The sequence below is a fragment of the Anaerovibrio sp. RM50 genome (genome assembly GCF_000622005.1).
Lineage (GTDB): Bacteria > Bacillota > Negativicutes > Selenomonadales > Selenomonadaceae > Anaerovibrio.
Genome location: NZ_JHWV01000015.1, coordinates 1 through 56,493, shown reverse-complemented (window position 1 = coordinate 56,493; position 56,493 = coordinate 1). Strand labels below are relative to the sequence as shown.

The window sequence follows — 56,493 nt, the reverse complement described above, 5'->3', positions numbered from 1 at the left end:
CAGGTAGTGGCCTGGGCAGAAAGGAATTTGAAGTAAAATGAAAAAAATATTATCAATTTTCTTATCTGGAAAATTATAAGGAATGTACTGAGGTCGCTCAGCAGGAACTGGACAAGAATACACGTTATTATCATAGAACCGATGAACAGTTGATTCAGTTTGCTGCCTGGAAACCGGCGTATGAGCATGTTTAACAAATTTTAAATTTATGATATTCTTTTGCATAGGAAGAAGTATAGAATTCAGAGCTTAGGAGGGATAATGCTGTGTCTAATATGTCACGACGTAATTTTGTGAAGATGGCTGGTGCGGCCATTGCCGGAGTTAGTCTTACCGGGTTATCGGGATTTGTAAGCGGGTGCGGTGCAAAGGCAGCGGATAGTAAATCTTCCGCAGCTTCTGCAACAAATGCCAATAAAGCATCTGTACAGGCGTCAGATAAGGCAAAGGTATATTTTACTAAGCATATAGATGCAGAGCACCTTCAGAAGCTGTACGAGAAGGTTAATAGTGAAATAAGTGGTAAAATAGCACTCAAGCTCCATACTGGTGAGCCCCATGGACCCAATATTTTGCCACGGGATATGGTACAAGCCTTCCAGAGTCAGATACCAAACAGTACCATTATTGAAGCAAATGTGGCCTATGGGGGGCCACGTTCTACCACCCCGCAGCATCGGGAAACCTTGCAGACCAATGGCTGGACCTTCTGCCCGGTGGATATTATCGATGAAGACGGGGATGTGAATTTCCCGGTAAAGGACGGCTTGCATCTAAAAGAGGTGGCTGTGGGAGGCCATTTGGCAAATTATGATTCACTGGTGGTGCTTACACATTTCAAAGGCCATGCCATGGGCGGCTTTGGCGGATCATTGAAAAATATAGCCATTGGTTGTGCTTCAGGCAAAAAGGGCAAGCTGCAGGTTCATGGTGTGCAGGATTACGGGAAATGGGTAATGGGCGGCCTGTTTATGGAGCTTATGGCGGACAGCGGCAAGGCTATTTGTGACCATTTTGGCAAAAATATCACTTTCCTAAATGTGATGAGGCGTATGTCTGTGGATTGTGATTGCGCTGGGACCAGTGCGGCGGAGCCTGTTATCCCAGATATTGGCATATTGGCTTCAACGGATATTTTGGCCATTGATCAGGCATCCATTGACCTGGTATATAATTTTAAGGATTCCCGTAAAAATGACCTCATCGAACGCATTGAAAGCCGGGAAGGCTTACGACAGTTATCAGCTATGAAGGAGCTGGGGATGGGCAATGACCAGTATGAATTAATTGAGGTAGAGTAAGTATATGGTGAACGCGCATGAATAGACGAAACTTTATTATTGGCGGACTGGCGACGGTAGGAATGCTTTCTCTTGGGGGATTTAGCTTTGTTCATCGGCCGGAATTTGGACGACTTCCACAGGGGGAGCGATTGGCCCGCATTCAGGCTTCACCTCACTATGTCAATGGTCAGTTCCAAAATCTGGTGCCAGTACAGGTGATGAATGAGGATAGTGGGGAAAATCGGTTTGTGGCCACCGCCAAGTTTCTCTTTGGGGACAAGTCAGCTCTGTCACCTCGGGAGCCTATGGTGTCCCATAAAACAGATTTAAAAGCTCTGGACATAAATCAGGATTTGGTGGTGTGGATGGGTCATTCCACATTTTATATGCAATTAGGTGGGCGGCGAATTTTAATAGACCCGGTGTTCAGCCCCTATGCTTCACCAGTATTTTTTATAAATAAAGCCTTTACTGGCAGTAATGTCTATAATGCCGATGATATTCCGGATATTGATGTGTTGGCCATTTCCCATGACCATTGGGACCATCTGGATTATCCCACACTAATGTCTTTGAAAAGCAAGATAAAGAATATCGTTTGTCCCCTTGGTGTAGGCGAATATTTCGAACAGTGGGGCTTTGATTCGCAAATTCTCCATGAAGAAGACTGGGAGGCGGAAATTAAACTAGCAGAGGGCTTTTCTGTTCATGTGTTACCATCACAGCACTTTTCGGGGCGGTTTCTTACGCCAAATCCTACCCTGTGGTGTGGCTTTGCCTTTGTAACGTCGACTCACAAGGTTTATTACAGTGGTGATGGGGGCTATGGGGCTCATTTTAAGGCCATTGGTGACCAGTTCGGTGGATTTGATCTGATGCTTGGCGAAAATGGCCAGTATAATATGGCTTGGCACGCTATTCACATGCTGCCGGAGGAAACCGTTAAAGCGGCGGTGGATGTGGGAGCAAAAGCATTGCTGCCTGCTCATGGCGGAAAGTTTGCTTTGGCCCGCCATCCGTGGCAGGAGCCATATAGAGAATTAAGCCGCTACAGCCAAGGGCAGAACTATAAGCTGCTTACTCCTATGATTGGTGAGGTCCTCTATATAGGTGATGAACCACCACAGCAATTCGGGCAATGGTGGGAACATATGAAATAACAACTGTTCAAGGTAGATCGCATGATGTGTACCTGGAATGTGCTGAGGTGTTTGAATTATTGCTGGATGAAGGCATAATTGGGGATCTGATTTATTTTGTTTTCCGACACACCTTGCGATGTATTGAAAGGGCTGCTTCGGCAGTCCTTTTTATTGTGCCGTTGTTCGTTGCAGTATGGGGACGTCTTGTGCTACAATAACCTTCGATGGACGGTATTCCATGAGGAAACTGTACTTATCTTTTTTTGAATTGAAAAAGCGCATCCGGATAAATTCTACTGTCTGCTTTCTTCAGCAGTATTTATATCGTTCAGTAAATCAGCCAATGTAATCTTGGCAAAATCATCCAGCATGTGGTTTTTCACTACGGATAATTTATTGCCCAGCACCTGCTGTATATTTCTTCCTACAGGGCATTTGGGATTAGGATTCTCCTGAATATGAAATAAGTCTTCATCTTCTTCCACTGCATTAAATATTTCCTGTAGTGTAATTTCACGGGGTTCTTTTACAAGCTTTGCCCCGCCTACACCAGCAGCAACTTCAACTAGTCCGGCAGCCTTTAGTTGGCCAAGGGTTTTGCGGATAATAACCGGATTAATATTTACGCTGGAAGCCAGAAAGGTGGAGGTGGTTTTAAAGACACCATCAAATTTGGCGATACACAACAATATTTGTACTGCCACTGGCATGCGAAATGAAAACTGCATAATAATTCTCCTTAAAACAAAAGACTCATTGTAAATCATGTTATTACAATGAGTCTTTATTGTCAATTGAGCTTATTTTTCAATAGCAGCATCATCAGCGGTATATTCCTCCAAGGAATTCTCCCTAACCTGAATGCAAACATAGCTGATACCTTCATCAGCAGCCGCAAAAAACTGACGGCGGGCAGCAGGGGAGATACGAAGCCAGTCACCGGCTGTCAGTTCAACAGCTTCACCGTCTATTACGGCCTTACCCTTGCCGTTGGTGATAAAGTAGATTTCTTCATTCTTTTTGTGATAGTGAACAAAAGGAACGCTGGCCCCGGCTGGAAGGTTATTTACGCTGATTTCAGCACCGGTAAGCTGTAAAGTGTCGTGTAATTCAGTTCTTGCATCATTTGTTGCATTAATTTTGTTGAAATTTTTCATTTTGGTTTCCTCCTAAAATTCTTTTAATGTTGTAACTAACTTGATTACAATGACATGATAACACTGTATTGATGTAATGTCAATAGTTACAACGAAAATTAAAAAAATTTTAGGGAAGGAGAACCTTCTGACCATTGCGTATGTCACCCATTAATTCAGTATAAGGAACAACACAATGTCATTCCACTGGCGGCCCGAATGGCCACCTTTCTTGATGCAATGACACAGGAGCTGACCCAATCCAACAAGGATTTGAAGGATATGGCCGAACGAGCCAAGGCCGCCAATAGGGCAAAAAGCGATTTTCTCTCCAACATGAGCCATGAAATCCGTACACCAATAAATGCCATATTGGGTATGGATGAAATGATACTTCGGGAATGTACTGATGACACCATAAGAAATTATGCGGAAAATATCCGCACAGCTGGCAATACCCTGCTGGGGCTTATCAATGATATTCTTGATTTTTCCAAAATCGAGGCCGGCAAGCTGGAGCTTATTCCAGCCGAGTATGCCACCAGCTCCATATTAAATGATCTGGTAAATATGATTTCTAATCGGGCGAAAAACAAGGGAATACAGTTGATTGTCAAGGCAGTAAAGGATTTGCCAAGTATGCTCTATGGCGATGAACTGCGCTTGCGTCAGATAATTACCAATATTCTTACTAACGCTGTGAAATACACTGACCAGGGAAGCGTAACCCTAAGTGTAGATTGGGAGAAGCTGTCAGATGATGAAATTATTGTCAAGGTGGCAGTTACCGATACGGGAATAGGTATAAAGGATGAGGATATTCATAAGCTGTTTAGGGCCTTTGAACGCATCGAAGAAGAACGTAATCGCACAGTGGAAGGTACGGGTTTGGGCATGAACATTACCCAAAAGCTGCTTTCCATGATGGGGAGTCATCTGGAGGTAACCAGTACCTATGGTGAGGGCTCCTGCTTCTCCTTTAAGGTAAAGCAAAAGGTGCTTAATTGGTCGGCTATGGGCACTTATGAGGAAGCCTATCGGCGTCAGCGGTTCTTTGCCAACTGCGAGTGTGATAATTACACAACCAAGGTTCATGCGCTAAAAAGCACCGCCAGAGTAGCTGGATTAAATGAGCTGTCTGAACGGGCCAGAAGACTGGAGGATGCCGGTAACAACGGTTATTTGGATGAGCTTACTGCTGATACACCAGTATTATTAGCTCTTTGTCAGGACTATGCCAAGGCACTGGCTCCATTAACAGAAAAATCTGAGCCAGACGAAGAAAATAAGGCGGCAATATCTGATGCGGAGCTAAAGGAGGCTTGGGAAACCATCGGGGATATTATCCAAACCTTTGATTATGATAATTTGATGTATTTATTAGGTGAGTTGGCAGGCTATAAACTGGAGGAGAAGGACCGTCAAAAGCTTCAGTTGTTACAGGAGGCTGCTCAGGTGCCTGACTGGGAGCGGCTAAAGGAGCTCATAAAATAGAAGCTGCAAAGGTAAATAAAAAAGGATGAAAGCCTGCTAATTTACTAATTTATTAAATCAGCAGACCTTCATCCTTTATTTTTCCTTATTTTATTTTCGTTGAGTCCTTTAATTCCTGTTCACTTCGATATATATCAAGAATTATGTGCTTTACTACTACTATACATGGAACGGCTAAAAACATTCCTGCAGTACCTAGAATTTCGCCACCCAGCACAACACCCAAAATGGTGGTAATAGGGTGTATGTCCAGAGCTTTGCCAACAACATTAGGATAAATAAGATTGTGGTTAATCTGAGTCATTATAAGATAGAAGCAGGCTGTCTGAATAATCAGATATGGCGTGTCGGTGGCTGTAAGCATTACTCCAAATAGGGAGGCCACTGTAGGACCCAGAACGGGAACAAACTCACAGATTCCACTGATAACAGCGAAAACTGAAGCGTATTTGTTGTCCATAATGGAGAAGTAGGAGTATACGATAACACCGGTTATGCAGCACATGAGAAGCTGGCTTCGGATGTAAATCTGCAAGGAGTGCAGCACAGCAGTAAAGAGATGAAAAACTCTTACCTTGTCTCTTCGTGGGAAAAGGTTGGATATAAAATGAAGAATAGCCCTGCCGTCTTTAAGGAGATAGAAGGTAACAAAAATTATGATAACAAAATCGATAATCTTGTTGAAAGTGGATACTATAATTCTAAGGGATTCCCTCAAAAGATTGGAGCCCATGGAGGCTATATCCCCCCACATATTGTCCAGGCCGTTGTTAATTGATGGCATATTCTGGACTAATTGCATATTTTGAATCTTGGCGGCCAGCCTTGGCAAATCCATAATAAAGCTGGAAAAGGTTGGTACGAAGTCCACGGATACTATTGTGGCCAGCCCAAAGAGCATCAGCAAAAATAAGAATAATATAAGGCCCGCGGCTACAGACCGTGGGATTTTTTTTGATAATTTGTTTACCATTCCTACCAGCAGCAGCTGTATCAAAAGGGAAATGAAAAATATGAATGCGAAGGATGGGAAGAACCAAAAGCCTGATGCCAGAGCCACAAAGGCCACGGCCAGGACTATGGATGTCTGACGGGCAGTAATCATAAAGTGCCCTCCTTTTATAAAAAAATGTGCTCTTTTAATAATTATACCGCAAATGTTCAAATTTTTCTTTATGTTGCAAGGAATAAATTTAAGGTATAATATAGTCTATAATGTTTAAATACTAATTACAAGGAGTAGTTTTATGGATAAACTTTTAAATAAATATGCAAAATTGGTGGTTAAAACTGGTGTAAACCTGCAAAAGGGACAGCTGTTGGTAATCAATTCTCCAATTGAATGTGCTGATTTTGCCCGTCGTGTGGCTAAGGAAGGCTTTGAGGCCGGATGCTCCGATGTGAAGATTAACTGGAGCGATGAGAAATTTTCACGCATCCGTTTTGATGGTGCTGCCAATGAAATTTTTGATGAGTTCCCTCAGTATCGTTACGATATGTTCATGAGCTTCAAGGAAAAGGGAGCAGCTATTATTTCCATACATGCCTCTGATCCTTCTATTTTTAAGGGAGTGGAGCAGGATAAGCTGCGCCGTGCCCAGATGGCGGCAGGACAGGCCCTGCTGGAATATAGAGGGGCTCTTATGAATAATGAGCTTCGTTGGTGTGTGGTCTCTATTCCTACTCCTGCCTGGGCTTCCAAGGTATTTAAGGAGGCTGAAAATGAGGATGAGGCTGTGGCCAAGCTGTGGCAGGCGATTTTCTCTGCTGTTCGTATTGACGAAAAAAATGACCCTATTGAGGTCTGGAGCAAGCATACTGCTTTTATGAAGAAGGCAACGGATTTCCTTAATGGGGAAAAGCTGGTGTCTCTCCACTATACCAGCGGTTTGGGCACAGACCTTACAGTCAAGCTGCCAAAGGGCCATATTTGGGCCGGCGGTGCGGAAATAGCTGCGGACAAGGTGGAATTTGTGGCCAATATGCCTACTGAGGAGGTTTATTCCCTGCCGGACAGAAATGGTGTAGATGGTGTGGTTTACGCCTCCAAGCCACTTATTTATCAGGGAAATGTTATAGATGGCATACGCTTGGTATTCAAGGACGGAAAAGTGGTGGAATATAGTGCCACCAAGGGTCAGGAGGTTTTAAAGCAGCTTCTGGACACCGATGAGGGGGCAAAGTATCTGGGAGAGGTGGCTCTGGTGCCTTATGATTCCCCAATATCCAACAGCGGAATCCTTTTCTACAATACCCTTTTCGATGAAAATGCCGCCTGCCATCTGGCCTTCGGCAAGGCATATCCAACCTGTCTTGAGGGCGGGGAGAAGATGGATACGGTGGAGCTCCTTCAGCACGGGGTGAATGATTCTCTGGTGCACGAAGACTTTATGATTGGCACTGAGGACATGGAAATTGTGGGCACCAGGGCTGACGGTAGCACAGTGAAGATTTTCACCAAGGGCAATTTTGTCGATTTTTGATATTATGTGATACTGATGATCAGGTTTAATAGCATTAATCTAATGTTATTTAAATGTTTATATATTGATGTGGGGAGGAAAATCTATTTATGGGTGCATATTTTAATAAACAGGTTTTCAAGGCGGTATGGCCCATTTGCTTTGGCTATATACCCCTGGGAGTGGCCTGCGGTATTTTGGGGGAAAAGGTGGGAATGGATGCCTTTTTGATGGCCATGATGTCCATTTTCCTCTTTGCCGGCAGCGGTCAGTTTATTGCCCTTGCCATGATCGGTGCGGGCACGGCCATTATTCCCATTGTTATTACTGTAGGTATTGTAAATCTGCGGCACATGCTGTACGGACTTATTTTAAATCAGTATATTTCCAAGGAATCCCTGCTCTATCGTATGTTTTACGCCCAGGAAATCGTGGACGAGACCTTCGCTGTGAACAGTATCGAATTCCAGAAGCATGGCAGTGACTGGAATCCGAAAAAGGCGGCGGGCCTTAACTTTCTGGCCCACATGAGCTGGATGCTGGCCACAGTGGCGGGGGTGCTGCTGGGCAGCGCCATTTATATTGATACGGGGCTCGTAAGCTATGCCCTTATTGCTATGTTTATTGGCCTCTGGTCATTCCACTTTAAATCCGCCAAGCTGGTTGGTATCGGTGTGCTGGGCGGTGGACTGGCCCTGTTGCTTTCATTGTGGCTGGACAATATGCTCAACGTGGTGGTGGCCACCGTTGTGGCGGCCATTGTGGGGGCAGTAATAGATAATGGTGAGGGGGTAGAGAAGAAATGAGCTATACGGATATCTTGATCTGCATTTTCGGGCTGTTTTGTTCTTCTTATATTTCCCGCATATTGCCATTGGCAGTTTTGGGGAGACGCCCATTGCCAACCTTCCTGTCCCTCTGGCTGAAATACGTGCCCACGGCGGTATTTGGTGCCCTGATTTTCGTGTCGATTTTTGGTGACGCCAGCAGCGGCTTTAGATTCAGCTGGACCAATGTGGAATTTTTGGCCGCCATTCCTGTGCTAATTGTGGCCGCAAAGACAAAAAATCTTGCGTACAGTATTATCGTGGGCCTTGCAGCATATTGGCTTTTGAATCAGTATATGTTATAAAAATAATTAAATGTGATTAAAAATTTAAGCAATATATCAACCAAAATCCGGGGAAAAGGTTGTGAAGAGATAAAATGCATTTGGGACCGAAATTTAGAAGGCAGGATGCCATAAATATTCAAAACAGCTTCCGCATGAAGCCCAATCAGATAATTTGTCTGAGCTTTGTGCTGATGATAGGCCTTGGCACTTTACTTTTGACCTTGCCCATCAGTACCACCAATAATATGGGGCTTCACCCTGTGGATGCCCTTTTTGTGTCCACTTCTGCCTCCTGCGTGACGGGGCTAACGGTGACGGATCTGAAGAATGATCTGACCCTCTTCGGCAAGATAGTGATGCTTCTTCTTATACAGGTGGGGGGCCTGGGAATAATGACTCTGGGAACTTTGGTGGTTCACAGCATGGGCTACCGCTTTCGCCAGTCGGAAACCCAGGTGCTGCAGGAGTCCCTTAACCAGAGCTCCAGAGAGGGCATGTTTCCATTGATACGCCGCATGATTAAATACACCTTTATAGTGGAGGGCATCTTTGCGGTGCTGTTATCCTGGCATTTTTATCCCGAATATGGCTGGGAATGTATCGGCTATGGGATTTTCCATTCTGTTTCCGCCTTCTGTAACGCGGGCTTTGATTTATTCGGCAATTATGACAGTCTGACCAGGCGGGGGGACGATTTCTTTTTGATGGGCTGTCTGGGGTCCCTGATAGTTCTGGGGGGTATCGGCTTTACGGTGATGTATGATGTGTTGCAGAACCGTCGCTGGCGGAAATTTACCCTTCACACCCAGATGGTTCTTGCCAGTACGGCGTTTCTTATTGTGCTGGGGGGCCTTTTGATATTTTTGGTGGACAGTCAAAATCCTAAGACATTGGGGGATCTGCCTCTTTCTGTGCAGCTGGCCCAGTCCTTTTTCACCTCCATATCCTGCCGAACTGCGGGATTCAACACCTTTGATCTGGGGGCAGCAACCCAGATTACCAAGCTGGTTATGATTATTCTTATGTTTATCGGCGCTTCCCCATTGTCTACTGGCGGAGGAATTAAGAGCACAACATTTTTTATAGTTATGCTGTCCATGTGGTCCGTGGTCAGGGGAAAGCGGGAAAATGTGATTTTTGGACGTGAAATAAGCAAAAGCCTCCAGGTGCAGGCCTATGCAATTTTTACCATAGCTACTATTTGGGTGGTGTCAGCGGGAATATTGCTGTCAGTTATTGACGGTGAGGTTCATGAGCTGGGCGCGGTAATATTTGAAACCGTATCGGCCTTTGGTACTGTGGGCATGGGAATTGGTATCACCAACGACTGGGATATGTGGGGCAAGCTGCTGCTGTCCCTTACCATGCTCATGGGCAGAGTGGGCATTCTGACATTTATTATGGCTGTTATCAAGCAGGAAGAGTCCCTCATTAAATATCCAGAGGGCAATGTTATGATAGGTTGAGGTAAAGAATATGGTAAGCACAAAAAAACAATTCGCAATTTTGGGCATGGGCCGGTTTGGCATCAGTCTGGCCGAAACCCTGGAAAAAATGGGCTATGAAGTTTTGTGTGTGGACGTGGATGTAAATCTGGTGAGCAAATTGGCGGATCAGGTCTCAAGAATTGTGAGCTTTGATATACGTGATTCCAGAGCCTTTGATCAGGCGGGAATGGAGAGCTTTGATACTGTTATTATTGCCACCAAAAATCTGGAGGCCAGCCTTATGGCCACTATGCTATGCAAGGAGCGGAATATTCCGGATATAGTGGTAAAGGCCATTGATGAACGCCATGCGGAAATGGCGAAAAAAATGGGAGCCACTAAAATTGTATTTTCCGAGCGGGAAATGGCCCAGCGCCTGGCAATTCACATGGTGGCGCCTAATGTGCAGGATTACATTGAAATAGACGGGGATATTAAAATTATTAATTTCAATGTGCCGGAGGAGATGTGGGGAAAGGATTTGGTACAAGCCAATCTCCGAGCCAAGTTTGGGCTAAATATTATCGCCATTATCCATGAGGGGAAAACCCTGATTACGCCGCCACCAACCTATAAATTCTGTGAGGGAGACAAGATTTTTGCCATAGGCTCCAAAGAGGTAATGGCAAAATTCAGACAGGTGGTTTTGTCAGGGGAGTAAGGAAAACTTTTACTGAAAAATTCTTGATTTATGGTATAATGCATATAAGTAATCATATATTCATTTATTTTTATTATGTGGAGGTAATGTATGTCTAAGTTCTGTAAAAATTGTGGTCAGTCCGTTGAAGATAACACTGCTTTTTGCCCAAATTGTGGTGCCAGTGTTCAGGATGATCTGTCAACCGAAGTAAACGCTACTAATGAGTATCAGCAGAATAACCCGTTCCAGCAGGGCCAGTACGGCGATCAGTTCCAGGGTGGCGGTATGGCAGGCACTGCATGGGGCCTGGGCGATGAGAAAAAGCTGGTTAACAAGATCGCTTATGGTCTGTTGGCAATTTTCGTGGGTGGCTTCGGCATTCACAAATTCTATACTGGCAAAACCATGTGGGGCATAATTTATATTTTGCTCTGCTGGACCGGTATCCCAGCTATTTTGGCATTGGTAGAGGGCATTATTGGCTTTACCACCAAGGACGACGGCCAGGGCAATATCTACGCCTAAGAGCAAAACCTTATTTTTTAATGTAGTATACGGATAAAAAAATAAGCTAATAAAATTAGCCGGAGGCAGATTGGTATCCATTGGATATCAGCCTGTTTCCGGCTTTTGTCGTTTATTTATAGAATTATTCAGCTTCATATAGAGAATAGGGTGTGGTTTCCCCTGTTCATCAAGATCAGAGTGCTTGTAGGCAGTAAAGCCCATTTTTTCATAGAAGCCACGGGCCTTGGGATTTTCCTCGTTTACCGTCACTTCATTGACGGAGAGCTCATTTACGCAATACTGTACCAGCCTTCTTCCAAGGCCATTGTCCCATTCCTCCGGGGCCAGGAACAGCATTTCCAGCTTCCCAGTGGAGGTTCCCATGAAGCCCACGGGCATTTCCTTGTCATTTATGGCAATAACCAGAGTTGGAACAGCCTGTAATGCCTGGGGAATAAATTCCTTTATTTCGATGATTTCAGCCTCCTTCAGAAATAAATGGGAGGCCCTGACTGATTTCTCCCAGACAGTGGTGAGGTCCTCTATCAGCTCTTTTGATCTGTCTTTTACTGTAATAATTTTCATGGTTGTAATATCCCGCTGTAATATTGGGTTAATCCCTATTTGTCTTCATTAGTTTTGTTGTAATGGGTGCCGCATTTTGTGCATCTGAAGCCATGGGACCATAATTCACATTGCTGCTGGTAGGCTTTGCAGTTTTCCTCATGCAGCTTCTTGTTGTACTGGTACGCCCTGACGGAAAACCATGCGATAATGCCGCTTACCCCGATAATCACCATGTTTCCCGTAATATCGATACCCGCCACAATATCGACAACACTGCGCAGGGCCACTAAAGTGAAGATAACAGCAATAACAAAATAAAAGCCGTGAACAAAGGGGCTGGAGTCAAGCTTGGGGGGCTGGGAAATGAATTTTAATTGTATGGCAGCATTGCTGTGGCATTTTGGACAGCAATGAAGCGGTTTACGGGGATTATTATCAATGATAGGAATATAAATATTTCTCGTTCTCTGACCGGCTGCAGGGGCGATTTTTTCCACAGGGTCATCAGTATCCAGTTCATCGAAAAAATCCGGGTCGTAATTATCTTCCTCCGGTCCGTCACCGTAAATATCGTCTCCGAAAAATTCCCCCTCATCATAATAGGTATCAAAAATGTCCTGACAGTCCTTGTCAAAGGGATCCGCGTCCTGCCAGCCCTCTTCCTCGCACCCGTCATAATAGTCTTTCCATAAATGGGTATCCTCAATACTCATAATCAACCCTCCCCACCAAGGAAATATGGCACGTTGCACTTTATCTGCAAGTTTATTTTATATTATTACAAAGGGAAAAAGTTGGCAATATCTATGTGGGCAAAAAAATGGACAATAAAAAACAGCCACAAAAGTTCGGTGTAAAAAGTGTAGCAATGCCACAAAAGTTCGCTGTAAAAAGTGTAATAATACTACAAAAGATCGTTGTAATTTTTGTAATTATATTATCGGCAAAATAAAATCAATATTATACATAATAAAACGCGCTTTATTTTGCCGATATGTGGTATAATTTACATGAGATTTGTAGAAGTTTATAAGGGGAGGGGAGAGAATATGAAATACGTAAACGTCAGCGAGGCGGCTTCCAATTGGAAGGTATCGGAGAGAAGTGCCAGAAATTATTGCGCAACTGGTAAGGTGAGAGGCGCGGTATTGGATGGCAAAATCTGGCAAATTCCTGCTGATGCCCCTAAACCTCCCAGAAAACCACGGGCTGGCAAAATATCTGACGATCTGCTGACCAGACTACAACAGGAAAAAGAGGCTGGAATAAAAGGCGGTATCTATCACAAGGTCCAGATAGAATTAACCTATAATTCCAACCACATTGAGGGCAGCAGTCTCACCCATGACCAAACCAGGTATATTTTTGAAACAAATACTATCGGCGCAGGCAGTGATGCTGTTAACGTGGACGATATAGTGGAAACAGCCAATCACTTTAGTTGTATTAATATGCTGATAGATGCTGCCAGATATAAGCTAAGTGAGTCCTTTATAAAACAACTCCATTTGTGCTTAAAGTCGGGTACCTCTGACAGCCGAAAATCATGGTTTGCTGTGGGGGATTATAAGAGGCTGCCCAACGAAGTGGGCGGTCTTGCCACCACTGCCCCGGAAAAGGTGTCATTGGAAATAAAACAATTACTAAAAAAATATAATTCGGAGAAAGAGAAATCCTTTGAGGATATAGTGGCGTTTCATCATGATTTTGAAATGATTCACCCATTTCAGGATGGCAACGGGCGTATAGGCAGACTGATAATGTTCAAGGAATGTTTAAGAAATGGCATTACACCATTTATTATCAGTGATGATTTAAAGGGATATTATTATCGCGGCTTAAAAGAATGGACAAAGGAACCGGGCTATTTGTTGGACACCTGCCGCACGGCCCAGGACAGATTTAAGGTTTGGTTGGATTATTTTAAAATAAGTGAGATGAAAATATAGGGACTGTGCACTAATTTTTAGTGTGACAGTCCTTTTTTATTTTTTCCAATTACTCAATATGAGTAATTTTTACATTCAAATCGTTGATTGAACAGTCAAAGACGATTTGTTAGACTAGAAGCAAGAAAAGGAGCGTGATTGCAATGGCAAAAAAAGATGAAAGATACGAAGAAGAAATAGAAGAGATGGAAGAAATGGAAGAAAAAGATGAAATCGAAGAAAAAGAAAGTGCCATGGTAAAATTCGGTGAACATCTTCAGGAGAAACGGAAGGAAAAATTCAGGACCCAGGGAGATTTTGCCAAACTGCTTCCCATGCCTTTATCCAGCTATAGCCAGTATGAGCAGGGGAAAAGGTGGCCCCAGTCTATTGTCACTTTAAAGCGTATGGCTTCAATTTTGGATACCAGTATAGATTATTTGATAAATGGCCATGATTCGGCAGCAGATACATATTTGGGATATGTACGGGGATTTATAAAAGACAATATCCGTCCAAATGAAATATTAGAAACTAATATTGATAAGGATGTAGATTGTGTTATAAATACGCCCCGCGGCGATATAGAAATTCCATACAGCCATTATGAACACCTGATAGAGAAGGCTGATTTTAATTTTCGGAAAACTCTAAAAGAACAGATACGCGAGGAAATCGATAGTAGACGTGCCGAGCTGGCGGGGGAGAATGAAACCTCAAGCTTTGAAATTGAAATACTGTGTGAACATCTTGGCTATGATATTAATGTGATTAAAGATTTGGTGTTCTGGCAGTTCAAGGGCGAGCCCTATAGAAACCATGATCTGGCTTTTATAATATACAATTTGTATTTTTTCGGACTTCATACAGATGAATATGAGCACGACCTATATAGTAATTTACGTTGGTACATGGCACAAGCCCATGCAGAAATATATGGATATGACATGGAGGATAATTATTGGTTAAATAAAGAAAACGGCTACAGCCACCCATTTGACGAAATTGGTTTACCTCCTCGTGATTGGGAAGGGCGTTCAAAAATTTTTGGTAGAGAACCTTTGGACAAGGAAATAGATAAATACATAAAAATTGGCCTGTACAACTATTGGGAGCTTTCAGAAGATAATCAAAAATGGCTGGAGAATACTTCCCTGCCAAGGGTTAATTTCAGCACTTTATTTTTCTTAAATGGGCTGGCTAAAATACCGCCTAAGAATATGCCGTTGAAAGATAATAAAAGGGTAAAATATTTGTTACGTGATTAATATTACGGGGAGATGATACGCATGAACACAGTAATTTACAGCAGCAGCGGCTATCAGGAACTGACAATTGATGGCATGCTCCACCATAAGAGAATGATATACATAGAGGGGGAAATCAATGACGCCATGGCGGTGAAGATTTCCAAGGAAATTAGCCAGCTGGCCCAGGAGGATGCCACAGAGCCGGTGAAGCTTTTCATTAACTCCGGGGGTGGCAGCATTGATGCGGGGCTGGTGATATATGACATTATCCAGAGTGCCCCAATGCCCATTAAAACCTATTGTCTGGGCCGGGCCTACAGCATGGCGGCGGTGCTGTTCTGCTGTGGCGGACATGGTCGTTATCTTCTGCCCCACAGCAAGGTCATGATTCATGAGCCTCTGATTCCATACGGGGCGGGGGGAAAGACCTCCTCCGTTCAGACAATTGCTAATGATCTGAAGAAAACCAAGGAGGAAATGGTGGAAATACTTTCCAGGCACACGGGCCAGACCAAGCAGAAGCTGCGGAAAATCACCCTGAATAACGCATATTTCAAGGGGGAGGAAGCGGTGGATTTTGGCCTTGCGGACAAGGTGATGGGCTTTGATGAGATGATGGAGGCGTAAATTATGAACAAGAAAATTAATAAAGCTGAAATATTCCCTTTGGGAGAGGACAAGCGTTGCCATGTTTCCACAGACTGCAAGGAGACGGGACTTAACAATAATATTATGGTGGTGGGTGGCTCCGGCTCCGGCAAGACCATGAGCGTTATGCTGCCTATGATCTGCAGCCTTGAAAACGCCAATGCGGTGGTGGTTCATACTAAGCGGGGAATTTACGACAAGACCAGGAAAATGCTGGAGAAAAAGGGGTACAATGTGCTGCTGCTGGATCTTAATGACCCCACTAAAAGCCCTTATGGCTATGATCCCCTGCTTCAGTGCAATTCCCTTGCTGATGTGCGGAATCTGGCCCATACCATTGCTTATGCGGAAACTTCAAAATCTGAACCGCCAAGGGAGCCCTTTTGGCAGCAGAATGCCGAAAGTATATTGAATTTGGTTTTACGTTATGTGTATGAAGGGCATTATGAAAAGGGCAATACCATGGTTGAAGCATTGTCCTTGTTGGATTATCTTAACTTTACGGATAATGATGATGTGAAGAGTGATCCGCCTACGGAGGATGAAATCAGGAAAGCTTATAATTACAAAGCACGTGGTATTCAAAGATACTCAGTGTTAGAGAGTGAGCAGGAGAGGAGAGAGCGAATTAAGAGAAAATATCCTCTTCATGGTGAAATGCGGAACTGGTGTGACATTGACAGAGCTGCTTATATGGAGTGGAGTATGTTTGTAAATTATCCGGATTCGACAGGCGGGGGTGTTGTGGGGTCCACGAAGGCGCCTCTTTTAAACACCTTTAATAGTGATATAAGAAACATATTGGGCGACAATCTGCCTCAGCTCGATGCCAGGGAGCTTCTGAAGCCAAAGACGGTGGTATTTATTTATGTATCACCAGTGAATGTGGCCCAGCACCGTTTCTGTTCCATAATCTATCAGCAGCTTTTCAAGCGCCTCTTTGAGCTGGGAGAGGAGAGAGCAGATGGGATGCTGCCATACCCTGTCCACGTTCTCTGTGATGATTTTGCCACGGGCTGTAAGGTGCAGGATTTCCATGAGCTGATTTCCATAATCAGAGAAAAGAACATATCTGCCACCATGCTTGTGCAGTCAGAGAGCCAGCTTTCCTCCATGTACGGCAAAACTGATGCCACCACCATAATCAACAACTGTGATACATATATTTACCTTGGGGGAATGGACGTGGACACTGCCACCTATGTGAGCAAGCGCATGAACTGCCCCATGAATGACGTACTGAATATGCCTCTGGGGCAGGAATACTTCTTCCGCCGGGGCCAGAAGCCGGTGGTAACAAAGCGATACGATATTTATAGGGATTTGAAGGCTATTAAGGAGCATAGACAGCAAAGGAAGTGTTAATATGATATATTTCACCAGCGATATGCATCTGGGACACAGGGCTGTAATAACAATGCAGAACAGGCCCTTTGAAGATGTAGAGGAAATGAACCGTGCCATTATAACGAACTACAATGCAGTGGTACACAAAAATGATACAGTATATATTCTGGGAGACATTGCCCACCGCATAAGGGTGGAGGAGGCCAATGAGCTTATTTCCAGGCTCAATGGCAAGAAGTATCTTTTAATGGGAAATCATGACAAGAAATACGATCCTGCCCTCTTTGAGGAAATACGGGATTTCATGACCATTGCATATCAGGGCCAGTCCATTTCATTGATGCATTACCCAATGCTGTCCTGGCCCAAGAGCCACCATGGCAGCATAATGCTCCACGGCCACATGCACAATGATGAAGCCTACAATCTGGAGAACCGCGAAAACGGCATACTCAGATATGACGTGGGAGTGGAGGCAAACGGGTATTATCCCGTTTCCGTGGAGCAGATAATTGAGTTTTTTGGAATTAATTTATAAGCAAGAAAAAACAAGGACGTACTCGTTGATGTGAGTATGTCCTTTTAGTATGTGTGAAATCATGCCCGTTTCCGCTTCTGCTCCTTTAGCTCCTGCTGTTTCATCCGCCCCCGGACGCGTTGCCCATATCCAGAGGCGTGTCGAAAATCTTTAAATTGCGCATGGCATGGGCGTAATCTTTGGCCAGGGGGCGGTAGCGAACTATGATGAAAACTCTTTTCTGCAGGGTCGCATTTAGAATGTGTGTTTGATATAATAGTAACAGAAAATATGTTTTATTTTAAGACCGTTTTTGACGAGTGATAAGGCCTGTGTTATAGTGATTTTAAAAAGTGTCAACAGTGTTGACACAATTCAAAAAGAGAAGGAAAAAACTAATGGAGCTTGATAAATCTTTCAATGAAGTGGTGCGAATAATAGATGAAGCCCGTAATAATGCTTATCGCAAGGTGAACGAGGAACTGATTTTGATGTATAGCAAGATAGGTCAGTTTCTTTCTGAAAAATCTAAAGAAGCTGCCTATGGGGTGGGATATGTCGATTCCATGGCAGAATATATCCATACCCAATACCCTGGGATCAAGGGATTTAATCGCCGTGGCCTTTATAGAATGAAGCAGTTTTATGAGCTTTATGCCGGAAATGAAAAAGTGTCAACACTGTTGACACAATTAAGCTGGTCAAATCACTTATGTATAATGTCGGGATGTAAAAGTGATGAGGAACGGGAATTTTATATGCGCTTGGCTATAAAGGAGCGTTATAGTTTCCGCCAGCTGGAGCGTCAGATGGACAGCGGATATTATGAGCGGTATATGTTGTCCAAAAGTGCATTATTGCCAGAGCAGATACAGTCAAAGGAAAATCCGTTTCTTGATCACTATGTGGTGGAATTTCTTGATTTGCCGGATTCATTTCATGAAAATGATTTTCGCAAAGCATTAGTTAAGGGAATGAAGGATTTTATCCTGGAACTGGGCAAGGATTTTACTTTTGTAGGGGAGGAATACCCTATACAAGTAGGCGGCGAAGATTATCGCATTGATTTGCTGTTCTATCATCGCAGTCTGTGCTGTCTTGTGGCTATGGAGCTGAAGGTCGGCAAATTTAAGCCGGAATATGTGTCCAAGATGGATTTTTATCTGGAAGGTCTGGACAGACAGGTCAAAAAGCCAGAGGAAAATCCAAGTGTGGGCCTGCTCCTGTGTGCTTCAAAAAATGATGAAGTTGTTGAGTATGCCATGAGCCGTACACTTTCCCCGATGATGGTGTCACAATATCAGCTTCAGCTGCCGGATAAAGATGTTTTGTCACGAAAACTTCAGGAATTGGCCAGCCTGCCGGCAATCACAGCTCCTTTTGATGAAGAATAATATTATAATATTACAAGGCGTGCTGCGGTGCGCCTTTTATTATGCCCGTTTCCGTTTCTGCTCCTTTAGCTCCTGCTGTTTCAGCCGCCCCCGGACAAGTTGCCCATATCTAGAGGCGTGTCGAAAATCTTTAAATTGCGCATGGCATGGGCGTAATCTTGACACTATCCAAGCCTGTTAAAGTTTACCGATTAAATATTTATCAGGGCTGCATATAAGTGCTTGCTATTGACATTTACCTAAATAAATTCTAATTTTTTAGAACTTAAATACTTTTAAAAGGCTAATTGTGATATAATTATATTGTCATATTGTGTTGGGTGAAAGGGATAATATGGGAATTGATTTATTTTTAAACGATAGCTATAAAATATTGAAATTACTTTATGATAATCAGACTGTAGTACTGGATAAAAAAGTAGTTCCATTAACACAAAGCGAAATTGGGATTGCATTAGGAATGTCAAAAGCAAAAGTTAACGTTCTTATTGGACAACTCCAAGATGAGGACTATGTTTCACTTGAGTCAAGGGGAAAATATGTCCTTTCTGAAAAAGCAGTCATGTTTATTCAGACCATGCGTAGGACAGATACTAAATTAATAAAAAAGAAAGATGATAAATAATAATGTTTAAGAAAGATAATACATCATTAAATTTTATAGATTTATTTGCGGGAGCGGGGGGGTTGTCAGAAGGATTTCTTCAGGCAGGGTTTAATCCGATTGCTCATGTTGAGATGAATAAGGCTGCGTCTAGGACGTTGGAAACTAGATCTGCATATTATTATTTGAAGAAAATAAAACAGTTACATTGGTATTATCAGTATGAGCGTAATGAGATTACACGAGAGGAATTATTTACCCACATTCCAGATGCTGTAACTAAGACAGTTATTAATGCAGAAATGTCACCTAAAACATTGCCGGATATATTTAATGTAATAGATTCAGTTATCAGGGAAGATAAAATTAAAGAAGTAGACGTGATAATTGGTGGACCGCCTTGCCAAGCGTACTCTTTGGTAGGACGTGCTCAGAGCAGTCACATGAATATTCCTATGGACGAAGATCCCCGTAATGAACTATATAAGATGTATACGCGCTTCCTAAATAGATACCAGCCCAAAATGTTTGTGTTTGAAAATGTTATTGGTCTTCTAACTGCCAGAGATGGTGGTGCATTCAAAAATTTAAAAGCCCAATTAAAAAGAGTTGGATATGAGATTGATGTAAAAATGCAAAATGCTGTTGATTTTGGTGTGCTGCAAAAAAGGAAAAGAATCATTATTATTGGCTGGAGAAAAGGTACAGAGCATTTTTATCCAGACTTTATTCCAATGAGGAGCAATGCACACGTTCGCGATCTTTTGGATGATTTAGCTATTGTTGAAAGAGGACACGAGAATGATGAATATTGTCTAGATTATGATCAGTGTAGTGAATATTTACGACACAATAACATTCGTACACCAGATGATGTTGTAACGCATCATATTGCTCGTCCTAACAATGATAGAGATGTAGTAATATATGGAATGGTTATCGATGCTTATGCAAGAGGCGAAAAGATAAGCTATGAAAAACTACCAGAGGAATTGAAGACACACAAGAATCAAACCTCTTTTAGAGATAGATTCAAGGTGGTGGAAGGAAACGATATGGCGTGCCATACTGTTTTAGCGCATTTGGCAAAAGACGGGCATTATTTCATTCATCCGGATAGAAGACAATGCAGATCTATTACGGTGCGAGAGGCCGCTAGATTGCAAACATTTCCAGATAATTATTTCTTTGAAGGAACCAGGGGAGAAAAATTTAAGCAGATTGGAAATGCAGTTCCCCCGATAATGGCAAAAGTTATTGCTACGGCAATTAGGAAACAGCTCTTATAGGAGATTTCTAAGTGGGTATTGTTGAAGCAACATATGCTGGAATTAAACAGCAGGAATTAACTAAAAATCCATATAGTTGTCTTTCATCTGCAGACATTGATGTGAATCCTCATCAAGTAGAGGCATTCCTGTTTTCTCTTGCTGCGCTTAAACTTGGTGGCGCAATTCTTGCTGATGAAGTGGGCTTGGGGAAGACTATTGAAGCAGGGCTTGTATTGAAGTTTCTTCTAAATAGTGGAACAAATAAAGTACTGTTAATTACACCATCAAATCTTAGAAAACAGTGGCAAGTTGAACTAGATGAAAAATTTGGAATAGAGTCATTAATTGTTGATAGCAGTAATTGGGAAGAATATAGGAACTATATAGAGACTGAAAAAACGGTGGTAATCACATCCTACAATTTTGCCGCTAAGCGAAAAATGGAATTGTCTAAAGTGGCTTGGAACTTTTGCCTTTTTGATGAAGCACATAGACTGAGAAATATTCATAAGAATGGTTCCAAAATGGCAAATATTCTTTTTGATTTAACAAGTAATGTTCCAAAGTTGCTGCTCACAGCTACACCTATGCAAAACAGTCTTTGGGACTTATTTGGCCTAATCCAGTTTATTGATGCCAGAATCTTTTATAATAAAAGAGTTTTTTCTGAGCGTTATATAAAAAATGAGGACTATGAAGATTTAAGAAAACGGGTCATACCCGTTATTCAGCGCACACTGAGAAAGGAAGTATCGGATTACATTAAGTTCCCAGTAAGAAAGGAAATAACAGTAGATTTTAAGCTGACCCTTCCAGAGGTTCAGTTATATATGAGGATAAATAATTATCTTAAAAAGGAGATTCTTTTTGCATTACCTAATTCGCATAGAATATTAATCACATCGGTAATACGAAAATTACTTGCTTCATCAAGTATGGCTGTTGCTGAAACATTCAGGGTCTTACGTAAAAGACTGATTGTTCTCAAGGAAACGACACGTGCGGAAAATGTTGAAGAAAGTTTGAATTATTTTTTTAGTTTTTTTGATGATGATGAAGTGGAAGAGGAAGCTAATCAGAATAATCAAGAGGAGCTATACACAAGAGAAAGAGTAAATGAATTTATACAGCATGAGATTGATGAAATAGATGCGATAATAAATACTGCGGAATCAATTACAAAAAACGCAAAAATGACTGCGCTGCAGACTGCAGTAAGAGAAGCGTTTAAATTTCAGAAAAAGGAAGAAATCGCACAGAAGGTTGTTGTCTTTACTGAATCAATTAGGACGCAACAGTATATATACGAAGAGCTTGAAAAAGAGGGTTATAAAGGTGATATCCTGAAATTCAATGGTTCAACGAGTGATGAAACGGCAAAGAAACTATACCGAGCTTGGAAAGTAAAAAACTATGGAAACCATATTTTCAGTAGAAATGTTGAATTGAAGAATGCAATAGTCCAAGCATTTAAAGAAGATTATAAAATTTTGCTTGTTACTGATTCTGGGTCTGAAGGGTTAAATCTCCAGTTTTGTAATACAATTATTAATTATGATCTTCCATGGAATCCACAAAAGATTGAACAGCGAATAGGTAGATGCCATAGATATGGACAGAAGAATGATGTAATAGTATTTAATCTTCTAAATACCCAGAATATTGCTGATAGAAGGGTATATGAAATTCTCTCTCAGAAGTTCGAGTTGTTTAAAGGTGTATTCGGTGCTTCAGACAGAGCGATTAGCTTGCTTGAGAGCGGCGGTGACTTTGAAAAAAGAGTTTCACATATATATCAGCAATGTAAAACTTCTAACGATTTTTCTAGAGAATTTAATTCTTTAGAAAAGGAATTAGATAGAAAACGCAATAAAAAAATGGAGCAATTGAAGGCCCTCATTATTAAAGAAGCTCCAAAACAACATAAAGAAGATTTTGAACGAATTCTTTCAGAAATCCAAGAATACCAAGAGCAATATAAATACTGGAAATCTATTAGTATTAATCAAGAAAAGGTTACTTATCCGAAATATTATAAGATAAAGCATGAGATTTCAATACCGGGAATAGAGCATGGATATCTTATAATGGGTGGATATTATAAGAAGAGTAATTTGATACAAGCAGTTTTTTATATTGTGGATAGTGATGGAAAAATATATGCAGCAAAAGATGAACTCATAAGGATATTAATGAGAAAACTTGATGATAGTGAGCTGGATAGTGCTATCCCAGAAAAATCTAAGATAATTGCATTAATAAATCGAGTGGAAAGATATTTGGATCAAGAATATATTAATTCGAATGAACGATTGATAAAAGCCAATGATTTCCGTGTTGATAATTGGCTGAGTTTAAGAAAAGAAGAGTGTGTTTTAAGTATTAATGATGATTCCATAATTAATGAGCTTACAGAGAAATATGAAAATGAAAAAAATTTTAACACAAAAATTGAATATAAGAAACAGATTGAGCAAGCAAAACAAGAACAGGCGTTAAAAGAACAAAGCTTTCATGAGACGTTCGGAGAATTAGAAGCAGAAGCTAATCGTATTAAAGAAGAGTTTGAAAAAGAGCTTTATATTATACCTAAATTGTTTGCAAAAATAGTGATTAGATTTTAGGAGATGTATATATGGAAAAACGGGGGAAACTTGAACTTACTTGGGTAGGAAAGTATAAAGAGGAAAAACTTGAACCACGCATTCTTATTGAAAATGTTGAGAAGTCCTACGGGGAACAAAATACGGAAAATATGCTTATACACGGCGATAACCTGCTCGCATTGAAGGCATTAGAATTAGATTATACTGGAATGATAAAGTGTATATATATAGATCCACCATACAATACTAAAGCGGCAGTTGAGCTCTATGACGACAATTTAGAGCATTCTATATGGCTTAGCATCATGAAAAAACGCTTAGAATTGCTCAGAAATTTATTATCAGATGATGGATCAATATGGATACAGATTGACGATGAAGAACAGGCTTATTTAAAAGTATTGTGCGATGAAGTCTTTGGAAGAACAAATTTCGTTAATATGATTTCAGTCAATATGAAGAATGTTGCAGGCGCTTCAGGCGGAGGAGAAGATAAAAGATTAAAAAAAAATTGTGAATATATTCTTGTTTATGCTAAGAATTATGCTTTACTACCATTATTTAATGGACCGTATAAGTACACGGAGATATCAGAATTAATACAGCAATATATTGACGAAGGCAGAAGCTGGAAGTATACAAGTGTTTTGGTTAATCCAGGAGAGAAAGAATATATTGGCTCTACTGTTGATGGAGATGGAAATGAAATAAAGATATATAGAAGAGTAGGCCTAGAAACTATGTCCGTAAATCAAATTGCAAACAGGGATAATATTACATCTCAGGAAGCATACAAAAGATATGGAATAAATGTTTTTAGAACAACAAATGCACAAACTTCGATTAGGACGCGAATTATTGATTTTAGAAAAGAAAATGATATTTCTGATGAATATTTGTCAATAGAGTACATTCCAAGAACTGGGAAAAATAGAGGGACTGTATATGAGCAGTTTTATAAGGGTGATGTTTGTAATTTATTTGTTTGGTTAAAAGATACTTCTGAAATAATAGAGGGTAAACTATATAAAAAGGATTTACAGGGAACCTATTGGGATATGAATGCATGGATGAAAAATCTTACAAAAGAAGGTGATGTAACATTTCCAAAAGGAAAAAAACCAGAAAAACTATTAAAGCAAATAATTGAGATGACAACTTCCGAGGGTGAGTATGTGTTGGACAGTTTTTTGGGTTCGGGAACAACTGCTGCCACTGCTCATAAAATTGGAAGAAAGTGGATAGGAATTGAAATGGGGGAACAAGTGTATTCACATTGTAAGCAACGCTTGGACAATGTTATTGATGGTGAACAGGGAGGAATTTCAAAAGAAGTTAATTGGAATGGTGGCGGGGGCTATAAGTTTTATGAGCTGGCAGAGCCATTACTAGTAAGAAATAAAAAATTGCCAGTATATATGATAAATTCGAACTATACATGGGACATGGTATGTGAAGCAATTTGCAAGATAGAGGGCTTTAAATATTCCATATGTGGGGAAATTCAAGGCTATTCTTCTGAGAATAGATTTATTCATATCACAGAAGGATTTGTAAATACAAAGTATGTAATGTCGGTTATGAAAAACTTAGGTGAAAATCAAAGCTTATTGGTATATTGTAAAAAGCATCAAGCCAATATGATTTTGCCGGAGAACGTTGAGGTGAAAAAAATTCCTAAAGACTTGCTGGATAAGTGTAGTTTTGAATACGAAAGTGAGGTGCAGGAATAATGAGCTCCGTAGAAAAGATAAAGTGGGCTATGAGCCTGCGAGAACCTCAATATAAGGCATTAAAATGTTTTGATGATATAAGCTCAAAGCTTGAATATAAGACAACATCAAAAGTCGATGCAGAAAATATTGCCGCAGAAAATTGTCAAGAACCGCATAAGATATCAGTTGACAAAGAATTTGACTTTCCGTCATTTTGTTTTGACATGACAACCGGTATTGGAAAAACTAGATTGATGGGAGCATGTATTTATTACCTTTATAAGACAAAGGGATATAAGCATTTTTTTATTCTTGTACCTGGTAATACTATTTATGACAAAATGCGCCGTGAAACAGTACCTGGACATCCGAAGTATATGTTTAAGGGGCTGGAGGCCGAGATGGGCAGACCTAAAGTATATGATGGTGAGAACTATCTTTCCTATCCAGTTAGATACATCCAGAGTGAGTTGCAAATAGAAAAGACGTCTGAAATTCAGATTTTTATTTTTAACATTTCCAAGATTTTTACTCGTGGAGATTTAGAATTTAAATTTCACAAATTTAACGAGAATCTTGGTGGATCATTTGCTGATGTATTGCGGTCTTTTGATGATTTGGTTTTCTGTATGGATGAGGCTCATAGATATTATGCGCCTGCGTCAAAGACAGCAATTAATTATTTAAATCCAGTATTAGGCTTGGAGTTTACAGCAACTCCTAAACTGGCTAATAAAAACATTATCTTTAGATATGGTTTGGAGCAGGGAGCAGGTAAGTTCCTTAAGATTCCAGTTGTTATGGGGCGGACGAATACTGCGGGGTATTCTGAGGAGGATATTGAAGAAATGAAGCTTAAAGATGGTATTAAGCTTCATGAAAGACGTAAAACAATTGTATATAAATATTGCGTAGACAATGGGCTGGAACAAGTAAAGCCTATTGTCTTAGTTGCATGTAAAGATACTGCACATGCTAAAACGATAAAAGACAAGATTGATTCCGATGAGTTTTTTGGTGGTCGATATGTTGGAAAAGTTATAGAAATTGATTCAAGCACAAGAGGCGAGGAGACTGAAGAAAATGTACAGAAGCTTCTTACTATTGAACAAAACACCAATCCGATAGAAATAGTCCTGCATGTTTATAAGCTTAAAGAGGGATGGGATGTAAATAACTTATTTACAATTATTCCTTTGAATGCAGCGAAGAGTGATATTTTGGCATTGCAAACTATTGGGCGTGGGTTGCGTTTGCCATTTGGTGAAATAACGGGTGTAGAAGAGATAGATACTCTTGATATTGTCGCCCATGATCATTACAGAGAAATAATTGATGATATTAAGGATAATCCAATCTTTAGGCAAAGAAATCTTGATGATGATGATATTCCAGAAACAGAGGCTGTAAAAGTAGAACCTGTTGTTCAAGAGGGGCAATTATCGTTATTTGATGAGGCATTGAAAAATTCAAATGTGAAATCCTTTCAAAACATCAACACAGATGACGATGTTAATAAGCTGTATGATGAGTATCAGAAAGCATATATAAAAAAGGTTTTGCCCAAAAAGAAAGATAAAGAAGATAGCGGACAGATAACATTATTCGATGATATGTCACCTGATTCAACAGTTGATAATAATAATCAGGATGAACGTGCAAATAGTTTATCTCAGGATTCATCAGCAGAGCAAGCTGATAATCGTGTAATTATTGAGCCGCGTGAAAAGAAAAATACAAGTGCACCTGAGATGTATTTAAAGGAGTTATTTTTAAAAAAGCTGAATGAGTTGAAAAAAGTAGCTATTTCTGTACCAAAGATAAGTATAAGCTATAGCTCAATAGTCGATTTTAAACCATTCAAAGTTAAAAGAAGTATTCAGGATTTTGATGTCGCTGCTTCTAAAATTGAACGCTATGATGCGGTTAATAACAGGCTACTTCAGACAATTGATGCAGATTCTTTAATAGTTGCAGATCCAGTTAATACTTTGGCTTGTTCTATATTGGAGGAAGTACCGGAGTTGGGCTATGATGATGCGGATTTTATTCTTGATGTAGTAAAACAATATTTATCATTTATAGAGGGCGATGAAGAAGCAAAGAAAAAAATTGTTAGACGATATGCAACAGTCATTGTAGAAGATTTAAGAAAACAGATATATGCATCGAAAGAAGAACATGTTGCGTTTGTATACAATGTTCAGAAAGACTTGATTGTATTTGGCTCATTTGCAAAAACTAAGCTTAAGAATGGTGCGAGCAAGTTAGATTATAAGAAAGAAATTGCTGACAAGAAGAATATAAAAAATTATTTATTCACTGGATACAAAAAGTCATATTATGCAGAGAATGCGTTTGATAGTGATGATGAACGTAGATTATCTGTTATCTTAGAAGAGGACGATGATGTTGTTCGATTTATTAAGCCACCAATTAATCAGCTTGGATTGTTTTATAAAGCTGGTAGGCAGTATAATCCGGATTTCTTGGTTGAGACTAAAGACTGCAAATATATGATTGAAGTAAAGGCAGCGAATCAAGTTAATAACGACGAGGTTCAAGAAAAAGCTCGTGCAGGTGTTAAATGGTGTGAATGTGCTTCGGAAGTTGACGCAGATAAAAAAGAGTGGAAATATCGTCTTGTACCTGGAGATGATATAAAAGTGGGAAATACTTTAAGATATGTTGTTGGTCTAGCCGCGGAGGTAAAAAATATAGACGAATAATTATTTAGGAGGGTACAATGGCTGAGCGCAGTGATTATTTATATGCACAAGTAAGAAAGAAGATGCTTGATGCTGTACGAATGGATTTAATAGGTCCAACGTCAGAAAATGAAGCACTTACTGAGCTTCCAACTAGTAGTTACATAACAGGGATGCTTTACCCTGCTGACTCAACAATTACAGAGGATGAAAACTATAATGATATCGAGTTTACGGAAGGTAGACTAGATGCCGATGGGAATGCGACAGAGTCAGTAGTTTTGGAAGATGAAGAACCTGAGGAAACATCAAAGGGTGGTTTTAAAAAGCCATCCGCTATTGGTATATCATTTTATATTGCTGCTGAGACAAGCGATTTAGATGTTGATGTTTATTGGGGAACATATTCATCAGATAAATTTTCGGAGGTGGAAGTTATAGAGGAATCTTCAGAAGAAGCCGAGGCAAATCAGAAAAAAAAGAAGCGACAAGTATATGTTCGGGAGCAACAAGTTGAAAATTTACATCTTGACATGAATGCTATTGGACGTACAAAGAAATTATTACTAAAAACCAATACAAATGTTTCTATTTATGTTATACAGATGCCCCTGGATAATGGCTATAAAATGGTATCAGTATATCTACATAATAACGATAAGGGAAGCGGAGAAAAGGAATATGAACATGTAATGTTTCAAGTAGAGCTTCAAGTTTCATCTCCAAGTAAAAAGGGGATATTTATACCCGAGTACATTTGTAGAAAAAAAGAACTTGAAGATGAATATTACTACAAAGGTCGGCCAGTATATGGTAGGGGCCGTGGTTGTGCTGCCATTTGGGAGAAAAAGGAAGAAGAGCAATTTGCTTATTTGATAAAGTCGTCTTTTATTCCTGATCATGAGATACCTAGTGTAAGTTCTCAAGTATCGGATGTACCAGATAATGCTTTTTCTATGCTGCAACTGGGAACGCCTAAGAAAAAAGAAGTAAGCATTGCAAACTTACGACTTCTGACAGCTTTATATGGCGATTGGATTAAGAACGAACTAAAAGAAAATCCAGAAATGTTGAGTGATGCATTTGTAAACACTGGAAATAATATTATTCAAAAATGTGAAGAAGCACTTCGTAGAATGAATGATGGTATAGATTTAATCGAGCAAGATGAAAGGGCTTTTAAAGCTTTTACTTTTATGAATCAAGCTATGTACCTTCAGAGAAGTATAACAGCATATTCTAAGGATTGTGGACGTGGTATTTCTTGTAGCCTTCGTGATTATATGAAGGATATTCCTGAAAAAGGTTTAAAGCAAGATCATAGTGAGTGGAGGCCTTTCCAAATAGCATTTATATTATTAAATCTCAAGGGATTAATGGATACTGAGTGCGATGATCGTAGAATAGTAGACTTGTTATATTTCCCAACAGGTGGTGGCAAAACAGAGGCATATTTAGGCCTTATTGCGTTTACTGTAGCATATCGCAGGTTAACGGCAAGTGATGAAGTAGTATATGAGAAGGATGGTGGTGTAACCGTTTTTCTTAGATATACTCTTCGTTTACTTACAACTCAGCAAAGAGATAGACTTCTTAAGCTTATTGTAGCCATGGAAGATTTACGCGAGCGTAGTGAAAAAAAAGGAGCTACGGAATTTGGAAAAACACCTATTTCAATTGGCTTCTGGGTTGGTGGAGGTGTAACACCAAATAGGTTTGAAGAATATGAGAAAGATGAATATTCAAGAAAAGAGTTTATTCGTAAAGTCACTAAGCAGATTATTCGTTGTCCTTATTGCGGGCGTGTAATTAAACGGGATAATTATGATATAAAACCAAAATCCCATTCAGTTATGATTACTTGCGGTAATGAATATTGTAAGTATTCAAAAAAATCAATTCCAGTTTATCTTGTGGATGAAGAGATATATGCACAGTGCCCTACTGTAATTATTTCTACTGTAGATAAGTTTGCGCGACTTCCATGGTCTGAGCAGGTTGGTTTGCTATTTGGTAGAACAGATAGACGTTGCCCTAGACATGGATATCAAGCAATTGGATATGATAAAGAGTTACTGGGGAAAAGACACAATAAGGATGCTGCTAATGAATTAGAGGCATGTGTAATAGAAGGGTGCAAACCTTTTTATCCACCTGAGTTGATTATTCAAGATGAGTTACATCTTATTTCTGGACCGTTAGGAACAATCTATGGTGGTTACGAGACTGTTGTAGAAGATATGTGCTGTATAGAAAGGAATGGTGTGAAGATTCGCCCTAAATATGTGGTTTCCACAGCAACAATCAAAAATGCAGGAGAGCAAATCAAGTGCCTTTATGCCCGAGGAGATTATGCTCAATTTCCACCAAAGGGCTTTGACACTCGTGATTCATATTTTATTCGAGAGGTTCCATTGATAAGCAAAAATCTTGATGAATTAAGCGAGGCTGACATTAAAGATATGTTGAACAAGGGTGAAAAACCTTTTAGACAGTATGTCGGTGTGTGTGCTAGCGGACAATCTGTTAAGACTACATTAATTCGTCTTTATTCTGTTTTATTACAAGAAGCATTTATACTTTCCGAGGATCCTCAATACCAAGATTTTGTCGATCCATATTACACATTGGTAGGATATTTCAATTCTATTCGAGAACTTGGTGGTGCGGTTAGACTTCTTGACGACGATATTAGCAGCCGCCTGAAGGTCTTAAAAAAGAAATATAAAAATGCAAGGCAGCGATATTTAGGATTTGATGGTAAGAAAGAAATTACATCAAGAATACCATCTTATCAGATTGCAGAGATATTGGAAAAGCTTGCAGAACCGTTTATACCTGGAAAAGAGAGACAGAATTGTTATGATGTGGTTACAGCAACTAATATGATTGCTGTTGGTATGGATGTTGACCGTCTAGGATTAATGGCTGTAGTTGGACAGCCAAAACAAAACTCTGAGTATATTCAGGCAACTAGCCGTGTCGGAAGAAAATACCCAGGAATAATATTCACTGTTTATAACCCATATCGACCGCGAGATTTGTCAAATTATGAGAATTTTGTTGGTTTTCATTCCCAAATGTACCGCTATGTAGAAGGAACAACAGCGACACCATTTGCTGCTAGAGCAAGAGATAGAGTATTGCATGCATTAGTTGTAGCCTTGTTAAGGCTTCAAAATGAAGCAATGGCAGGTAACAAGGGAGCATCAAATATTCTTGTAATTTCAGATGAAGCGTTAAATGAGGTAAAGCAGAAAATACTTAATCGTGTTGCTGTTGTGGCTCCATCAGCATATGTTGCGGCTGAAGAAGATATGAATGCATTTATAAGTACTTGGAAGGAGTTTGCTAAAAAGCGTAATTTATATTATTTTGTGGCGAATACTGAAAATAATAAAAGATTACTTAGTTACTACGGACAAGTATCATCTGACAAAGAAAAGCCAACATTGAATTCAATGCGTGATGTGGAACAATCATCTGCAGTTTACCTATATGAGGAAGGAGGACAGGCATAGTGTTTGAAAAAAAGCTTGGAGAAATCCGACCTAATCAATTAATAACAACATATGGACCAGGTTCAATCATGGATGCAGTTCATGATTCTTTGACTGTTCTTGATATTGGATATTGGAATACAAATAATATTGGTCAAGAAATTAGAGATGCTAGATTAGCTTCATTTATGGGGGTAAGACATTTTTATATGCCTAGTACAAAAGGGCGAGAAAATATTCCCGTTGTTTCATTTCCTTATGTGCATGTATGTACAAATGATAAATGTAAGAGAATATTTGATATAAGAGATGAATTCAAGAAACCGTTGTATGTTGAGCAATATAAAAAACGACAAGGAACTGCATCATGTCCAAATTGTAGCTATTCAGCATATCCAGCTAGATTTATATCAATTTGCGAAGATGGACATATGGATGATTTCCCGTGGCGTTGGTGGACTCATCAGGGTTTAACAACTTGCAAAAAAAATATGTATCTAAAATCATTTGGAACAACTTCATCATTAGCGGAATTAGAGGTTCAATGCGACTGTGGTAAGAAAAGGCGTATGAGCGGAGCTATGCAAAAGGAAAACTTTAATGGATGTAATTGCTCAGGTAATCACCCTCAAAGGCCTAATTCTCCCAAGAAGGTTTGTAAAAAAGCGTTAATACCTAGTCAGCGAGGCGCATCAAATGTCTATTTTCCAGTAACAAGAACGGCCATCTCGATACCACCTTGGACCAATCCAATTAATGATTTGGTTTCAGAACATAGGAAAGAAATCGAACTTTTAATAGATGTATTAGGCAAAGATGATGGTTTGTTAAAGGGATATGAAAAATTCTTTGAGGGAAAATATACTCGTAAAGAATTTGATGAAGCATATAAGAGGTTAGAACAGAATATCAGAGATTATGTTGAACTTAAAGAGATGGAGTATAATGCTATTACACACCACCAACAAGTAGAGTTTCAGCATGATGTTAAGTACTTTAAAGCTGAAGAAGTAGAAGTAAAAGATAGTTTAAAAAAATATTTCTCCCGTGTCATCAAAATACATAGATTGCGTGAGGTTCGAGTACTATTGGGATATTCTCGATTGGAAATGCCAGAACCAGATGTAGATGATCAAAAACATGTTGTCAAGCTTAAATCAGCGGGAACTGAGAAGTGGTTGCCGGCAGTTGAGATTAATGGAGAAGGAATTTTTATTGAGTTTAATCGTGATACAGTTACTAAATGGCTTCAGAATGACAAGGTAAGTGAACGCTCAAAGAAATATAAAGCATGCTATGAAGAGTATTGTAAGGGCAAAGGATGGGAAAACTTTAAACCTAGAAATGGAAAATATGTTCTTCTACATACATTATCGCATATGCTCATCAAGGAGATGGCAATACAGTCAGGGTATTCTTCGTCCGCATTGCATGAAAGAATCTATAGCAGTGATAAGATGTGTGGCCTTTTGATCTATACTGGAGCTGCAGACAAGGAAGGCTCTCTTGGGGGGCTGGTTGAACTGGGCTCAATGGAAAAGTTAATCCCATTGTTAAAAGGGGCCCTTGAGAATGGACTCACATGTACAACGGATCCAGAGTGCTTTATGAAGCACCCAACATCTGACAGAATTAATGGAGCTGCGTGTCATTCATGTACTATGATATCAGAAACTGCTTGTGAAAACGGAAATAGGCTTTTGGATCGTGTATTAGTTATACCATTACCAGAACACGAAGAGATGGGGTACTTTAAGGAGCTTGTAGGTGTATTATGTGGAATTCATGTATAAAAGCTGAATATTTAGCATCGAAGATTGTTCAATCAATTGAGGCATATGCACTTCAGGGAACAGATTTGGTTTTGTGTGATGTAATAGACGAGATAAGGAAGCTTTTTCCAAGTTGTTCAGAAGAGGAAATTAATGACATATTGTCACTCTGCTTTGAAATGTATAACATGAAGCAGAAAGAAACAATTGATTTAGTTATTACTGCACCCAAAAAATTTAGCATAAAAATAAAGCAGACAAAAGATGTTTTCGAACAGCTGATTAAAGACGCAGGGAAAAGTATAATTATGACAGGGTACTCAGTATCCGATTACTTTACTGGAATGCTGGACAGTATTATTTCTAAGAGTCAGCAGGGAGTGTATGTAAGATTTTATGTGAATGATATTGAAAAAAATAAGGCTGCACTCGATAGAATGTTGGCATATCGGAGTAAGTATCTTCAGTTTTATGAATATGAGAAGAATAAGGATGACAAGATGGCAGCATCTCATGCAAAAATACTGATTGTTGATTCAAAAAAGGTGTTGGTATCGTCTGCCAATCTTTCTTATCACGGTTTAACGGGAAATATTGAAATGGGTTTTCTGGTTAACTCGGTGGCTAAGTCTAAGCAGATTGAGGAATTGTTTAAAGAATTGGTTCGAATGCACATATATAATAGGCTGAATCCAACAGCATAGGTTGGTTTATTTTGCCATATACCAACGAACAACATAGAGCTTTTTCTTTAAATCGTCGTGTGGGAATGACGGATATTGTAGGTCATAAAAGAAGGTTGAGTGATGGACACATTTTCCAAACAGCAGCGCAGCCATAATATGGCCAGTATAAAATCAAAAAACACCAGGGCAGAGCAGATGCTCCGCCTTGCTCTTTGGCATCGGGGCATCAGATACCGCAAGAACTGGCGGAAGCTTCCCGGCTCCCCTGATATTGCCATTACAAAATATAAAATAGCTGTCTTTGTGGATGGTGATTTTTGGCACGCCCGTGGTCATGAAAAGGACCCGGGGGAACAAGTGGCCACCAACAAGGACTTCTGGAAAAAGAAGTTGGCCCGAAACGTGGAGCGGGACAAAGAAGTAAACGACCAGCTGACTCAGAAGGGGTGGCTGGTGCTTCGGTTCTGGGAGTCGGATATAAAAAAAGATATAGACGGCGTAATTGCTGAAATAATGAAGTATCTGCCTTAAGTCTTGGCCAAATTATAGCAAATTGAACAACATAAAAAGGGACTGCCGCATTGATGAAAAGTCATCATGGGCAGCCCCTCTGTATTTACCTTGGAAAAGGAGAGAAAGTTTACGGATTAAGAGATACCGTATTTTGTAATATATTTTTTGTTAATCTCTTGTAATTCCCTGTACTCAGTTATGAGATTATAGAAAGTCGCTTTTTTTAGCCCGGATTCTTCAAGGAACTGTTTCGATGAAATTTCCTTGTTTTCCCATTTGGCATACAGCTCGTCCCAGTTATCAGGAAATGCAACCCTGTTTCTGCCAGAATTGTTCTTTTTGGGCATTACCGCAATATTATTGGAGCTTCCAAGCACAGATTGCAAAACTGTTTTTAGTACAGCCTGGTTAATAGGCTGTCCGATATTATACTCATATGTGGAAGGGATACTTTTAATAATCAATAATCTGGCATTATTTATAAACCATTCCAACTGAGTAGCTTTTTGGGCATCACTTAATCCCAGTGCGGCAAGGGAACTGATGATAACGATATCGTTACCATTAAGTTTGCGTTTTAAATTTTCTAATTCCCTGAAACTGCGCTTGTTTTCGCATATAAGCTGAAAATCGTTGCACAAAGATTTACAAACCTTTATCATATCAGAGAAATTATCAAGATTATCGGTATTTTTTGCATATATAAATGCCTGCATGACTTACTCCCACGGAAATAGGTTAAATAATTTCTTTTTGAATTTTATTCCCGTTCTTTTTTCTAATTCTTTACGATTAATAGTAAAAATAACGCCATCCTTAGTAGGAAGGTACTCAGCCTCAAATTCTGTTGGTAATGAATTTGCCCAGGAGTTGCATTTACTTTTGCTATTAGAATCGTCACCCATTTTTATTGTAACTGTTTCTTCAGTAAATGAGAACAATGACTTATGATTATTATACAATTTTTTTATTTCAGTGATAACATCATCTGAGATATATTTTGCATTAACACTATAGTCATTATCCCATGATAAATGTTGTACGTAATCCGGTATATCATATCCATATTCTTCCAAAATTCGGATTATAATGTCAGATGATATACCCATCAATTCAGGATAATAGTCGTCAGGGAAATCCCCTTTCATCAGGAAATCCAATTCATTTGTTACTGCATCTATCATGTAACTTAGATATTTTCTATAAAATGCAGTTCCCAGACGTTTTATGATGGCATTTCCTCTGCTTTTATATGCACTTTGATCTATAGAGCTAGGCAATCCGCCATCAACGCGATTAAATACCATACGTTTACGCAGTATTTCTGATGGTTCCAATACATTGTTAGAGGCAAAAATAATCATTGGTTGAGTATCACGTTGATTATTTTCGCATGAATCATCATTTTTTATGCTTTCTGCTATTGATGCTATATATCTGTTGTCTATCTCATCTATAAAGAATGGTACGCCTTTACTTCCCACCTGTATTGCGGCCATTTTTTCTTTAGCGTTTTTTGAGTAATCTTCTTTTTTGGCCACATTAACAAATTTGCCGGTCATCATTTTTAAAGCTGCTGTAATCATGAAAGTCTTACCACAGCTTGCTCCCTTAGATGCTATTAATAAAAACAATGGCAAACTTGATGTACTGATTCTCTTGGTAACAGCCGTACATCTTAATGGCGCATTAAAAGGTGATGAAAAGATGGCGTTTAACATCTTAAAGTGTATTTTTTTTAATTTATCTGTATCACCAGTAAATGAGTCATAATTTGAAAAAATACCGAGCAATTCGTTTATATCTTTCCGTATATCTTCATCTGATGGAGACAAATCTAGCGCTTCACCGTTTAGAAATGCAGATTTTTGTTCAAAATCAAAAGTCAGTTCAGGATATTTTTCAACAAATTCGTTTACAGTTACATTCGTTTCTGATTTTTTTTGAGTTAGTTTCATTTTTTCAACTAACTTTGGTTTGATTTCAATTTTACCGTTTTTTGCCTTAGGGGTATTGCCTTTCAATAAAGCCCTATATTCTTCCTTGATTTTTTCACAGTCCATTACATATTTGACGATATTAATTGAAAGAGGGCTTGGATCGTTTTGTAAAACAATAGCCTTTCCGGTCTCTTTTACACTCTTCAAAATGGCATTTCCTTCGATTGGATCATCAGCTTTTTTGGAGGCAATAACATGAAGCGGAATATCCACTGACATATCCCAGGCTGTTTCAAAATCTTTTAAATTTTCATCATAGCCCTCGGGGGTGTCGTAAAATTCGTAGTTTTCGGGTTGTGTATTGTTCCATGCCGCTGTGCTAAGATTTGCTGATGGTTTTATAACTCTTGTTCTTGTACCATCATCAGATGTTAAGAGGTACATTTTGCGGTGGTCTATGACTAAATTAGGTGTGCGAAATCGTATATTTCCGTTTATAAACATTTCTGTAAGATCAGGAATGCGTCGGATTGCACGAGCAGCTGTATAGGCAGTTGTCAGCAAATCATTCAACTTTTCATCTCTTGAAACATTAAAATTTGCGCCAAGAATAATTTCTGCGTAATCAAAATTTTTTATGATTTTATTGATAAAATCCAAATCATAAGAGAAAGTGATAATTCTTATTTGATTGAAGCCGTGGAAAAGATCCTCCAAAGTCATTTTTTCAGTTCGGATAAATTCCGTTCGATAACATTTCAATAGATCATTTTCTGAAGGATTTTCATTATCTTTGCTGCCTTCAATTACATCAAATAAATTGAGTTGTTCCATGATGAATACTACCCCCTTCGTCTGAAAAAGATTTTTAATTTATAGACAAATAATATCATTAGTCTAAAAATATTTCAACATTTTTGGACTAAACTAAAAAGAGTCAGTAAAACTGGTGATTGTTGTGGTGGAGAAGGCAAGAGTTACTAAGCAATTTAAAGAAACGAGCTCAAAATATACCTGGAAAACAGAATACCCCCTGAACATTACTGCTCAGGGAGTATTTTTGCACCTATATAATTTTAAAATATCTTACTTCTTGCCACCGTGATGTGCGGCATTGTTTGGATTGCACTGGTTCGCATGGTTGTTGGCTGCTGCTGTATGAGTAGCGTTGTTAGGATTACTTTGATTTGCATGGTGGTTCATTTGAGCCTGCGTATGAGTGTTGCCGGAAACCTTTGCCATTCTGTTCGCCTCCCTTCAAAAAACTTAGAGATGTCCTACATCATCTACAATGAAGATATAACAGGAGGCGATTATGAGCAAACAAGCTGTAATTGTATTTACTTTCTCAGAATAATATTAAAACCAATTAGAGATAAGTATTCCAGCCAATCCTTGGAGCAAAGCCAGGGGCTGTTTACATTATGTGGGAAGCCAACAGTAACGTTGAGGCCAGTTTTTTTCATCATTTTATCAGCCCAAGCCCCAGATACCCGTTTTTTGTCGCCATTATATTCCTTAAGCTTATTTAAACACCAAACGTAGTCAGAGGGGGTATCCAAGGCAGATTGTAGGCCATATTCATCAATGAAGGACCAAAATTTTACGGGATCTCTTTTCTCACCGTTTAATGCCCTGAAGCTATCCATTTCGCTGCGGGAAAGCTTTAATGTAATGGTCATTTCATTATTACATTCCTTAAGAGTCCGTCTCATAACCTCTTGGACCTCTTCGGCTTCATGGCTCATACGGTCCACATAGTATGGGGTAAAATCAAAGGATATGTGATAACTCTCCCCATCACAATATAAATCTGGCAAAGGTACATCAAGGGCATCCGAAAGAGCTTCCAATGTATCAGGCGGCGGCATAGTACTCCCTTTTTCGATTAATACCACATTTTGTTGTGTCATATTTGCCTTATCAGCAAGCATTTTTTGAGTTAACTTTCGAAGCTTACGATAAAATTTCACGTTTTCTCCGATTGCCTTTGTATCCATTGAATCCATCCCTTTCAATTAGAGAATCAGGTTACCGTTATTTGTTTATCCATAAAATAGTATACAATGATTTTTACAAAACAAACGTACTGTAGCTTGGTATTTTATTTGCCCACCATTTCCTTTACAATTGCCTAAGGCTTGATATAATAGCCACAAAAGAAATGCAGTTCTTCAAATAGCATTATTTTTGCATTCAATTCGTTGATTGCTGTATGGGCTGATTCGGTGCTATCATAGTAGTCAAAGGATAGATGGAAGCATCACAATTACAGATGTGTGAAACATGACTGACAGATTTAGACTGGAGGTAATAATATGGAAAAGATGACCTTGAAGGAAGCAAGAGTATTGAAGGCACGTCTGGGCAAGGAGCTGGACAGGCTCGTTGAGAAGCGGGATAGCGTGGCTGTTGTGACAATAATGCCGGGGGAGGATCCCATGGAATTCATCGATGTGACGGTGGATGAGGTCACCAAGAAGATTGATGACTGCATTGAGCGGCTCATTGAGGTGGGGAGAGTTATCCGTCTGGCCAATGTTGGTGCCACCGCCAACGGTGATGACAAGGATATCGCCACCATGGTCGAGACGACCATTATGCTCCGCAAGGAGGCTAAATGCTGCAATGTTTTGGGCTCCAAGAATCCGAGAATGCGTGAGCGTGGCTCCTTCAGTTCAGATTGCACTGAGCTGGTGGATGTGACCACCTATAATATTGGGAAATATGCAGAACGGGCAAGACGGCTTTCCGATGAGGCTGAAAAGCTTTCAACGGAGGTAGACCGCCTGGACCTGGAAACAACCGTGGAGGTTTAATTAATTTTGGCAAGAAGAGGGCTTCCTGAGTATTGCTCCTGTAACAATTGGCAGATCTTGGAAGCGAAGATGTTGTTGGACGCGGCAGCCAGTATTTTTCTTGTACGTGAATGGACAGAACACAGAGTATATGAAGTGTCCGCACCGGGAAAAAAGTGATCATAGGCGTGGTGTCTTGGGAACCCTCTTTTTGTATAGATTTTAGAGGTTTTAATCCAAAATTTTCGGGGCCGTGAGGCCCCTTTTTGATTGCCTGAAATATTCAAACAAGCCATTAAATATACTCATATTGAGTTAAAAATGCGCAAAATGTTTATTGATTCTTCTCGCATTGTGGATATATGATATAGACAAGATGTGGAGGTGATAAAGAATGAAACCAAACAGCAATGGCAAGAGATACAATTTGGGAGCCAACCTTCGATTGGCAAGAAGCAATAAATATAGTACTCAGGCGGCTTTCGCTAAAGCATTAAATGTCCCATATACTACATACAGTCAATATGAAAACAATAAAAGACAGCCTGATATCGAAATGCTTTTAAAGATAGCTGATTCCTTGGACATTACAGTTGACAGCCTGCTTACCAATTCAAAGAGTGATGCTTATTTGAGCCTGGTTCATGATTCAATACAAAGCTATTTATGGAACTACGATAAAATAGATTTTAATACTGATGAAGAAAATCTGTGTAAATTGGTAACTAACAATGGAATAATGAAGATATCACGCGAATGGTACAGCCAGCTAAAGCAAAATCTGGAAGCCAGGATACATGAATATATTGAAGACGAGGTGGGCAAAGAAATCGCCAAGCAACGCGAAAAAATATTTAATAAAGCCCAAAAGGCACAGTACACCATGGAAGCAAGGATTTTATGTGATAGTCTGAAATATGATTATTCAGTTATAAATAAAATAGCTGAATGCCGAAAAGTTTCAGATGTGCCCTTGGAGCAAAGAATCGTTCATATTATATTTGAACTATATTTTTCGGGAATCCCTTGCAGGGGAGAAATTAAATCCATTAACCGTAAGCTTGAGAGCATATTTCAGGCAATTTACTCCATAGCACACAGTTGGGGCGGAGAAATTGATGAATATGATTTAAGTGGAGAAGTGGCACAAGACATTCTCAATAAAGTAAGAAAGTATAAGGGGAAAAGAAATTATGTGGTGGAACAGTATTTGAAACAGCATTGGGAACTGAGTGACGAGGAAATGGGTATTATGATAGGCCCGTTTGAAACTATGCGAAGTCTGTTTTATACGTATGGCTTAAATAACCTCCGAATGGAATATAGCGCAACTGAGACTATGGAAGAGTTTCTGATCGGTATGGGAAGTAATCCGCCAATACTATAACGATGTGAAGATGGATATGAGATTTGTTGCCCTGGCAAAATGAAAAAGCTGGGGCATTTTTTTTTAGTGAGTATTATCACAAATTTTTTCTATTTTTAATACTCAATTTGACTGCATAAACACAGTCAATACGTTGATTGATGGGGCCTCAGAGGTTTGATATCATTAGATAAACAAAGGCTTTCAGCGATAGGAGGAATCATAATGGACGGATTTGTAGGCTTTACCAAGAGACACGAATATATAGCTTTTCCCGACGGCACAAAAATAACCTTCTCCAATATATATACATCAGATGATGGAGAGCAGCACGTCAGCGTTTTCGTCAGGCAGTGGAATAAGGAAATGGGCTCCTTCAATTCACTACAGATGGATATGCCAAGGGGAAGGGTTATATACAAGACCGGCTTTCCAAAGGATGTGGCATATAGCCATGTGAGCCATATCCGCCACCTTAAGGATGTCATTATGGAATGCGCCGAGGAAAAGACAGCGGAGTGCATTAAGGAAAACAAGCGATTAATGAAGGAATATCCCTTCCTAATACCAAGAAACCGTGAAACCGGGGAGATATTGGACGGGGAGGATTACAGCTATACAATGCTTGACCCTATGCCAAAGGGCTGGAAGAAGGCATTTGGTGAGGATATCTGCAGGGAAATAAAGCAGTTCCTCATTGAAGAGGAGCTGCTGGAGGGCTATTGGGCCATTCAGATCAAGGAGAAGTTCGGCTCACTTCGTTGGTATGACAATGATTGTATGCGCCATGAAAAATTGAAGCAGATTAAACGCAAATACGTTGAACGCAGTGAACATACTTGTGTCATGTGCGGGGCTGAGGGAACCATGCGGGATAATCTGCGGTGGGTATCACCATTTTGTGATGAGTGCTATGAGGAGATTATAGAATGGGACCCGTATATGATAAGGAAAAGATAAGCGGGGGTTATTATGAAGAAGCTATTTGATTGGTATATTACAAGGCATCCAACCAATGTCTATGCTATAGAGGAATTGGAGGGCGTGGAATACCTTGGGCAGGAGGACTATTTTTATATTGCCCATGGCCGTATGTTGGATAAATCTGAGCCTTCTGGCAGCGCAAAGTGGCGCACATCAGTTATCAGAAAATTGGAGTTTGTGGAAGAAAGCAATTCGCTTCATATCCATACATTAAATTCAATTTATGTCTGCAGTGTTGATGAGTGCAAAATAAAAAAACAGGCCCCATTTGATGTGCTGCCGGAGCCTGTTCGGGGCAAGGTTGAAGCAGAATGTAGGGCACATATCAATGCACCGAGGGAAGCAAATAAAAATCTGCTTCATGCCCCGGAGGAGCCAAATACAATTCTGTTGGCCTTTAACGAAAACGACAATAACCTTAATTTTGTGGATGGGGCCTATAACCGTGACGGTCATACTGCACATCTGACTCCCTTTCCTCATTTGGGAATGTTTATGGATAGTGTGTTGATTTATGACGAATCTCTAGGCAGATCGGAAATAGATATTCGCTATTTTCCAACTGCAAATCCAGGGCAGGGGGCTATAGAATTTTATTCTTTTGACACTGATGGTTTTTCCGTCTATTTATACAATGTCGGGGAAGCACCTCTTATTTTCAAAACTCCTGTGGGGACCATTGAGCTGGCCCCGGGGGAGAAAAAGCTGGTATCCGAGGAAAATGCTTCTCCTAAGGACGAGGAGAAACTATTGGCACAAAAGGACGAATTGCTGAAGGAGCTGCCAAAGCTAATGGGGGAAAGCGAAGTGAAAAAAACGTGACATTACATGATTTGATAAAGCAGGTCTCTGAAATTATAATCCCTGGGACGGATGCTTTTTATAACTACATATTATATACCTCAGATGACAACGGGGGATTTTTAAGAACCAGGTGGTGTTGGTGGGACAAGCCACTGGAAAATCATAAGCTATCTGATAATTATGAGGTTGTAATGGTTACATCACGGTCGCTTATTGATGTAAAAGACCTTGAAAAAAGAGATGATACCTATTTAAAACTTCAATTTCATTATGATTTCAAGCACGCTGTTCCCGAAGATGCAGATTGGGATTTGGGGTTATTGTACAATTATGTTTATCTCGTTAATCTTAAAGCCAAGACATATATGATTGTGTACAGATTAGCAGGATAGGGGTTGATTTTGGATGAAGAAAATCGTAATTAATGAAAGCTATGGTGCTTTTACCTTGTCTGAGGAAGGGGCAAAATACTACAACAGTCTTAGTCCCATTAAATTGTCTATTGATAATCCACGGGCATGGGGCGTTGATGGCGTTATTTATTATTTGGGAAGAGATGACACCAATCTTATAAAAACCATAACTGATTTAAAGGAAAAGGCTGCTGCCCCCCTTTGTAAATTAAATATCGTGGAGGTCCCAGATGGATACAGCTACCGTATTGAAGACTATGACGGCTGGGAGAAGGTGGTGCTGCTGCCAAGAGAGGATGAGATCAGAAAGCTGTGCGCTGACCCAGATGCCCTGATAGAGTATCTGCGCCGCAGTGATTGCTGTGATTTTGATGAAGATCCTGAATTATTGGCACCGCCAGTCAGAAAATCCATGAATTACACCATGGAGCTGACCTTCTCAACGGAGGCCAATATGGATGAAATGCTGAAACGTATAAAGGAAATATGCCGAGAAACTGGATGTGGCATTATCAAGCATGAAGGTAATACCATCATTTATGGAGCTATGGAGCATGATGAATTTGGCCCCGCTTTTGTTAGTTTAATTTTTGCCGAAGATATAAAGCCATACCTTGTTGAAGCTATTTGGTACGACAAAGTTGAAGGCTCTTATTCTGTTTTAGAACATATCATGCGGAGAATGAAGTGAAATTATAAGCATTAGAGTAAAGGGGAATAAAAGAATATGCAAGAAAAACACACAATTAGAGATACCATCAGAACTTTTCAAATGATTCTTGCTATGAGTCAGCAGGAACGTACAGAAAAAATAAAGCAGATGGATTCCTTTTTACTGGTGGATGTTTTTGAATGCCTGGCAATCGCAGATGGAAATGAATGTGTAAATATGGATGATAATTCAGTAAATATTATTGACAACAAGGAAATAATCAAAGAGCTGAAGTCTGAAATAAAGGAACGTCTGAAGCAAGTAAGCCGTTCCCAAGAGAGGTGATTCTGATGAATAAAATCGGAACCATGGAAGCAACCAGATTAAGCATAGTATTGTTCCCTTCGGATTATTTTAATCCCTCTGCTGTAGATGGGGACTTTGAAAAGGAATATGAGGCAGTGCTGGAGCAGCAAAATCTTATACCTATCATCTTTAGTTATGAAGGGTGGTTTCAGCAGGGAAGGCTGATTCTTTCCGGGGAATTGCCAAAGCTTGGCACCAAGGCTGTCTATCGTGGCTGGATGATGGGGCCGGAGACATATGCCCAGTTTTACGAAGCACTAAAGGAAAGGAATATCCTCCTTACCACTGGCCCAGAGGAATATGAGCGGCTTCACATTTTCCCAAACGCCTATCCCTACGTCAAGGAGGACAGCGCCCGTATTCTTTGCTTCAAGCTCCATGAGCCAATTCAGATATCCGCTGTTTTAAAGGAGTTTCCGCGGTTTATGGTGAAGGACTTCGTAAAATCGGTAAAGGGGACGGATTTCCCGAAATTCTTTGATAGCTCCTTTAGCCAGGAGGATTTTGAGCACTGGATGGAGGTATTTTACAAATACCGTGGTGAGCTTCTGACCGGGGGGATATGTATCAAGGAATATCTGGAGCTGAAGAAATATGATGGGAAAACCAATGAATACAGGGCATTTTATGCCAATCATGAAATGATTTCCCTTGAACCCAATTCCGGCCAGGAGACCTTCGCTCCTACACCGCCAGAACAAATGCTGAAAAAATACCAGACCTTGGAAAGTCCTTTTTATACCGCGGATTACGCGGAGCTGGCTGAGGGCTCATGGAGGGTAATTGAAACTGGGGACGGCAGTGTATCTGGCTTGTCCGACCGCCAGGATGCCAAGGCTTTCTTTAGGGCACTTTATCTGGCGTTTAGCTGATAGATGTCTGAAAGAACTGATTTCATGGAGGGGCTATGATTAATTATGAAGTTATTGAATACAAAGAAATCCTGCATGAATTATTTGCAGGAATGCTGGCGGATATTGACCGATTATTGAAAAAATATAATATACCTGAATCATCAACGGAGCCACTTGTTATTTTTCAGAAAAAAATAAACATTATATGGCTGGATATATTGTCTAGAAAATATTCCACAATGGAAGATATGATGCAGCTTAAGGGAATTTATTTATTCGCAAAAGAATATATAGAGGAATTAAACTCTTCCCCAATAGAGGTGATTTTTGATGAAGAAAATCGTAATAAATGAATACTATTGCCCCTTTGCCTTATCGGAGGAAGGGGTAAAATACTACAACAGTCTTAGCCCCATTAAATTGCCTACTGATGATATGTTGGACTGGGGTGGTGTTAAGCATATAAATTGTGATTTATGCAGAGACGATCCCTATCTTATAAAAACCATAACTGATTTAAAGGAAAAGGCTGCTCCCTCGGGTTGTAAATTAAAAATCGTGGAAATCCCTGATGAATACAGCTACCGCATTGAAGATTACGATTGCTGGGAGCATGTAGTGCTGCTGCCAAGGGAGGAGGAAGTCAGAAGGCTGTGCTCTGACCCTGATGCCCTGGTAGAGTATCTGCGCCGCAGCGGCTGCTTTGGTTTAATTGAAGAATCTGACTTATCGGCAACGTCATTCATACAAGCCAAGAACTATACCCTGGAGCTGACCTTCTCCCCTGAGGCTAACATGGATGAAATGCTAAGCATTATAAAAGATATATGCCAAAAAGCTGGCTGTGAAATTATTAAGCATGAAGGTAATATCATCATCTATGGAGCCAATGAATATGATCAGTTTGGCCCCGCATATATTCATTTATTAAATGCCCAACAAATAAAGCCATATCTGGTTAAGGCTATATGGTCCGACAAAGATGCTTGCTTTCATTCCTGTTTGGAAAATATATTACAAGGGGTCTGATGACAGTATGCTGTATCCTAATTCCAAAACGGTAAGAGCTATGAAGGATGTTAACAAGAAGCGTAATGTCGTTGGGCCCTTTTATACTATTGAGGACGTTATGGAGGAGCTATGATTAATTATGAAGTGATAGAATACAAGGAAATTTTATTGGAGTTGTATTCAGGGTTAATCGCAGATCTTAATCGAATAATAAAAAAATATAGTGAACATCAAGCACAGTCATTAATTATGTTACGAGAAAAAGTAAACACAATTAGAGATGATATATTGTCTAAAAAATATTCCACAATGGAAGATGTGATGCAGCTTAAGGGAATATATTTGTTTGTAAAAGAATATATAGAGGAATTAAACTCATAAACCCCTTCAAAATGAATGCTGCATAAAACAAAAAACCACATCATGGACAGAATCTTTAGGGCAACAATGGCCCTAAGCCTTTTCCATTAGTGGTTCTGTAAATAAAATACCAAATGAAAAGTATCTTGTCAATAAGGAGAAAGGGGGAGGCAAATATGTCATCAGAGCACATGGGCAAGCGACTGACCTGGGAGGAAATAAAAAGGTATTTCCCACATCAGGTTGTGGGGCTTGTTGACTGTAAGCCGGAAGGGAAATTCGACATAGAGTCGGCTGTAGTCAAATATACTGATAAAACAACACCTTATGACATCCTTGAAATAAAAGCTTTTGATGGAGAAATAATAATGATCAGTACAGACTATGAATATGATACTGTCTTTAGATTTCAAGAAAGTATTCCCCAATAGAGGTGATTTTTGATGTTGAATATTCCTAATGATGTAATGAATTTTATGGAAAAGCACCCTCTAAATAAAGAAGGGGCACAGCTTCAAGCAGCCTTGCTTCTCTATCCATATATACAAAATGAAGAAATATCTCACGGATATGCTGCAAAGCTTTTAGGCATAGATCGCCTTTCATTGATTTCCCTTTATGAAAGTGTAGGGATTCCTTATTTACACGTTTCTGCTGAGGAAATAAAAGAGGAAATAAATGTATATAATAATCTGCGCAATATTTCAGAAAAATTAGAGATAAATGGTAGAGATTAGAAAAGAGCTTAGGTAAAGGGGGAATTATAGCATGCTTATCCCAATCACCAAGGATATATTCAAAAAATATCTTCTCTCTCCAAAATATAAATCCCATCTGGATAAGCCCTTGCAGCATTTGATGGAGGATTATTGCTTCTATTGCCCTTATTGTAGGGGAGAAATGTGTGAAAGTGATGACATTAAGCTGGAAAATGGCGAGGAGCCTGATTTGGAAATCAGAAACTGTGATATATCCAATAAAACATTGAGAGCACTTTTAGCAGGTGATAAACTATGATCTACATAACCGGGGATACCCATATTCCCCTTGATATATCCAAACTGAATACTACTCTGTTTCCCCAGCAGGCGGAAATGACCAAGGAGGATTTCGTCATTATTCTGGGGGATTTTGGCCTTTACTGGCATGAGGACAAGACCTTTAGACATTGGCACAAGTGGCTTCAGGAAAAGCCATGGACAACCCTGTGGCTGGACGGGAATCACGAAAACCATGACTGGATAAACAGCATGGAGGTCAGCCAGTGGCATGGGGGCAAGGTGCACAAGGATGGAAGCATTATCCACCTTATGCGGGGGCAGGTCTACGAAATAGAGGGACAGTCCTTTTTCGTGCTGGGGGGAGCTGATTCCACTGACAAGGAGCACCGCAGAGAGGGCTTGAGCTGGTGGCCCCAGGAGGTGCCTTCCTGGGCGGAGTTCAGTGAGGCCGTGGATAATCTTGAAAATGCCGGCAATAAGGTGGACTATATCCTTACCCACACATGCCCCATTGACCTTATAAATCCAATGTTCCATCTACGACCAATAGGCTACAGCACCGTGGAAAAGGCCCTTCAGCTCATATACAACCACAAGCCGGAATTTAAGCGGTGGTTCTTCGGCCACTGGCACCAGAGCAGGGACTTCGGCAAATTCACCTGTCTTTATAACAGGGTAATACGGCTGGATGATTATATAGCAAAGGATTGAATGGGGGAGGAGTATCGTTGAAATGAGGTATGTATATGATATTTGAAATAAAGATGTTTTTTAAAAAATCATCTAATATGGAGGAGATTAATAAAGAAATACAGAGTATATGTGATGAAACAAATGCAGAGTTCATTTCCTCTGAAGACAATTCTGTATTAATCGGTTCTGATATTATCAATTATTTTGCTCCTGCATACGTTGGTTTAAAATACTCTTCAATTGTAAAAAATAATTTAGTAGAGGCTTATTCTAAGGATCCTTCGGGTATTGAATCTTGTAAAAAAGGCTTACTGACACCCAGAGAAGGAATTTGATACTGTTGAGGATGTTATGGAGGCTTTTGGATTATGAATAATGAAACTATTGAACTCATCAATCGTATTATAGTAAACGCAGAAGCAAACGGCGCAGATCGCGGTGGTACTTATACTTCTAACAAAGACGGATTGTATGATTCAATGAAGAAGTTTCTTACAGAACACTCTTTAGAAGACAAATATGAAATAAAGGAGATTATAGTATCAATTCCGAAACCATACATTCAGCAAGGTCTATGGAAAGTGTTTCAGTTCGTATTAAAGGGTAGCGAATAGAGAGCCATTCAGCTTAATGACAGAAGTGTTGTGTGAGGTGAGCTATGATGTATGGCAATTTACCAACCATAAGGTTCAAATTTAATATGGAAGCCATGGAGGCAGTCGGGACTACAGGTGATGAGGTGCTTGCGCCTATTAGGGAATATACCAAATCAAAGGGAATTACAGAATCAGAATACGGCCTGTTTACTCTCCCCAAGGATAAAATCTCCTATTACGGAATGCACCAGTATCTCGCATCACATGTTGTAAAACATCCAGAATGTCTGCAGTTCTTTGAAGCTATAATAAGTACTGTTGATAACGAAGATGAGGACTGCTTACCGGGCTTGAAGGAACTAATTAATAGTTTAGATGAGCGAGAAAATGAGGAAGAAAAAGCAATGTCAGAAAAAATAGTTGAACTGGTGGATGAGATCAGAGAAGAGCTTCGGGCGCGGGGCGAGTTATAAGTATAATGAGGAATGATGTTATGAAACCATATAAATTACTTACCCATACAGATATGGATGGGGCGGCCTGTGCCATACTGGCCAATATTGCCTACAAGGGAAATACGGATATCACATACATAAACAATCCCAATGACTGCACCAAAAAGCTGATAGCCATGGGGACGGAATATAAGAATTATGAGGGGATATTTGTTACGGACTGTAGCTTTGATGTTGATGAGGTGCAGCAGGAGAACCCCAAAATTCTCAATCATATAAAGCTTTTTGACCACCATCTGACAGCAGTGGAAGACTTCAAGGCTTATAAGTGGGCAACTGTTACTGAAATACTGGATGGCAGACCTACCTGCGGGGCGGAGCTGTTCTACAGATATTTGCAGAACAAGGGGCTTATTACCAAAAGAGATTTTTTCATTGAACAGGTGCGCCTTTATGACACATGGGAATTTGCCAAGTATTCCAGCCAGATGCCAAAATATCTGGCAACAATGGTATTCAAGCTGGGCCTGCAGTACACGGTGAAAGCCTTCACGGAACGCCTGGCCAAAAAGGATTTGAATGAGCTGACCTTGTTTAACGAGTATGAGCGGACTATCCTTGCCTACGAGGCGGAAAGGGAAGCCAAGGACGTAAGCGGTTTTATGCAAACCGCATATAAGGGGAGGCTGGAAAGTGAAGGCAAAGAATACAGCTTCTGCCTTACCTACAATAACAGCAGGTACACATCTTCCATTGGCAATAAAATATGCGAGGAATATAGAGTGGATATAGCCTTCATGGTAAATCTTAATCACGATAAAATAGAAGTCCGTACCACACGAGATGACCTGAATCTGGGCGAAATAATGAGTAAGTTCTATGCCGGGGGCGGCCATCCCAAGGCAAGTGGCGGGGATATAGCCGGCATTGCCGAAGACACAGCCAAAGCCATACTGGGCAAAATGGGCAAGGTAATTGAAATAGGGAAAACGAAGCAGAGTCTGTAATAAACGGGGTTGTTGTTTATGAACAAAATGAATGAAACCTTATTTCTGGAAGTATCACCGCTGGCAAAGGATTTTATTGCCAAGCACCCACTTTCAAAGGAAGAAGAAATGCTTCAAATGGCGTTATTCTTTTATCCATATATGCTTAATGGGGAAGGTGATATAGGAGTTATTTCCAAATTAATGGGTATTTCACGCATAGAACTGATGAATCTGTATGAAAAGGCCGAGGTTCCATCATATATCACACATGAGCCTATCAATATGGATAAAGTTAAGTCACTAACTGAATTGGTTAATCAGGGCAAAAGCAGTAAAGAGGCAGTGAGAGAAAGTGCAGACATGGAATATACCTTAAAACTGCTTTTTTCCCAAAAGGGCAAGATGGAAAAGCTATTGCAAAAAATTGAGAGTATATGTAATGAAAATGGCACTGTTCTCTTAAAACACGCGGAAAACTCAATCACTTTTGGGGCGGATTCCTTTGAAGCGTTTAGCCCAGCCTTAATTGATATATGTTCTGACGATTACATAAAGGCGAATCTTATAGGAGCTTATTGTACAGATCCCTTTGATGGTACGTATCCTTGCCTGGATGACATTATGAAAGACTATTCTTAATGAGCAATATACCCTATCGGAGGCAATATGATTAATTATGATGTGATTGAAAAAAAGGAAATCCTGCACGAATTATTTGCAGGGCTGCTGGCAGATTTGGCAAGAATAATTCAGGAGAATAGTATCGATATAAATTCCAATGCCCCTATTTGTGATACACGCAGAAAGGTTAGGGAAATCTGGGGAAGCATTTTAACAGACAAGTACTCCACCATGGAGCAGATGAAAGAGTTGGAAGATTACTATAAGAGTGTGAAAAAGCAGATGAATCAATACAATCTTCCCAAATGAGGGACATTCAACTGAAGGGACTGGTAGTTGATGAAATTAGCTACATTGGAATTGCCTGATAATATGGCAGATTATATAAATAAAAAGCCTGTAGACGAGGCTACAGATTTTAAACGTGCAGCATTTCTTTTGTATGCCTATATAGATGCCGGATTAATGTCTCATGGATACGCAGATCAACTGCTGGGAGTAGATAAATTTGATTTAATTAATTTTTATGGAAAATATGGACTTTCATACATAAATAAAGAAGATTGGGATAAATACAAGAATACAGAGGATGAGGTTTCTACTTTTTTTGATAAACATAGGAAAAACAAGCAGGAAGTGTAAAAAGGAGTCGCTGTTTATGACTTATTCTTCTGATGAGCTTTCAAAGGATATACAAATGGTTATTTGCGAGACCCAGGGAGATATATTCCAGTGTGCAAATGAGCTGGGATATGATATGGATAAGTTTGTTCCAGCGTATATGAAATCACATTTTTGTGAACGCAGCATGGACACAGCTTATTCGCCATTTCAGATGGCAGATCCTGAGGAGTGCCTTGATTTTATATTGCCTGAAATAAATGTCCCTAAATTGCCTGAGCCACTATATATTCCAGATGCCCTTTGGTGGATAGGCTTTATATATCGTCTTTTGTACTTTGAATTAAAAAAATCCAGCAACGAGATTATTGATAAAGTACCCTTTAAAGCAATGCTTATCTACTATCCCGGCCTGAGTACTGTAGATGAGTATATGGCTGTTGAAATTATAAGTGAAGATAAGTTTTTAAGGTGAATGATAGGACAATTATGATGGAATATACCATGAAATTGATTTTTACCAAGGAAACTGATATGGCCGTTATGGAAGAAAAAATAAAGGCTATCTGTCAAAGGGTTGGTAGTGTAGTCTTGGAAATAAACGATAATTTCATTGTCTATGGGGCAGAAATATACGAAAAATTTGGACCGGCCTTTATGCTCCTAACCTTTGACGAAGATATTAAACGGCATATCGATGATATTATATGGACAGATTCAGACGAAGGCTCACATTCCTGTAAAAAGCAGTTATTAATGAAAGTAATATGAGTCCAACCAGTCCTTCTCACTAAACGGAGGCGCAATTTATATGGGGGTGTTTGCTATGTCGGCAGGAAATACTGGCAAAAGAATGACATTAGAGGAAATTATTGCCACTTATCCACATCAGAATGTTGGTTTAATAGATTGTACTCCTAACTCCATAAACTTTGATACAGCAAGTGTAAAATATACAGACCGTGAAAAGACTTATTCTGAGTTAGTACGTATGGCCAGCAATGGGGAAATATTTTTGATGTACACTACTGTTGACGAGGATAATGGTGGAGAAACGTTCGCCTGAAGGAGGTTGTTTGCTATGTTGGCAGGAAATACTGGCAAAAGAATGACCTGGGAAGAAATAATTGAAAAATATCCACATCAAAATGTAGGATTGGTGGATTGTTACCCTAATTCGTATAATATCCAGTCTGCTATTGTTAAATATACTGAAGCAGATACTTCGTACAATGAAATGATTGAAAAAGCACTTGATGGTGAAATAGAAATGAGGTTTACATCATTGGATAAATGTTATGTGTTAAAACAGTGAAAGAGTTTTCTATTTGGCTAAAACAATAAACTCAATATAATCCTTTAAAGTGAGGGCCTTTAAACATAGCACGAGGATGATATATATGGAATATACCATGAAATTGATTTTCTCAAAAAAAGCAAATATGGATTTGATGGAAGAAAGAATTCAAGATATTTGCCAAAGGTCTGGTAGTGTCATTTTGGAAGTAAAGGATAACATTATTATTTATGGAGCCGATGGATATGAACAATTTGGACCAGCGTTTATACATTTAAGCTTTGAAGATGAGATAAAACATCAAATTGATGATGCTATTTGGTCAGATCCAGATGACGAGCCACATTCCTGTAAAAAGAACCTTTTGAGTGAAATAGAATGAATAGAGAAGCAGACAATAAATTATGGATGATGTTCTAAGCTTAACAAGTTGAAGGGAGAGATTTGCCATGTTGACAAAGAATACTGGTAAAAGAATGACATTAGAAGAACTAGAAGAACTTGAAGATATGCGACTTTTAAAGCTGGCTGAGGAAAGAATCAAAAATTCTTCCGGGAAGCTGTACAGCCAGGAAGAAATATTGGAAAGCTTGGGGATTACTGAAGAGGAGCTTGATGTCATGGAGGATGTGGAAATTGAATAACTTGGATAGCAAGGTTTATAAAGGACATGGCTATCGCAAAACGAAAGGATGATAGATATGGGGATTAATTATGATATTTTTTCTGCAGATGCCTCTAATCAGGCCAGAAAAGCTAATAATAATGCTAATATGGCTGCACAGGCTGCCAGTGCTAATTTAAGTGCAAATGTTGCTCTGCTTCAGATGGGGATTGACATTACAGATGCCCTTCGTGAAATGAAAAATTTTCAACATCAAAGATTTAATGATATGATACACACTATGAGAGAACTTAATGTTGAAATACAAGATTTAAAGGCTCAGGTTGCTGGAATACAGAAACGTCTCTACGAACAAGAACAGAGAAGCAAAGAAGCTGATGAAAATTCTTCTGCTCTGGAAGAAATGGAGCCTCCTTGTCCTGAAGAAATAGAACCTTAAGCCGATATAAGCCCCAAAATGATAGGGTTATTCAACACAAGGAGGGATGGTTATGTGGAAAGCGGTTACAACTCCTTTTATGAATATTGAAAAAATTAATCCATTGCACCAAGAAGCTGTTAGAAAAATGGTAGATTTGTGTAAAGAAGATCCAAATATAAAAAAAGCTGTTGTATTTGGAAGTAGTGTTCGAGACGATTGCCGGCCTGACAGTGATATAGATATTTATTTTGAGTTTGTTGGAGAAAAAACAAAATGGCCAGCTTTAGGAGAAATGATAGTTTGGGATAAATGGGACAATTATACAGTAGATAGAAGAATGGCTTATGAAATCGGAAGAACGGGAGTTGTAGTTTATGAACGAGCCGAATAAAATATTACCTACTGAAACATTATTAGATATGTCAAAAAGACAATATAGAACAGCAACACTATTATATAAAGAATATCCTTCTGATGATGGAATTATAAATGATGGTGGTTATCCTGGAAATCCAGATTCAAAGAGATAAGAAAGGATGATAGATATGGGGTTTGATGTTTTTGCTCTTGATGCTGCTAATAATGCTCAAAGTGCTAAGAATAATGCAAAAATTGCTGCACAGGCGGCTAATTCTAATTTGACGGCAAGTGTCACTCTCCTTCAGATGGGTATTGACATTACAGATGCTCTTCGGGAAATGAGAGAATGGGAAAGACAACGTTTTAATTGTGTGGTGGATTACGTAAAAGACAACAATCAAAAAATTAATGCGTTGCAAGAGCAGGTAGCGGCTCTTCAAAAACGCCTTTATGAGCAGGAAAAGAGGAGCAAGGAAGTTGTCAAAGCTTCTACTGATCCTGAAGAAATGGAGCCTCATTGTCCTGAAGAAATAGAACCTTAAGCCGATATAAGCCCCAAATGAGAGGGTTATTCAACTGAGGTGTTATTTATGGAAAAGATGATAATTGAGATTTCTAAATCAGCTAAAGACTTCATGGATAAACATCCGCTATCTGAAGAAGAAAAACAATTACAACTTGCTTTATTGTATTATCCATACATTATGAATAAGACTATATCTATTGGGGAAGTTTCTAAATTTATGAATATTGGACGATTAGATTTAATGCGCTTGTATGAAAAAGCAGAGGTCCCCATGTATTATTACGATAAAGCTGATATGAATGAGATAAATGATTTATTGGAACTCATAAAGAGGTAGTTTTATGAATGGATTATCGTGTTATAGAATATAAAGAAATTCTACATGAAGCATTTGCAGGACTTTTAGCAGATATAAGCAGACGTATTACCAAAAATGGAATTGCGCCGGATAGTGACCACCCGCTTGTTGTGCTTGAAGAACAAACTGCTTCTATATGGAGAGATATACTGGGAAGTAAATATTCTTCCATGGATGATATGATGCGGTTAAAGGGAAAATTTGAATTTATTCAGTCCTATGTCAAAGGTATGGCTAAACCAATACACCCTCAAAAATGAGGGGCATTGAACACAAACTGAGGTGATATAAATGCAAAAAAATCTACTTTCCCCGAAAGAACAAGTAAGACAGGCTGTGGCTACTATGGCTATTGAAGGTATGCATGTCACGGATGACATGATTAAAAAGGGCCTCCAGATAGCTGAAGGCAAAATTGATGTTGAGGATGTAATTAAGGAGTTAAATGAAAAATATGGCAGATAAGCCAATACCACAACAACCGAAAAACTTTCCTTAAGCCTTGGCCAATTGAACTGCTACCCGTCAAGAGGACAGTAAAAAAACATAAAATTTCTTTGGAGAGTGTGAAAGTTTTTCTGTAAATAATAACAACAGTAACAGTTAAGGTCTTCTATGGTAAAATATAAAATCATAGGAGGCCTTTTACTATGGCAAAGAAAGCAAAGAAACCCATTCACCATGTTCAGATGACAGAAGGTAAAAGACAGATCATTCAGCAGCTCTTGTCTGAATATGAGATTGAAACCGCAGAAGACATTCAGAATGCTTTGAAAGATCTACTGGGCGGAACCATCAAAGAAATGATGGAGGCTGAAATGGACAGCCATCTTGGCTACCAGAAATCCGAGCGCTCAGATAATGAGGATAGTCGTAACGGCTACAAGACGAAAACCGTTAACAGCAGTTATGGCAGTTTTCAGATTGATGTTCCCCAGGACAGACAATCCACCTTTGAACCACAAGTCGTCAAGAAACGTCAGAAGGACATTTCGGACATTGACAAGAAAATTATATCCATGTATGCCAAAGGTATGACTACCAGACAGATTTCTGACACCATAGAGGACATTTATGGCTTCGATGTTTCTGAGGGCTTTATTTCTGATGTTACGGATAAATTATTGCCTGAAATACAGGACTGGCAAAACAGAGCCTTGTCCAGCGTATATCCGGTGGTATTTGTTGATGCAATTCATTACTCTGTAAAGGATAACGGCATCATCCGGAAAATGGCAGCTTACGTAATCTTGGGAATAAATAGAGACGGAATAAAAGAAGTATTGGGCATCTACATTGGCGAAAATGAAAGTGCCAAATATTGGCTCAATTTATTCAATGAACTTAAAAATCGTGGCCTTAGGGATATTTTAATTATCTGTGCCGATGGGCTGACCGGCATGAAGGAGGCTGTTGTAGCTGCATTTCCAAAAGCTGAATACCAGCGCTGCATTGTTCATCAGGTGCGCAATACCTTAAAATATGTGGCAGATAAAGACCGCAAGGAATTTGCAACTGATCTAAAGAGCATTTACCACGCAGTTACTGAGGAACAGGGCCGCAAAAACCGCGATGCTGTTACCGAAAAATGGAAGGAAAAATATCCTAATGCCATGAAGAGCTGGACGACAAATTGGGATGTAATAACGCCAATTTTCAAGTTTTCATCGGAGGTCAGGAAGGTTATTTATACTACCAACGCCATTGAAAGCCTCAATTCCAGTTACAGGCGTCTTAACCGCCAGCGTAGCGTTTTCCCGGATTCACAGGCCTTGATGAAGGCACTGTATCTTGCTACTTTGGAAGCCACTAAAAAATGGACTATGCCGATTCGTAATTGGGGCCGTGTATACGGCGAATTAAGCATTATGTATGAAGATCGGCTTGAATATTAGGCTATTTCTTGTTACAGCTTTATTAAAATTGAGGCCTGGAGCCAGTCCTCAGTTTGTTGAGTTGTCTAAAATTACAGCTAAGAAAAATGCTGGAACCGGTTTCAACCAATTCCAGCAAAATTATGAAATATATAGTTTTTATTGCCATAGAAGACTCTATTTACAGAGATTTTTTCACAGGCTCTTTCTTTGG

Annotated in this window: 70 protein-coding genes (1 of these 70 only partly in view); 61 read left to right on the top strand and 9 right to left on the bottom strand. The window is 39.6% G+C overall.

The genetic code is table 11. The features are described from left to right. The 3 genes from T525_RS0108870 to T525_RS0108860 form a co-directional block, all read left to right on the top strand. Window positions 1-36: the end of a flavodoxin gene (locus T525_RS0108870; protein ID WP_027406907.1), read on the top strand. It extends 483 nt beyond the left edge of the window; the window shows 36 of its 519 coding nt (coding positions 484-519); its start codon lies beyond the left edge, outside the window; the stop codon is at window positions 34-36. A 239-nt stretch (window positions 37-275) separates the two neighbouring features. Beyond that, window positions 276-1,301: a DUF362 domain-containing protein gene (locus T525_RS0108865; RefSeq protein WP_037325566.1), complete on the top strand. Its 1,026-nt coding sequence runs from the start codon at window positions 276-278 to the stop codon at window positions 1,299-1,301. A 17-nt stretch (window positions 1,302-1,318) separates the two neighbouring features. Beyond that, the gene (locus T525_RS0108860) at window positions 1,319-2,443 is read left to right on the top strand and encodes an MBL fold metallo-hydrolase (RefSeq protein ID WP_027406905.1); all 1,125 of its coding nucleotides are present in this window, start codon (window positions 1,319-1,321) and stop codon (window positions 2,441-2,443) included. Between the two features lie 275 nt (window positions 2,444-2,718). Here the strand turns inward: T525_RS0108860 and T525_RS0108855 are convergent, their stop codons facing one another. Both T525_RS0108855 and T525_RS0108850 read right to left on the bottom strand, forming a co-directional pair. After that, window positions 2,719-3,153, bottom strand: coding sequence for an Rrf2 family transcriptional regulator (locus tag T525_RS0108855; RefSeq protein ID WP_027406904.1), 435 nt, complete (start codon window positions 3,151-3,153; stop codon window positions 2,719-2,721). A 72-nt stretch (window positions 3,154-3,225) separates the two neighbouring features. After that, window positions 3,226-3,582, bottom strand: coding sequence for a cupin domain-containing protein (locus T525_RS0108850; protein ID WP_027406903.1), 357 nt, complete (start codon window positions 3,580-3,582; stop codon window positions 3,226-3,228). A 198-nt stretch (window positions 3,583-3,780) separates the two neighbouring features. Here T525_RS0108850 and T525_RS0108845 point away from each other — a divergent pair, with 198 nt between their 5' ends. Beyond that, window positions 3,781-5,055: a hybrid sensor histidine kinase/response regulator gene (locus T525_RS0108845; protein ID WP_027406902.1), complete on the top strand. Its 1,275-nt coding sequence runs from the start codon at window positions 3,781-3,783 to the stop codon at window positions 5,053-5,055. A gap of 85 nt (window positions 5,056-5,140) precedes the next feature. Here T525_RS0108845 and T525_RS0108840 read toward each other — a convergent pair whose 3' ends face one another. After that, the gene (locus T525_RS0108840; RefSeq protein WP_037325547.1) at window positions 5,141-6,160 is read right to left on the bottom strand and encodes an AI-2E family transporter; all 1,020 of its coding nucleotides are present in this window, start codon (window positions 6,158-6,160) and stop codon (window positions 5,141-5,143) included. A 142-nt stretch (window positions 6,161-6,302) separates the two neighbouring features. Here T525_RS0108840 and T525_RS0108835 point away from each other — a divergent pair, with 142 nt between their 5' ends. The 6 genes from T525_RS0108835 (at window position 6,303) to T525_RS16055 (ending at window position 11,286) form a co-directional block, all read left to right on the top strand. Next, window positions 6,303-7,538, top strand: a complete 1,236-nt coding sequence (locus T525_RS0108835; RefSeq protein WP_027406900.1) for an aminopeptidase — start codon at window positions 6,303-6,305, stop codon at window positions 7,536-7,538. 89 nt (window positions 7,539-7,627) lie between these two features. Beyond that, the gene (locus tag T525_RS14865) at window positions 7,628-8,323 is read left to right on the top strand and encodes an AzlC family ABC transporter permease (RefSeq protein WP_051533520.1); all 696 of its coding nucleotides are present in this window, start codon (window positions 7,628-7,630) and stop codon (window positions 8,321-8,323) included. Further along, window positions 8,320-8,649: an AzlD domain-containing protein gene (locus T525_RS0108825; protein WP_027406899.1), complete on the top strand. Its 330-nt coding sequence runs from the start codon at window positions 8,320-8,322 to the stop codon at window positions 8,647-8,649. Before T525_RS14865 ends, T525_RS0108825 begins: the two co-directional genes overlap by 4 nt. 80 nt (window positions 8,650-8,729) lie before the next feature. Further along, the gene (locus T525_RS0108820) at window positions 8,730-10,097 is read left to right on the top strand and encodes a TrkH family potassium uptake protein (RefSeq protein ID WP_198022670.1); all 1,368 of its coding nucleotides are present in this window, start codon (window positions 8,730-8,732) and stop codon (window positions 10,095-10,097) included. A 10-nt stretch (window positions 10,098-10,107) separates the two neighbouring features. After that, a complete protein-coding gene (locus tag T525_RS14860; RefSeq protein WP_051533519.1) occupies window positions 10,108-10,779 on the top strand; it encodes a TrkA family potassium uptake protein in 672 nt (223 codons plus the stop codon). Between the two features lie 90 nt (window positions 10,780-10,869). Next, complete coding sequence (locus tag T525_RS16055; RefSeq protein ID WP_084277021.1) at window positions 10,870-11,286, top strand: TM2 domain-containing protein; 417 nt, start codon at window positions 10,870-10,872, stop codon at window positions 11,284-11,286. A gap of 87 nt (window positions 11,287-11,373) precedes the next feature. On the opposite strand, the gene T525_RS14855 is transcribed toward T525_RS16055, so the two are convergent. Next, entirely contained in the window at window positions 11,374-11,853 is a 480-nt protein-coding gene (locus T525_RS14855) for a GNAT family N-acetyltransferase (protein ID WP_051533518.1), read from the bottom strand. 35 nt (window positions 11,854-11,888) lie between these two features. Continuing rightward, window positions 11,889-12,548 (bottom strand): hypothetical protein, encoded by a 660-nt coding sequence (locus tag T525_RS0108800; RefSeq protein ID WP_027406896.1) that lies wholly within the window; start codon window positions 12,546-12,548, stop codon window positions 11,889-11,891. Window positions 12,549-12,884: 336 nt separating this feature from the next. Here T525_RS0108800 and T525_RS0108790 point away from each other — a divergent pair, with 336 nt between their 5' ends. The 15 genes from T525_RS0108790 to T525_RS0108720 all read left to right on the top strand — a co-directional run bounded on the left by T525_RS0108790 (window position 12,885) and on the right by T525_RS0108720 (window position 34,312). Next, complete coding sequence (locus tag T525_RS0108790) at window positions 12,885-13,784, top strand: Fic family protein (protein ID WP_027406895.1); 900 nt, start codon at window positions 12,885-12,887, stop codon at window positions 13,782-13,784. Window positions 13,785-13,927: 143 nt separating this feature from the next. Further along, complete coding sequence (locus tag T525_RS14850; RefSeq protein WP_037325546.1) at window positions 13,928-15,031, top strand: helix-turn-helix domain-containing protein; 1,104 nt, start codon at window positions 13,928-13,930, stop codon at window positions 15,029-15,031. 21 nt (window positions 15,032-15,052) lie between these two features. Beyond that, a complete protein-coding gene (locus tag T525_RS0108780) occupies window positions 15,053-15,640 on the top strand; it encodes a ClpP family protease (protein WP_027406894.1) in 588 nt (195 codons plus the stop codon). 3 nt (window positions 15,641-15,643) lie between these two features. Then, a complete protein-coding gene (locus tag T525_RS0108775; protein ID WP_027406893.1) occupies window positions 15,644-17,026 on the top strand; it encodes a type IV secretory system conjugative DNA transfer family protein in 1,383 nt (460 codons plus the stop codon). Window position 17,027: 1 nt separating this feature from the next. After that, on the top strand, window positions 17,028-17,546 hold the full coding sequence (locus tag T525_RS0108770; protein ID WP_027406892.1) for a metallophosphoesterase: 519 nt from the start codon (window positions 17,028-17,030) through the stop codon (window positions 17,544-17,546). A gap of 377 nt (window positions 17,547-17,923) precedes the next feature. Continuing rightward, a complete protein-coding gene (locus tag T525_RS0108765; protein WP_027406891.1) occupies window positions 17,924-18,919 on the top strand; it encodes a YhcG family protein in 996 nt (331 codons plus the stop codon). A 334-nt stretch (window positions 18,920-19,253) separates the two neighbouring features. Then, complete coding sequence (locus T525_RS14845) at window positions 19,254-19,544, top strand: hypothetical protein (RefSeq protein WP_051533517.1); 291 nt, start codon at window positions 19,254-19,256, stop codon at window positions 19,542-19,544. 2 nt (window positions 19,545-19,546) lie between these two features. Continuing rightward, a complete protein-coding gene (locus T525_RS0108755; RefSeq protein ID WP_027406890.1) occupies window positions 19,547-20,812 on the top strand; it encodes a DNA cytosine methyltransferase in 1,266 nt (421 codons plus the stop codon). 11 nt (window positions 20,813-20,823) lie between these two features. After that, window positions 20,824-23,418: a DISARM system SNF2-like helicase DrmD gene (gene drmD, locus T525_RS0108750; RefSeq protein ID WP_027406889.1), complete on the top strand. Its 2,595-nt coding sequence runs from the start codon at window positions 20,824-20,826 to the stop codon at window positions 23,416-23,418. A gap of 11 nt (window positions 23,419-23,429) precedes the next feature. Further along, window positions 23,430-25,133: a site-specific DNA-methyltransferase gene (locus T525_RS0108745; RefSeq protein WP_027406888.1), complete on the top strand. Its 1,704-nt coding sequence runs from the start codon at window positions 23,430-23,432 to the stop codon at window positions 25,131-25,133. Then, the gene (locus tag T525_RS0108740; protein ID WP_027406887.1) at window positions 25,133-27,844 is read left to right on the top strand and encodes a DEAD/DEAH box helicase; all 2,712 of its coding nucleotides are present in this window, start codon (window positions 25,133-25,135) and stop codon (window positions 27,842-27,844) included. The genes T525_RS0108745 and T525_RS0108740 overlap by 1 nt, the downstream gene beginning before the upstream one ends. A 17-nt stretch (window positions 27,845-27,861) precedes the next feature. Next, window positions 27,862-31,344, top strand: coding sequence for a DISARM system helicase DrmA (gene drmA / locus T525_RS0108735; protein WP_027406886.1), 3,483 nt, complete (start codon window positions 27,862-27,864; stop codon window positions 31,342-31,344). Then, window positions 31,344-33,116: a DUF1998 domain-containing protein gene (gene drmB / locus T525_RS0108730; RefSeq protein WP_198022668.1), complete on the top strand. Its 1,773-nt coding sequence runs from the start codon at window positions 31,344-31,346 to the stop codon at window positions 33,114-33,116. The genes drmA and drmB overlap by 1 nt, the downstream gene beginning before the upstream one ends. Beyond that, on the top strand, window positions 33,098-33,799 hold the full coding sequence (locus tag T525_RS0108725) for a phospholipase D-like domain-containing protein (protein ID WP_027406884.1): 702 nt from the start codon (window positions 33,098-33,100) through the stop codon (window positions 33,797-33,799). Before drmB ends, T525_RS0108725 begins: the two co-directional genes overlap by 19 nt. 102 nt (window positions 33,800-33,901) lie before the next feature. Next, window positions 33,902-34,312, top strand: coding sequence for a very short patch repair endonuclease (locus T525_RS0108720; protein ID WP_027406883.1), 411 nt, complete (start codon window positions 33,902-33,904; stop codon window positions 34,310-34,312). A 116-nt stretch (window positions 34,313-34,428) separates the two neighbouring features. On the opposite strand, the gene T525_RS0108715 is transcribed toward T525_RS0108720, so the two are convergent. The 4 genes from T525_RS0108715 to T525_RS15670 form a co-directional block, all read right to left on the bottom strand. Beyond that, complete coding sequence (locus tag T525_RS0108715) at window positions 34,429-35,010, bottom strand: hypothetical protein (protein ID WP_027406882.1); 582 nt, start codon at window positions 35,008-35,010, stop codon at window positions 34,429-34,431. A gap of 3 nt (window positions 35,011-35,013) precedes the next feature. Next, window positions 35,014-37,068, bottom strand: a complete 2,055-nt coding sequence (locus T525_RS0108710; RefSeq protein ID WP_027406881.1) for a phospholipase D family protein — start codon at window positions 37,066-37,068, stop codon at window positions 35,014-35,016. Between the two features lie 252 nt (window positions 37,069-37,320). After that, on the bottom strand, window positions 37,321-37,476 hold the full coding sequence (locus tag T525_RS16540; RefSeq protein WP_198022667.1) for a hypothetical protein: 156 nt from the start codon (window positions 37,474-37,476) through the stop codon (window positions 37,321-37,323). Window positions 37,477-37,574: 98 nt separating this feature from the next. Beyond that, a complete protein-coding gene (locus T525_RS15670) occupies window positions 37,575-38,234 on the bottom strand; it encodes a helix-turn-helix domain-containing protein (protein ID WP_051533516.1) in 660 nt (219 codons plus the stop codon). 318 nt (window positions 38,235-38,552) lie between these two features. Here T525_RS15670 and T525_RS0108695 point away from each other — a divergent pair, with 318 nt between their 5' ends. From T525_RS0108695 to T525_RS0108515, 36 genes are all read left to right on the top strand, one after another. After that, window positions 38,553-39,053, top strand: a complete 501-nt coding sequence (locus T525_RS0108695; protein WP_027406880.1) for a hypothetical protein — start codon at window positions 38,553-38,555, stop codon at window positions 39,051-39,053. 373 nt (window positions 39,054-39,426) lie between these two features. Further along, on the top strand, window positions 39,427-40,419 hold the full coding sequence (locus T525_RS15665) for a helix-turn-helix domain-containing protein (protein ID WP_051533515.1): 993 nt from the start codon (window positions 39,427-39,429) through the stop codon (window positions 40,417-40,419). 204 nt (window positions 40,420-40,623) lie between these two features. Then, window positions 40,624-41,358, top strand: a complete 735-nt coding sequence (locus T525_RS0108680) for a hypothetical protein (protein ID WP_027406879.1) — start codon at window positions 40,624-40,626, stop codon at window positions 41,356-41,358. Between the two features lie 12 nt (window positions 41,359-41,370). Further along, complete coding sequence (locus T525_RS0108675) at window positions 41,371-42,204, top strand: hypothetical protein (protein WP_027406878.1); 834 nt, start codon at window positions 41,371-41,373, stop codon at window positions 42,202-42,204. Beyond that, window positions 42,201-42,578, top strand: coding sequence for a hypothetical protein (locus tag T525_RS0108670; RefSeq protein ID WP_027406877.1), 378 nt, complete (start codon window positions 42,201-42,203; stop codon window positions 42,576-42,578). The genes T525_RS0108675 and T525_RS0108670 overlap by 4 nt, the downstream gene beginning before the upstream one ends. A gap of 13 nt (window positions 42,579-42,591) precedes the next feature. Beyond that, window positions 42,592-43,290, top strand: a complete 699-nt coding sequence (locus tag T525_RS0108665) for a hypothetical protein (protein WP_027406876.1) — start codon at window positions 42,592-42,594, stop codon at window positions 43,288-43,290. A 36-nt stretch (window positions 43,291-43,326) separates the two neighbouring features. Next, entirely contained in the window at window positions 43,327-43,596 is a 270-nt protein-coding gene (locus T525_RS0108660; RefSeq protein WP_027406875.1) for a hypothetical protein, read from the top strand. A gap of 5 nt (window positions 43,597-43,601) precedes the next feature. Continuing rightward, entirely contained in the window at window positions 43,602-44,489 is an 888-nt protein-coding gene (locus T525_RS0108655) for an ATP-grasp domain-containing protein (RefSeq protein WP_198022665.1), read from the top strand. A gap of 35 nt (window positions 44,490-44,524) precedes the next feature. Continuing rightward, entirely contained in the window at window positions 44,525-44,824 is a 300-nt protein-coding gene (locus T525_RS14830; RefSeq protein WP_051533514.1) for a hypothetical protein, read from the top strand. After that, window positions 44,802-45,500: a hypothetical protein gene (locus T525_RS0108645; RefSeq protein WP_027406873.1), complete on the top strand. Its 699-nt coding sequence runs from the start codon at window positions 44,802-44,804 to the stop codon at window positions 45,498-45,500. Before T525_RS14830 ends, T525_RS0108645 begins: the two co-directional genes overlap by 23 nt. 111 nt (window positions 45,501-45,611) lie before the next feature. Next, entirely contained in the window at window positions 45,612-45,863 is a 252-nt protein-coding gene (locus tag T525_RS0108635; protein ID WP_027406872.1) for a hypothetical protein, read from the top strand. A gap of 155 nt (window positions 45,864-46,018) precedes the next feature. Further along, the gene (locus T525_RS0108630; RefSeq protein ID WP_027406871.1) at window positions 46,019-46,273 is read left to right on the top strand and encodes a hypothetical protein; all 255 of its coding nucleotides are present in this window, start codon (window positions 46,019-46,021) and stop codon (window positions 46,271-46,273) included. Between the two features lie 12 nt (window positions 46,274-46,285). Continuing rightward, window positions 46,286-46,579, top strand: coding sequence for a UPF0175 family protein (locus T525_RS0108625; RefSeq protein WP_051533513.1), 294 nt, complete (start codon window positions 46,286-46,288; stop codon window positions 46,577-46,579). A 31-nt stretch (window positions 46,580-46,610) separates the two neighbouring features. Further along, window positions 46,611-46,859, top strand: coding sequence for a hypothetical protein (locus T525_RS0108620; RefSeq protein ID WP_027406869.1), 249 nt, complete (start codon window positions 46,611-46,613; stop codon window positions 46,857-46,859). Then, window positions 46,856-47,554, top strand: a complete 699-nt coding sequence (locus T525_RS0108615; RefSeq protein ID WP_027406868.1) for a metallophosphoesterase — start codon at window positions 46,856-46,858, stop codon at window positions 47,552-47,554. The genes T525_RS0108620 and T525_RS0108615 overlap by 4 nt, the downstream gene beginning before the upstream one ends. Window positions 47,555-47,589: 35 nt before the next feature. Beyond that, window positions 47,590-47,871: a hypothetical protein gene (locus tag T525_RS0108610; RefSeq protein WP_027406867.1), complete on the top strand. Its 282-nt coding sequence runs from the start codon at window positions 47,590-47,592 to the stop codon at window positions 47,869-47,871. Between the two features lie 33 nt (window positions 47,872-47,904). After that, on the top strand, window positions 47,905-48,150 hold the full coding sequence (locus T525_RS0108605) for a hypothetical protein (RefSeq protein WP_027406866.1): 246 nt from the start codon (window positions 47,905-47,907) through the stop codon (window positions 48,148-48,150). A 44-nt stretch (window positions 48,151-48,194) separates the two neighbouring features. Then, window positions 48,195-48,605, top strand: coding sequence for a hypothetical protein (locus tag T525_RS0108600; protein ID WP_027406865.1), 411 nt, complete (start codon window positions 48,195-48,197; stop codon window positions 48,603-48,605). 20 nt (window positions 48,606-48,625) lie between these two features. Next, window positions 48,626-49,594, top strand: a complete 969-nt coding sequence (locus T525_RS0108595) for a DHHA1 domain-containing protein (RefSeq protein ID WP_027406864.1) — start codon at window positions 48,626-48,628, stop codon at window positions 49,592-49,594. A gap of 18 nt (window positions 49,595-49,612) precedes the next feature. After that, the gene (locus tag T525_RS0108590; protein WP_027406863.1) at window positions 49,613-50,215 is read left to right on the top strand and encodes a hypothetical protein; all 603 of its coding nucleotides are present in this window, start codon (window positions 49,613-49,615) and stop codon (window positions 50,213-50,215) included. Window positions 50,216-50,242: 27 nt separating this feature from the next. Beyond that, window positions 50,243-50,506: a hypothetical protein gene (locus T525_RS0108585; RefSeq protein ID WP_027406862.1), complete on the top strand. Its 264-nt coding sequence runs from the start codon at window positions 50,243-50,245 to the stop codon at window positions 50,504-50,506. Window positions 50,507-50,533: 27 nt separating this feature from the next. Further along, a complete protein-coding gene (locus tag T525_RS0108580) occupies window positions 50,534-50,839 on the top strand; it encodes a hypothetical protein (protein ID WP_156945686.1) in 306 nt (101 codons plus the stop codon). A gap of 16 nt (window positions 50,840-50,855) precedes the next feature. After that, the gene (locus T525_RS0108575) at window positions 50,856-51,293 is read left to right on the top strand and encodes a hypothetical protein (protein ID WP_027406860.1); all 438 of its coding nucleotides are present in this window, start codon (window positions 50,856-50,858) and stop codon (window positions 51,291-51,293) included. 14 nt (window positions 51,294-51,307) lie between these two features. After that, complete coding sequence (locus T525_RS0108570; RefSeq protein WP_027406859.1) at window positions 51,308-51,589, top strand: hypothetical protein; 282 nt, start codon at window positions 51,308-51,310, stop codon at window positions 51,587-51,589. A gap of 55 nt (window positions 51,590-51,644) precedes the next feature. Further along, entirely contained in the window at window positions 51,645-51,884 is a 240-nt protein-coding gene (locus T525_RS0108565; protein WP_027406858.1) for a hypothetical protein, read from the top strand. 15 nt (window positions 51,885-51,899) lie between these two features. After that, on the top strand, window positions 51,900-52,133 hold the full coding sequence (locus tag T525_RS0108560) for a hypothetical protein (protein WP_027406857.1): 234 nt from the start codon (window positions 51,900-51,902) through the stop codon (window positions 52,131-52,133). Between the two features lie 85 nt (window positions 52,134-52,218). Then, window positions 52,219-52,497, top strand: a complete 279-nt coding sequence (locus T525_RS0108555) for a hypothetical protein (RefSeq protein WP_027406856.1) — start codon at window positions 52,219-52,221, stop codon at window positions 52,495-52,497. Between the two features lie 67 nt (window positions 52,498-52,564). Next, window positions 52,565-52,759, top strand: a complete 195-nt coding sequence (locus tag T525_RS14825; protein WP_037325542.1) for a hypothetical protein — start codon at window positions 52,565-52,567, stop codon at window positions 52,757-52,759. 57 nt (window positions 52,760-52,816) lie between these two features. Further along, complete coding sequence (locus T525_RS0108545; protein WP_027406855.1) at window positions 52,817-53,179, top strand: hypothetical protein; 363 nt, start codon at window positions 52,817-52,819, stop codon at window positions 53,177-53,179. Between the two features lie 52 nt (window positions 53,180-53,231). Then, a complete protein-coding gene (locus tag T525_RS14820) occupies window positions 53,232-53,552 on the top strand; it encodes a nucleotidyltransferase family protein (protein WP_037325540.1) in 321 nt (106 codons plus the stop codon). Then, window positions 53,536-53,691, top strand: a complete 156-nt coding sequence (locus T525_RS16340) for a hypothetical protein (RefSeq protein WP_156945680.1) — start codon at window positions 53,536-53,538, stop codon at window positions 53,689-53,691. Before T525_RS14820 ends, T525_RS16340 begins: the two co-directional genes overlap by 17 nt. A gap of 15 nt (window positions 53,692-53,706) precedes the next feature. Then, window positions 53,707-54,063, top strand: coding sequence for a hypothetical protein (locus tag T525_RS0108535; RefSeq protein ID WP_156945677.1), 357 nt, complete (start codon window positions 53,707-53,709; stop codon window positions 54,061-54,063). 48 nt (window positions 54,064-54,111) lie between these two features. Then, entirely contained in the window at window positions 54,112-54,384 is a 273-nt protein-coding gene (locus T525_RS0108530; protein WP_027406853.1) for a hypothetical protein, read from the top strand. An 8-nt stretch (window positions 54,385-54,392) separates the two neighbouring features. Continuing rightward, window positions 54,393-54,665 (top strand): hypothetical protein, encoded by a 273-nt coding sequence (locus T525_RS14815; RefSeq protein ID WP_037325538.1) that lies wholly within the window; start codon window positions 54,393-54,395, stop codon window positions 54,663-54,665. Between the two features lie 31 nt (window positions 54,666-54,696). Beyond that, a complete protein-coding gene (locus T525_RS16335; protein WP_156945674.1) occupies window positions 54,697-54,870 on the top strand; it encodes an antitoxin VbhA family protein in 174 nt (57 codons plus the stop codon). Between the two features lie 224 nt (window positions 54,871-55,094). Then, on the top strand, window positions 55,095-56,300 hold the full coding sequence (locus tag T525_RS0108515) for an IS256 family transposase (protein ID WP_198022672.1): 1,206 nt from the start codon (window positions 55,095-55,097) through the stop codon (window positions 56,298-56,300). The last annotated feature ends 193 nt before the right edge of the window (window positions 56,301-56,493 follow it).

Excerpts from the sequence above, each read along its gene's own strand:
- T525_RS0108865 (WP_037325566.1), top strand. The coding sequence starts at position 276 with ATGTCACGACGTAATTTTGTGAAGATGGCTGGTGCGGCCATTGCCGGA.
- T525_RS0108860 (WP_027406905.1), top strand. The coding sequence starts at position 1,319 with ATGAATAGACGAAACTTTATTATTGGCGGACTGGCGACGGTAGGAATG.
- T525_RS0108855 (WP_027406904.1), bottom strand. The coding sequence starts at position 3,153 with ATGCAGTTTTCATTTCGCATGCCAGTGGCAGTACAAATATTGTTGTGT.
- T525_RS0108850 (WP_027406903.1), bottom strand. The coding sequence starts at position 3,582 with ATGAAAAATTTCAACAAAATTAATGCAACAAATGATGCAAGAACTGAA.
- T525_RS0108845 (WP_027406902.1), top strand. The coding sequence starts at position 3,781 with ATGGCCACCTTTCTTGATGCAATGACACAGGAGCTGACCCAATCCAAC.
- T525_RS0108840 (WP_037325547.1), bottom strand. The coding sequence starts at position 6,160 with ATGATTACTGCCCGTCAGACATCCATAGTCCTGGCCGTGGCCTTTGTG.
- T525_RS0108835 (WP_027406900.1), top strand. The coding sequence starts at position 6,303 with ATGGATAAACTTTTAAATAAATATGCAAAATTGGTGGTTAAAACTGGT.
- T525_RS14865 (WP_051533520.1), top strand. The coding sequence starts at position 7,628 with ATGGGTGCATATTTTAATAAACAGGTTTTCAAGGCGGTATGGCCCATT.
- T525_RS0108825 (WP_027406899.1), top strand. The coding sequence starts at position 8,320 with ATGAGCTATACGGATATCTTGATCTGCATTTTCGGGCTGTTTTGTTCT.
- T525_RS14860 (WP_051533519.1), top strand. The coding sequence starts at position 10,108 with ATGGTAAGCACAAAAAAACAATTCGCAATTTTGGGCATGGGCCGGTTT.
- T525_RS16055 (WP_084277021.1), top strand. The coding sequence starts at position 10,870 with ATGTCTAAGTTCTGTAAAAATTGTGGTCAGTCCGTTGAAGATAACACT.
- T525_RS14855 (WP_051533518.1), bottom strand. The coding sequence starts at position 11,853 with ATGAAAATTATTACAGTAAAAGACAGATCAAAAGAGCTGATAGAGGAC.
- T525_RS0108800 (WP_027406896.1), bottom strand. The coding sequence starts at position 12,548 with ATGAGTATTGAGGATACCCATTTATGGAAAGACTATTATGACGGGTGC.
- T525_RS0108790 (WP_027406895.1), top strand. The coding sequence starts at position 12,885 with ATGAAATACGTAAACGTCAGCGAGGCGGCTTCCAATTGGAAGGTATCG.
- T525_RS14850 (WP_037325546.1), top strand. The coding sequence starts at position 13,928 with ATGGCAAAAAAAGATGAAAGATACGAAGAAGAAATAGAAGAGATGGAA.
- T525_RS0108780 (WP_027406894.1), top strand. The coding sequence starts at position 15,053 with ATGAACACAGTAATTTACAGCAGCAGCGGCTATCAGGAACTGACAATT.
- T525_RS0108775 (WP_027406893.1), top strand. The coding sequence starts at position 15,644 with ATGAACAAGAAAATTAATAAAGCTGAAATATTCCCTTTGGGAGAGGAC.
- T525_RS0108770 (WP_027406892.1), top strand. The coding sequence starts at position 17,028 with ATGATATATTTCACCAGCGATATGCATCTGGGACACAGGGCTGTAATA.
- T525_RS0108765 (WP_027406891.1), top strand. The coding sequence starts at position 17,924 with ATGGAGCTTGATAAATCTTTCAATGAAGTGGTGCGAATAATAGATGAA.
- T525_RS14845 (WP_051533517.1), top strand. The coding sequence starts at position 19,254 with ATGGGAATTGATTTATTTTTAAACGATAGCTATAAAATATTGAAATTA.
- T525_RS0108755 (WP_027406890.1), top strand. The coding sequence starts at position 19,547 with ATGTTTAAGAAAGATAATACATCATTAAATTTTATAGATTTATTTGCG.
- T525_RS0108745 (WP_027406888.1), top strand. The coding sequence starts at position 23,430 with ATGGAAAAACGGGGGAAACTTGAACTTACTTGGGTAGGAAAGTATAAA.
- T525_RS0108740 (WP_027406887.1), top strand. The coding sequence starts at position 25,133 with ATGAGCTCCGTAGAAAAGATAAAGTGGGCTATGAGCCTGCGAGAACCT.
- drmA (WP_027406886.1), top strand. The coding sequence starts at position 27,862 with ATGGCTGAGCGCAGTGATTATTTATATGCACAAGTAAGAAAGAAGATG.
- T525_RS0108725 (WP_027406884.1), top strand. The coding sequence starts at position 33,098 with ATGTGGAATTCATGTATAAAAGCTGAATATTTAGCATCGAAGATTGTT.
- T525_RS0108720 (WP_027406883.1), top strand. The coding sequence starts at position 33,902 with ATGGACACATTTTCCAAACAGCAGCGCAGCCATAATATGGCCAGTATA.
- T525_RS0108715 (WP_027406882.1), bottom strand. The coding sequence starts at position 35,010 with ATGCAGGCATTTATATATGCAAAAAATACCGATAATCTTGATAATTTC.
- T525_RS0108710 (WP_027406881.1), bottom strand. The coding sequence starts at position 37,068 with ATGGAACAACTCAATTTATTTGATGTAATTGAAGGCAGCAAAGATAAT.
- T525_RS16540 (WP_198022667.1), bottom strand. The coding sequence starts at position 37,476 with ATGGCAAAGGTTTCCGGCAACACTCATACGCAGGCTCAAATGAACCAC.
- T525_RS15670 (WP_051533516.1), bottom strand. The coding sequence starts at position 38,234 with ATGGATACAAAGGCAATCGGAGAAAACGTGAAATTTTATCGTAAGCTT.
- T525_RS0108695 (WP_027406880.1), top strand. The coding sequence starts at position 38,553 with ATGGAAAAGATGACCTTGAAGGAAGCAAGAGTATTGAAGGCACGTCTG.
- T525_RS15665 (WP_051533515.1), top strand. The coding sequence starts at position 39,427 with ATGAAACCAAACAGCAATGGCAAGAGATACAATTTGGGAGCCAACCTT.
- T525_RS0108680 (WP_027406879.1), top strand. The coding sequence starts at position 40,624 with ATGGACGGATTTGTAGGCTTTACCAAGAGACACGAATATATAGCTTTT.
- T525_RS0108675 (WP_027406878.1), top strand. The coding sequence starts at position 41,371 with ATGAAGAAGCTATTTGATTGGTATATTACAAGGCATCCAACCAATGTC.
- T525_RS0108665 (WP_027406876.1), top strand. The coding sequence starts at position 42,592 with ATGAAGAAAATCGTAATTAATGAAAGCTATGGTGCTTTTACCTTGTCT.
- T525_RS0108660 (WP_027406875.1), top strand. The coding sequence starts at position 43,327 with ATGCAAGAAAAACACACAATTAGAGATACCATCAGAACTTTTCAAATG.
- T525_RS0108655 (WP_198022665.1), top strand. The coding sequence starts at position 43,602 with ATGAATAAAATCGGAACCATGGAAGCAACCAGATTAAGCATAGTATTG.
- T525_RS14830 (WP_051533514.1), top strand. The coding sequence starts at position 44,525 with ATGATTAATTATGAAGTTATTGAATACAAAGAAATCCTGCATGAATTA.
- T525_RS0108645 (WP_027406873.1), top strand. The coding sequence starts at position 44,802 with ATGAAGAAAATCGTAATAAATGAATACTATTGCCCCTTTGCCTTATCG.
- T525_RS0108635 (WP_027406872.1), top strand. The coding sequence starts at position 45,612 with ATGATTAATTATGAAGTGATAGAATACAAGGAAATTTTATTGGAGTTG.
- T525_RS0108630 (WP_027406871.1), top strand. The coding sequence starts at position 46,019 with ATGTCATCAGAGCACATGGGCAAGCGACTGACCTGGGAGGAAATAAAA.
- T525_RS0108625 (WP_051533513.1), top strand. The coding sequence starts at position 46,286 with ATGTTGAATATTCCTAATGATGTAATGAATTTTATGGAAAAGCACCCT.
- T525_RS0108620 (WP_027406869.1), top strand. The coding sequence starts at position 46,611 with ATGCTTATCCCAATCACCAAGGATATATTCAAAAAATATCTTCTCTCT.
- T525_RS0108615 (WP_027406868.1), top strand. The coding sequence starts at position 46,856 with ATGATCTACATAACCGGGGATACCCATATTCCCCTTGATATATCCAAA.
- T525_RS0108610 (WP_027406867.1), top strand. The coding sequence starts at position 47,590 with ATGATATTTGAAATAAAGATGTTTTTTAAAAAATCATCTAATATGGAG.
- T525_RS0108605 (WP_027406866.1), top strand. The coding sequence starts at position 47,905 with ATGAATAATGAAACTATTGAACTCATCAATCGTATTATAGTAAACGCA.
- T525_RS0108600 (WP_027406865.1), top strand. The coding sequence starts at position 48,195 with ATGATGTATGGCAATTTACCAACCATAAGGTTCAAATTTAATATGGAA.
- T525_RS0108595 (WP_027406864.1), top strand. The coding sequence starts at position 48,626 with ATGAAACCATATAAATTACTTACCCATACAGATATGGATGGGGCGGCC.
- T525_RS0108590 (WP_027406863.1), top strand. The coding sequence starts at position 49,613 with ATGAACAAAATGAATGAAACCTTATTTCTGGAAGTATCACCGCTGGCA.
- T525_RS0108585 (WP_027406862.1), top strand. The coding sequence starts at position 50,243 with ATGATTAATTATGATGTGATTGAAAAAAAGGAAATCCTGCACGAATTA.
- T525_RS0108575 (WP_027406860.1), top strand. The coding sequence starts at position 50,856 with ATGACTTATTCTTCTGATGAGCTTTCAAAGGATATACAAATGGTTATT.
- T525_RS0108570 (WP_027406859.1), top strand. The coding sequence starts at position 51,308 with ATGATGGAATATACCATGAAATTGATTTTTACCAAGGAAACTGATATG.
- T525_RS0108565 (WP_027406858.1), top strand. The coding sequence starts at position 51,645 with ATGTCGGCAGGAAATACTGGCAAAAGAATGACATTAGAGGAAATTATT.
- T525_RS0108560 (WP_027406857.1), top strand. The coding sequence starts at position 51,900 with ATGTTGGCAGGAAATACTGGCAAAAGAATGACCTGGGAAGAAATAATT.
- T525_RS0108555 (WP_027406856.1), top strand. The coding sequence starts at position 52,219 with ATGGAATATACCATGAAATTGATTTTCTCAAAAAAAGCAAATATGGAT.
- T525_RS14825 (WP_037325542.1), top strand. The coding sequence starts at position 52,565 with ATGTTGACAAAGAATACTGGTAAAAGAATGACATTAGAAGAACTAGAA.
- T525_RS0108545 (WP_027406855.1), top strand. The coding sequence starts at position 52,817 with ATGGGGATTAATTATGATATTTTTTCTGCAGATGCCTCTAATCAGGCC.
- T525_RS14820 (WP_037325540.1), top strand. The coding sequence starts at position 53,232 with ATGTGGAAAGCGGTTACAACTCCTTTTATGAATATTGAAAAAATTAAT.
- T525_RS16340 (WP_156945680.1), top strand. The coding sequence starts at position 53,536 with ATGAACGAGCCGAATAAAATATTACCTACTGAAACATTATTAGATATG.
- T525_RS0108535 (WP_156945677.1), top strand. The coding sequence starts at position 53,707 with ATGGGGTTTGATGTTTTTGCTCTTGATGCTGCTAATAATGCTCAAAGT.
- T525_RS0108530 (WP_027406853.1), top strand. The coding sequence starts at position 54,112 with ATGGAAAAGATGATAATTGAGATTTCTAAATCAGCTAAAGACTTCATG.
- T525_RS14815 (WP_037325538.1), top strand. The coding sequence starts at position 54,393 with ATGGATTATCGTGTTATAGAATATAAAGAAATTCTACATGAAGCATTT.
- T525_RS16335 (WP_156945674.1), top strand. The coding sequence starts at position 54,697 with ATGCAAAAAAATCTACTTTCCCCGAAAGAACAAGTAAGACAGGCTGTG.
- T525_RS0108515 (WP_198022672.1), top strand. The coding sequence starts at position 55,095 with ATGACAGAAGGTAAAAGACAGATCATTCAGCAGCTCTTGTCTGAATAT.